This window comes from Vibrio sp. ZF57, assembly GCF_001691235.1.
In the GTDB taxonomy this organism is placed as follows: Bacteria; Pseudomonadota; Gammaproteobacteria; order Enterobacterales; family Vibrionaceae; genus Vibrio; species Vibrio crassostreae_C.
Genome location: NZ_MAKD01000075.1, coordinates 1 through 57,671, shown reverse-complemented (window position 1 = coordinate 57,671; position 57,671 = coordinate 1). Strand labels below are relative to the sequence as shown.

The following is a 57,671-nucleotide window of genomic DNA, read 5'->3' as shown; positions in this document are numbered from 1 at the left end:
AGCCTTCAACTCGAACTCGCCTTTCATTTGAGACCGCCGTCCAGCGCCTTGGTGGCACGGTCATTGGCTTTGATAATGGCGGTAACACCTCACTGGCGAAGAAAGGCGAAACACTTGCCGATTCAGTGCAGGTTATTTCATCCTACGTCGATGCCTTTGTAATGCGTCACCCACAAGAAGGCGCAGCACGTTTAGCGTCTGAATTTTCTAACGGTGTGCCGGTAGTAAACGGCGGCGACGGTGCTAACCAGCACCCGACGCAAACCTTGCTGGACCTGTTCTCGATTTACGAAACACAAGGCACGCTCGATAACCTCAATGTGGCGTTCGTCGGCGACCTAAAATATGGCCGTACCGTGCACTCATTGACCCAAGCACTATCGAAATTCAATAACGTGCGTTTCTTCTTTATCGCGCCAGAAGTCTTAGAGATGCCAGATTACATCTGTGAAGAATTGGAAGAGATGGGCATCCAATACAGCACTCACAGCAGCATTGAAGAAGTCGTGCCGGAACTGGATGTTCTGTACATGACTCGCGTGCAGAAAGAGCGCTTTGATGCGTCGGAATACGCACACATGAAATCGGCTTACATCCTCACCGCCGATACATTGAAAGACGCTCGTCAAAACATGAAGGTACTTCACCCGCTGCCACGCGTCGACGAAATCACCACCGACGTTGATAAAACGCCACACGCTTACTACTTCGAACAAGCTGAAAACGGTGTATACGCTCGCGAAGCCCTATTGGCCCTAGTTCTTAACGACACTTTATAAGCAGGAGAAACAGTCATGGTTAAACAAACTCAGCTACAAGTAGAAGCGATCCGTAACGGCAGCGTGATTGACCACATCCCTGCTCACCTTGGTATCAAAATCCTTAAACTGTTTAAGCTACACAAGACAGAACAGCGCATCACTATGGGCTTAAACCTGCCATCATCAGCACTTGGCCATAAAGATCTAATCAAGATTGAGAACATCTTCCTGACCAAGGAACAAGCCAACCAATTGGCTCTTTATGCTCCGCAGGCAACGGTCAATCAGATTGAAGAGTATAAAGTGGTTAATAAGCTAACCCTTGTGCTGCCAGAGCAAATCCACAGTGTCTACTCTTGCCCGAATAGCAACTGTATTTCGCACGGTGAACCTGTCGAAAGCAGCTTTAAAGTGCAGCTAAAACAGGAAAACGTGCAGCTAAAATGTCACTACTGTGAAAAAGTATTCTCTCGCGAGATCATGAGTGAAATTCGCTAACCCTTAGCGCCATTATCACGGTCTCCAAAGCACCCTAATACCGATGGATATTTATGCCAAACTTGGAATAAATATCCATTCAACAAAAGAATAAAACTCCAAAATAAAAGCAATTAACTAGAATTTTATTTGGTGATCCCCTTCAAAAAGATAACTATCCTTTAGTGGTAGACTCAATGGGTAGACGATCATACATCACGCATACCTTCCCTCTTTATTTCGGGATTCATCGGTAAGCCCTATTTAACAATCGTACTCTACGGCTTTGGGAGTACACTCGGCGCTATGGACAAGCGATAACCACATGTTGACCTTAAGGAGTTGTTCATGAACCCAATCACTGAGCACGGTTGCTTGTATTCAGCTGAAGATAAAACACTGACTGCAGCGTGCAAACGCTTACTACAACAACAAAGCTTCTCGACCCAAAATCAACTGCGAGAGAAACTCGTCGATATTGGCTATACCGGTATCAGCCAATCGACCGTATCTCGTATTTTGTCACAGCTTGGTGTTGTCAAAATTCAGAATGCTTGCGGTAAAAAGGTTTACTGCATCACGGTTGAAAGTGCACCGGTTCGTGTCGATGCATCCATCTCATCGCAAATCGAATTCATCACTCATAACCAAGCGATGGTCATCGTAAAAACTCATCCAGGTTGTGCTCAATTAGTCGCAAGATTAGTCGATATCGACCCACATACTGAGATTATCGGCACCGTTGGCGGTAATGATACCGTGCTTATTATTCCAAAAGATACGATGAATATTGATGCTTGCGAACAAGTAGTAAAAGCACGCTTGGGTGTAGCTTAAATGTCTCTTTTACAAAGGCAAGTCACTCAAGTTGAATTGCAGCTCCCCACTCGATTACCCAATAAAATCGCTATCCCGCCTTAGGGGATATTTGTTTGCCGATGAAACTAATAGCAAACTATTACGGTCTGATTGAGTTAAGATACCTTCAACTCCATTTTGATGACTAAATAGTATGCGACGACTTGCCACATTACTTTTTGTTTTTGTTTCCCTATTCACCCAGCCTGCGTGGGCGCTATTTGGGAACGACAACGCCGAGCCAAGCTTCGGAGGCAATAACAATGGTTTTGTCCCTGTAGACCAAGCTTTCCCTTTCAATTACTACCAGCAAGACGACAAAGTCCTTCTCGACTGGCAAGTAAAAGAGGGCTACTACCTCTATCAACATAGCCTCTCGTTCACCGGGCAAAATCTCGCTATCGGTAATGTTGAATTAGAAGATGGTAAGCCGCACCAAGATGAATTCTTCGGTGAGGTGAGCATTTATACTCAGCCGTTATTCGTGCAAGTTCCTCTGCAGAGTTACCAAGATGGCTCACAGCTGATCGTTAAGTATCAAGGCTGTGCGGACGCAGGGTTCTGCTACCCACCAGAGACTCGTATCATCGACATTGAACCTTTCACAGCAACAGGTTCTGCTAATTCGCAAGGTAGTGACTCACAAGCTTCATCTTCTGCTGGCAACGAAACCGATGTTTCTACGCAACCAACATCTCCGAAAGCAGACGTTGTAAGTAACACGACTCAACAGCCAAATGCCCCTGTTTCAAAAGAAGCAGGCTTAGCCGATAAGCTCGGTGACAGTTGGTGGACCCCTCTATTATTCTTAGCACTCGGTGTTGGTTTAGCCTTTACACCGTGTGTGCTGCCTATGTATCCGATTCTAACGGGTATCGTTTTAGGTGGTGGCAAACTCAGCCAAGGTCGCGCGCTGATGCTGTCCTTTATTTACGTGCAAGGCATGGCGTTAACCTACACCTTATTAGGTTTAGTGGTTGCTTCAGCAGGCATGCAATTCCAAGCCGCTATGCAGCACCCTTACGTGCTGATCGCGCTGAGTGTTCTGTTCGTGGCGTTAGCAATGTCGATGTTTGGCGTTTATAACCTGCAACTGCCAAGCAGCATCCAAACTTGGCTCAACAACCAAAGCAACAAGCAGCAAGGTGGCAATACCTTGGGCGTATTCGCAATGGGCGCTATCTCTGGCTTGGTGTGTTCACCTTGTACCACGGCGCCATTGTCAGGCGCACTGCTGTATGTGGCTCAGAGTGGTGACCTATTTACCGGTGCAATTGCTCTGTACGCGTTGGCTATGGGTATGGGTATCCCACTGATTTTAGTGGCAGTGTTTGGTAATAAGCTATTGCCTAAAGCGGGCAGCTGGATGAACAAGGTGAAGATCGTATTCGGCTTTATCTTGCTTGCCGCGCCTATCTTCCTGCTAGAGCGCATCATTCCTGAGTTGTGGGCAACCGTGCTTTGGTCTGGCCTTGGCTTCATCGCCTTTGGTTGGCTTTACCACAGTAAGAATGCACTGCCATTTGGTGGCTGGAAGCAAAGCGCTGTGGGCATCATTGCGATGCTTGGCCTGTTCGCATCAGCTCAACCTGCGCTCAATTACTGGTTTGCAGAAAAGAGCGTGACGGTAGAACAACACATCCAATTTGCACGCATCAACACGGTTGAAGAACTAGAAATCCAGCTCATCGAAGCGAAGAAACTCGGTAAGCCTGTGATGCTCGACTTCTACGCCGATTGGTGTGTGGCATGTAAAGAATTCGAGAAGTACACCTTCCATCAAGCTGATGTGGAAAACAAGCTTTCTGACTTCGTACTGCTACAAGCCGATGTAACGAGAAACATGCCTCAAGACATTGAACTGCTTAAACAATTACAGGTACTTGGCTTACCTACGATTGAGTTCTGGGATGGTGAGGGTAACCATGTTCCAAATGCTCGTGTAACCGGTTTTATGCCTGCCGATGTATTCTTAAAACACATGCAAAACCACCAGCTATAACGGCAATATTCACTAAAATATAAGCCGAATCGAAAGCCGCACCGCCCCTCCGTAACGAGATGGCAGTGCGGCTTTTTTGCTATTCAGAGTAACGCTTTCTTATTCCGGGGATAAAAGTCGATATGGTTCAGACTTTTAATGCATAGATATTGTCCACATACTCAATCAGGATGATAATAAATATTAACTAAATTGTTAAAAGTATGAACGTCATGGACTCGACCTATACCATCATCATTGCTGATGACCACCCTCTCTTTCGCAACGCCCTGTTTCAGTCAGTTCATATGGCGATCAGTGGTGCGAACCTGCTTGAGGCCGATTCTCTCGATGCCTTACTGACTCTGCTAAAGAAAGAAGGCGAGCCGGATCTATTACTGCTCGATCTGAAAATGCCGGGCGCCAATGGCATGTCAGGCTTAATTCAACTGCGCGCTGAATACCCAGATCTACCGATTGTGGTGGTTTCTGCCAGTGAAGATGCCAGCGTGGTCACTCAGGTGAAGAGCCACGGTGCGTTTGGCTTTATTCCTAAGTCGAGTGATATGCGTGAGTTGGTGAGTGCACTGAATCAAGTGCTGAATGGCGACCCGTTCTTCCCTGAAGGGCTTATCACCAATAATGCAGCGTGTAGCGACCTTGCAGAAAAGATTTCCACACTGACGCCTCAGCAATACAAGGTATTAGGGATGCTTTCTGACGGCTTGCTTAACAAGCAAATCGCGTATGAATTGAATGTTTCGGAAGCGACCATCAAAGCACATATGACGGCCATCTTCCGTAAACTGGATGTGAAAAATCGTACTCAAGCGGTTATCTTGCTACAAGAAGTCCACAATTAAGCTTCACTGATATCCTCTTCTAAAGTCGTCTTAGGTAAACATAAACCCAACCTGACGACTTTATGATCATCTATCTCTGCAACCACCCAAGTGATGTCATGCCACTCAAAGCTATCACCCAATACAGAGTGTGCGCCAAGCTCTTGAGCAACCAATTGTTTTAGCGTCATTTCTCGCTCTTCTTCCGAGCCAAGTTCAATACCATAACAATCACTCACTGCCGCAACTGATAGCTCAACATCCAAGAAGAAGTCACCAAAGAATCGTGCCGCCTCTTCTGCTAGAGGCGCCTCACTGAACAACGAACTTAAGCTGTCCAAATCTTTGTCTTGACCAAGCACACATAAGATATCGTTCGCCTCTAACACGGTGCTGCCTGATGGGTGAAGCAAGGCATCCTTTCTAAACAGTGCAGTAATTCGCGTTCCTTCCGGCATAGACAAACGCTTTAGTGGTTCGCCGACACACCACTTCTCTTCTTTCAGCTTGTAGACAAACATCTCCCACTCACTAGCAGGGTAAATTTCAATGCCAGTACGAGAAATCGGTGTCGGCGTTGGAGGTAGCGTCACTTGAGCCAATCTCGCGACTTTCATCAAGCTGCCGCCTTGAACAATCAGCGACACCATAACCACGAAGAACGCGATGTTGAAGTAAAGCTGAGCATTAGGCAGGCCAGCCATCATCGGGAACACCGCCAGAATGATCGGTACCGCGCCGCGTAGACCGACCCAAGAAACAAACCAACGTTCCTTGGTGGTAAAGCTTCTGAACGGCAGCAAACCCAACCAAACCGACAGCGGACGAGCAAACAAAATCATACCGCAGGCCAGTGCCAGCGCAGGCAGAGCAATGTCCATCAACGTTGATGGCGTCACCAATAAACCCAATACCAAGAACATCACGATCTGGCTTAGCCACGTCATGCCATCAAGAACATTAAGAATCGAGTGTCGCGAGCGCGTCGGACGATTACCAATGAACAAGCCCACTAGGTAAATCGATAAGATGCCGCTGCCGCCAGCATGTTAGAGAACGCAAACAGAGCCACGCCCCCACTGAGTACCAGAATGGAATAAAGGCCATCAGCCAATTGTACTCGATTGATTAAGCTCCATAGAACCCAGCCGCCGCCAATACCAACAAGAGTACCGATACCAAACTGCATCGCAAAACTTTGCAGTAGGAAGTTCATTCCCATCTCAGCGTCAGGGTTACCTAACAGCGCAATTAAGGTCACCGTCAGGAAGACCGCCATTGGGTCGTTAGTGCCCGATTCGATCTCTAGGGTTGAGCCAACACGCTCATTGAGACTCTGTCCTTTCAGCAAAGAGAATACCGCTGCCGCATCGGTTGAACCAACAATCGCCCCGACCAAGATGCCCTGCATTAATGACAAGTCAAACAGCCAAGCCGCCATTAATCCGGTTAAGGTTGCTGTACATGCGACACCTATCGTCGCCAGCGAGAGCGAAGGCCAGAAAGCGACCTTGAAGCTCGCCACCTTGGTTCGCATACCGCCATCCAACAGAATCACGGCAAGCGCAAGGTTACTCACCAAGTAGGTCAGTGAGTAATCATCGAAATGAATATTACCGGGTCCATCTTCACCCGCTAACATACCAACGAATAAAAAGATCAAAAGAATCGGAACGCCCAATCGTGAGGACACTTGTGAGAAAAGCACACTGATGGCGATGAGCACCGCACCAGTTAAAAATAAGTGGTTGATAGTTATTGCGTCCAATTCGTTCCCCCAAAGAATAAAACTCAAGATATAAGCATGTTGATCTTCTGCCGCTAGCTTGTTGATCTTCTGCCGTTTAGCAAGGCACGGTCGGTGAAAGTGCCGTTGTTACTATAACAAACTTATGTTTCGCTTCGTGTCATAAGCAGGGCTAAATACCGTTTCTCGGTCATTTAGTTGTTAAATTTTATGACTCGCAGTCTAATTCATCCCTTTTTGTTAGACCTTTGGCTAATTTAACAACATTGTAACATCACATTTTTCTATGGTTATGTCTCCTAGCTCCCATATTTCAGTACATTAGCGCTAATACCATCCCGACTAAAGTTGCACAGATCCCTTGACTTATCCTTGCTACATTCTAAATCGTAACATTACGTTAACACGCTATTTTACAAAACGGTTTCACAAAAACAGTTTCTACGAAAACGGAATAAAGGAGAAGGCAATGGCGTTCGAATCTACGGAACATGCTCAAGCCTACTGGAAGGAAAACTTGGGAATTATGGGAACACTGCTCGCGGTCTGGTTTGCGGTGTCTTACGGCGCTGGCATCTTATTTGTGGATGCCCTCAATACCGTTCAGTTTGGCGGGTTCAAGCTAGGATTTTGGTTCGCTCAGCAAGGTTCGATATACACCTTCGTGGCGCTGATATTTATTTACGTTGTCCGCATGAATGCGCTCGACAAAAAATACAACGTACAGGAAGACTAGAGGCTAGAACATGGATATTCAAACTTGGACGTTTATTCTCGTCGGTATTACTTTCGCGGTATATATCGGCATCGCAATCTGGGCTCGTGCAGGGTCTACTAGTGAGTTCTACGTTGCTGGCGGTGGTGTACACCCAGTAGCAAACGGCATGGCGACCGCCGCTGACTGGATGTCGGCAGCATCATTCATCTCAATGGCAGGTATCATCTCATTCGTTGGTTACGACGGTGCGGTTTACCTAATGGGTTGGACAGGTGGTTATGTACTACTTGCGCTATGTTTAGCACCTTACCTACGTAAGTTCGGTCAGTTTACGGTTCCTGATTTCATCGGTGAGCGTTACTACTCGAAAACGGCACGTATGGTAGCGGTATTCTGTGCAATCTTCGTATCGTTTACGTACGTTGCAGGCCAGATGCGTGGTGTGGGCGTTGTATTCTCTCGTTTCCTAGAAGTTGATATTAACCTAGGCATCATCATTGGTATGGGTATTGTGTTCTTCTACGCAGTACTAGGTGGCATGAAAGGCATCACTTATACGCAGGTAGCTCAATTCTGTGTCCTCATTTTCGCCTTCCTTGTTCCAGCAATCTTTACCTCAATCATGATGACAGGTAACCCACTTCCACAAGTTGGTATGGGCTCTACGCTATCAGGCACAGATGTTTACCTTCTTGATAAACTGGATGGACTGACCGAAGAACTCGGATTTACCGCCTATACCGAAGGTAACAAGAGCATGGTAGATGTATTCTTCATCTGTGCGGCTCTAATGGTCGGTACTGCGGGTCTTCCACACGTAATCATTCGTTTCTTCACGGTACCAAAAGTACGTGATGCTCGTATCTCAGCGGGTTGGGCACTACTGTTCATCTCATTGCTATACACAACAGCACCAGGCGTTGCAGCATTCGCTCGTGTAAACATGATCGAAACAATCAACGGCCCTGACATGCAAGGTGTCGCTGCAGCGGACGCACCAAGCTGGTATAAAAACTGGGAAAGCACTGGCCTAGTAGGTTGGGAAGATAAGAACGGCGATGGCAAAATGTTCTACTCGGGCGATGAGCGCAACGAGATGAAGATTAACCGTGACATCATCGTACTGGCTTCTCCAGAGCTAGCGAAACTACCAAACTGGGTTGTAGCACTGCTTGCAGCCGGTGGCCTAGCAGCCGCACTATCAACAGCCGCGGGTCTACTATTGGTCATCTCAACGTCGATTTCACATGACTTGTTGAAGAAAGGCTTCAGACCAAACATGACCGACAAGCAGGAGCTGTTAGCCGCTCGTCTGGCAGCCATGGTCGCGATTGTCGGTGCCGGTTACTTAGGTATTAACCCACCAGGCTTTGTAGCACAGGTAGTAGCGTTTGCCTTCGGCTTAGCCGCAGCATCCTTCTTCCCAGCGATTATCCTAGGTATCTTCTACAAGAAGATGAACAAGGAAGGCGCAATTGCAGGTATGTTGTCAGGTATTGCCTTCACAGCAAGCTACATCATCTACTTCAAGTTCATTAACCCAGCAGCAAGCACACCTGAAAACTGGTGGTTTGGTATCAGCCCAGAAGGCATCGGTACGCTAGGTATGTGTCTAAACTTCGTAGTATCGATTGCTGTAAACAAAGTAACTGCTGAAGTACCACAAGATGTACAAGATATGGTTGAGAACATCCGTTACCCGAAAGGTGCAGGTGAAGCTCACGACCACTAAGCACGACCATTAAACAAAGATGTTTAGCAAAAAATGAATCAGTACTTACATTGTAGGGATTAGGTACTGACTCCAGAAAGCCGATACTTCGTGTATCGGCTTTTTCTTTTTCTGCTCACTTTATAAAAAGATAAACAAAGGGTTGTTTTTAAAATTTTATTTGATAATAATTATCATTAACATCCAATAAAGAGATGCAGATGATGATGAAAGAGCAGCAGGTTCTCTATTCGAGATTTTACAAAGCACAGGATCGCTTTGCTTCATTAGAACAAGTTCAAGGCCATGAGCCGTTTGTAATTCGAGAGTATATCGAGTGTGCACTGACGCTTTCGGCTTACTATGAAAAGCATGCCGCTCAAGAAAACATCTTGTTGTGCGAGCTGTATCTACGCCAAGTTTTCTTTCATTTGATTGAAGCGATTGAGTCTCCTCAGCGCAGTTTCGCCTTTCGTCATATCTGCCTAGACTCTATTCACTCACCACTATTTTATTTGAAGCGCCACTACTGCCAACAACCTCAAGGCCAAGCGCGTTTTTTGAATCTCAGCCAAACACTACAACAAGTCCAAGCCCCACTTGGCTAACAAGGATAGAACATGACCCTACAATTTCGGATTGAAAAAGACAGCATGGGCGAAGTGAAAGTCCCTGCCGATGCGCTATACCAAGCACAAACTCAGCGTGCAGCGGATAACTTCGCGTTTAGCTCTCACAAGATGCCGACCAGTTTTATTCAAGCACTGGCGTTAATTAAACAGGCAGCGGCAGATACCAATGCTCAGTTAGGTCTACTGGAAGGTGATATTGCCAACGCGATAGCCGAAGCCAGCCAAGAGATCATTGAGGGTAAACACCTCGATCAATTCCCTATCGATGTCTACCAAACCGGTTCAGGTACCAGTTCCAACATGAATGCCAATGAAGTGATTGCTACGCTTGCCTCAAGAAGCTTGCAAGGCGACGTGAACCCCAATGATCACGTCAACATGGGCCAAAGCAGTAACGATGTGGTGCCAACCGCAATTCAAGTGAGCGTTGCTTTGATGGCTGAAAATAAGCTATTACCTGCATTAACTCACCTTTCTGAAGCACTCACCATCAAACAACAGGAACTTGCGGAGGTCGTGAAGACCGGCCGCACTCATCTAATGGATGCGATGCCAATGACCTTTGCTCAAGAGCTAGGTGGTTGGAAATTTCAGATAGAACACGCTAAGCAAGCAATAGAGAACACCCTGCCCGCTATCAAGGCTTTAGCACAAGGTGGTACTGCGGTTGGAACAGGGATCAATGCTGACCCACGCTTTGCCGATAAGTTTGCGAGTAACCTGTCTCAATCGACAAAGATCAGTTTTAGCTCGAGTGAAAACTTCTTTTTTAGCCTCAGCAGTCAAGACGCGATCGTTGCGCTGTCAGGTCAGCTCAAAACGGCAGCAGTTGCGATCATGAAGATCTCAAACGATCTTCGCTGGATGAACTCTGGGCCGTTGGCTGGCTTAGGGGAAATTGAATTACAGGCTCTACAACCAGGCTCATCGATCATGCCTGGCAAGGTAAATCCTGTGATTCCAGAAGCTGCAGCTATGGCGGCGGCGCAAGTCATTGGCAACGACACCACCATTACCGTAGCCGGACAATCAGGTAACTTCCAACTTAATGTGATGCTGCCAGTGATTGCTCATAACGTGTTGGAAAGTATTGAGTTATTGGCAAACAGCTCAGTCGCTTTAGCGGACAAAGCCATCGCGACCTTCACGGTACGCCAAGACAATCTCGATTTGGCACTGTCAAAGAACCCAATCCTAGTGACCGCACTTAACCCTGTGATTGGCTACTTGAAGGCGGCTGATATTGCCAAGAAAGCTTACAAAGAAGGCTTACCAATTCTGGATGTCGCAGAAAGAGAAACCGATCTTAGCCGAGAAGAGCTCAGTAAACTGCTTGATCCAACCACACTGACACAAGGTGGCATTGCTGGTTAGTTATTGAATTAACAAGCGAATCGGCGTTCGCAAAAAAAACAGAGACAAAAAAGGCCTCATCTGAGGCCTTTTCACTATCCGCTCACGAACGTACTAATCCGAGCCTGTTAACCCAAACTAGCTCACTCGATTCAAGACCGCTCTTAACTTAAGTGGCTTCACTGGCTTGGCAATAAAGCGAAAGCTGTTGGCCTTTATCGCTGCCAACATGTCATCGGTTCTATCGGCACTAATGATGACCCCTTCAAAAGAGTCTCCGAGGCGCAAGCGACACTGCTGCAGGACTTCGAGACCCGTTCTGCCATTATCTAAACGGTAATCAGAGAAAATCACATCAGGTAGCCAACCCTCATCTAGGCACTGCAAGCTTTCGACCAAATCAACCGCCGTCTTAACCTCACAGCCCCAACGTCCGATCAGGTTTTCCATACCGACTAAGATTTCTCGTTCATTATCGACACACAATATCTTGAGATGTTCGATGTCGCTGGTCGCCATTGGCGTCGAAGCTTGCACAACTGGAGCCACTTTTTCCGCTCTAGCTAAGGTGATGGAAAAGACACTGCCTTGCCCCGGCCATGAGCGCATCGAAATTTGATGGCCAAGCACATGAGCAATACCTTTCGAGATAGCCAGCCCTAACCCCAATCCTTGATCGGCTCGTACTTGGCTGCCACGAGTAAACTCTTCAAAGATTTCTTGTTGCTTGTCTTCATCGATACCGGTTCCATTATCCCACACATCAATTCGAACCTGTCCATTCACTCTTCTCGCACCCAGTACCACTTTCCCTTCCGGGTTATAGCGGAACGCATTGGTCAAAAAGTTCTGAATCACACGCCTCAACAGCTTAGGGTCTGAATGAATGAACAATGACGACGGAATCATCTTAAACTCAATTTTCTGTTGTCTCGCTAGAGCGCTAAATTCCGCGTTCAAATTGGTTAATACGTCATGCACGGCAATCGCGTGAATGTTGGTTTCTAACTTTCCGGACTCCAATCGAGAGATATCCAGCAAGTCACCAATCAAATCTTCTGCGGCGCCAAGTGCACTCTCGATGTGAGATGACAATTGCTTCACCTCTTGCTCTTTTGCCACCTCAGACAGTGACGAAGCAAATAGACGTGCGGCATTGAGCGGCTGCATCAAATCGTGGCTTACCGCGGCTAGAAAACGACTCTTAGATTGTGATTCTTGATCCGAAATCTGCGTGGCTTTTACCAAGCGATGGTTCAGTTTTTCGAGTTCTTGAGTTCGCTCATGCACTCTCGATTCCAAACTTTCGTTGGCATCTTTTAGCGCTTGCTCTGCTTGTCGGAATACCGTGATGTCGGTAAAGCTCATCACAAAGCCACCACTTGGCATCGGGTTACCTTGCACTTCAATCACTCGACCATCAGGACGAATGCGAGAAGAGGTATGTCGAGTGCCTTGCTCCAAATGATAAACACGGCGACGCACATGATCTTCAGGGTCACCCGGACCACACAAACCTTGCTGAGCATTATGGCGAATCACATCGGAGATCGGCCTGCCCACTTGTATCAAACCAGCAGGGAACTCAAACAATTCTAGATAGCGCTGATTCCACGCCACCAGCCTCATTTGTTTGTCGATTACTGCGATGCCTTGGCCAATATGTTCAATCGCGCCTTGCAGTAAACCACGGCTGAAGTCGTACAGTTCCGAAGCTTCATCCACGATGGTCGCGACTTCTTCAAGCTGCATGTTTCTTCCCTGTAAAGCGGAAGTAAGTACTAACTTAGCAGACGAAGCACCGAATACTCCGGCGAGCACGCGCTCTGCGTGTCGAATAAGACTTGCAGGCGCTTGTTGATTAGGAAGCAGCGGCTGACCGTGTTGTTGCCAATAGCTGTGTAAGGCAGTTTTGGCACGCTTACGGCCTACAAAACGCGACGCCAGCATCTCTAATTCAGCGACCGTCACTCGGTTCTGGTAAAGGCTGATATTCTCGTTTTCAGGCAGCGGCGTGCCAACAAATGCTGCTGATTGTAAGCGCTCACTTAGGCTTGGGCGAGTCGTCATCGAAACCACGGCATAGCACAAGGTATTAAGTACAATACTCAGCACAATGCCCCAGTTTGAACTGCTGATATTCCAGCTACTGAGCAGTTCTGGCGGCGTGATAATCCACAGTAAAAGGTTACTTTCACTGTCGCCAGCCAACATGCTGGTTTGGCTCATCAAGGTAATCAGCCAAATCAACGAGCCCACCATTAAGCCGACATACACGCCCTTGCGGTTACCCGGGCGCCAGTACAAACCACCAATAAGTGCTGGCGCGAATTGAGCAATCGCAGCAAAGGAAAGAAAGCCAATCGCTGACAGTGAATGGATGGTATCGAGCGCCTGATAAAACAGCCAAGCACCCAGTAACAGCAGTAAAATTAGCCCGCGGCGAATCACCAATAGCAGGCCAGAAAAGTGTCGATGGGTTCTTTGAGTTAGGCGCATACGGCGCAGTAACAATGGCATCACTAAATCATTCGACACCATGATCGCCAAGGCGATGGTCGACACTATCACCATGCCACTTGCCGCAGACGTACCACCAAGGAAAGCCAGCAAGGCAATGTGATTAGCGCCTTCTGACATTGGCACACTGATCACATAGGTATCCGCTGGCATACCAGTAAGTAGTCCTTGTCCTGCCCAAGCAATTGGCAGCACGAACAGTCCCATCAAAATCAGGTAAAGCGGAAACAACCAACGAGCGGTATGCAGGTCTTGAGGACGTTCGTTCTCTACCACCATGGTATGGAACTGGCGTGGCAGACAGACAATCGCCAACATGGTCAAAACGGTATGAATAATTAAGGTCGGAATATTGGGTGATTCGTAGGTGGAAGCCGCCACATCAAGCAAGTCGATCTTGTCGCTGCTCATCGCCAGATACATGATGAATAGGCCAACGATCAGGAATGCCGCGAGCTTAACGATGGATTCAAACGCCACCGCCATCATCATGCCACGGTGATGCTCTGTGTTATCAATGTGTCTTGTACCAAACAGCATGGTGAAAATAGCCAAAGCACCGACCACAAACCAAGACACATGATAGTCCTGATAACCGAAGTCAGCCGCTAGGTTGGGTGCAACAATATCCAACCCCATGGTAATACCACGCAGTTGCAGAGCAATATAAGGAAGGATACCAACCACGGCGATAACCGTCACCGCCACCGCTAAGCCCTGAGATTTTCCGTAACGAGCCGCGATAAAGTCGGCAATGGAGGTGATATGTTCCCGCTTCGCAATCAGGATCAGCCGCGCCAAGATCCGCCAGCCTAGTGTAAAGACTAGAATCGGGGCGAGGTAAATGGGTAAAAAAGACCAAGGGTTGTTACTCGCCTGCCCGACCGTTCCATAGAAGGTCCAAGAGGTACAATACACGGCAATCGAAAGGCTATAGATCCACGGGCGCCAACGCGATAGCCAACGAACCTGCCTGTCTCCATACCAAGCGATCAGAAATAACACGCCCAAGTAGGCTAAAGAGACTGGAATTACTATCCATCCTTGCATTGAAAACCCTTTTTTCATCCATAAAAAAACCTCTCCATAAGGGAGAGGTTTCATTTAACTAAGGATGGGTGATTAACTCAATCGCATCGCTTAAATTCTGTGCTTTAGACTCTAATTATCAGCATTTGCTGTGAGATTCTGACTGTTCCGAATCTGATTGATTAATCTCAACCACTGAACTTCTTTCATCCAACTTAATGAACAGAGCAAGTGCACCCATAGCAGCCATACCCCAGAAGATATTTGCCCCCCAAAGCTCATAACCCCAACCACTTAAGGTGGTCATCAGTGCAATAAAGGCACCTAATGGAATCGCGTTATACAGAGCTTGTAGCGCAACCATCTTGTTTTGTTCTTCAGATTGGATGTATTGAATCGCGGCGATGTGTGCCATGGCAAAGGTCACGCCATGCAGTAGCTGCACCATAACCAGTGCGAAAATCGCTGTCGTTGATGCGGTAATACCCCAACGCGCCATCACCCCAATAGCCGCGACGACAAACAAAGTACGCAGTGACCAGCCTGAGAATAATCGCTTACTCAGAGCAAATACGGCCACTTCAGCAACAACACCTAAACTCCACAAATAACCGATGATAGCTTCTGAGTGACCCGCTTCTTTCCAATAAATCGCACTAAAACTGTAGTAAGCCGCATGACTACCTTGCAGCAGCGCCATCAAGGCTAAAAACTTTACCACTGACGACTCACGCAGCAGTTCACCTAGTTTTGGTCGCGCCGCTTGTTGCTCAGATTGCGTTACTGGCATCACATTGGGGTTTCTCATCGCAAGAATCAATGACAGCAACACACCGGCAAGCGCAGTATACAAAATCATGTCAGTGCCGAATTGTGCCACCAAATAGCCAACAACCGTTGAACCTGCGATAAAGGCAATTGATCCCCAAAGACGAGTTCGGCCGTAGTCGAGCATTTTCAAACGACTGTAATGGTTAGCCATCGCATCAGAAAGAGGAATGATCGGCCCACAACAGAGGTTAAACAGTACCGTTGCCAACAACATCAGTATAAAGCTGCCACCGGTGAAGAAGTGGAAACCGACAAACAGCAGCGCAGCGAAACTCAAACAGCGTAGCGCTGGCATCAAGTGTTCCACTTTATGGATACGCGGCGTAATCACTAAGTTGGCCACACAACGAGTCGCAAAGCCGATACCAATCAATACGCCAATATCACCAGCAGACACGCCTTGGTCTTCAAACCACAACGCCCAAAATGGCAAATACACGCCATACGCAAAAAAGAAACCAAGAAAATACTGAGAGATCCAGCCATAGGGTGAAGGGCTAAACATAAATGACCTATAAAGTGTGCGGAAAAAGGCAGCACCAATTATGCCTATCTCGCATACGATGAAAAAGGGAATTATTACTGGGATAGTATTCCCATATTCAATTAGTTTGAATATCGCATTTCAATGAAATATCTCACTCTCATCGATACCCATTCTCGCATTTAGACTAAAGTCGTCTGGAGCTTCGCTGGTAATTTGCCAGACTAAGTAAAGACTCCCAATTGTTTCGATGCTTATGCCTGATAAATTTAATATGCAGCACCCACCTTTCGATAGCCTGTCCGATACGGAGCAGTTAACACTGCGTTCGTCATTGGATGTGGTTTACTACCGAGCGCACGAGGTGATTTTGGAAGCTGACCGACCAAGTCGTCACCTGCATATTCTGATTAAAGGCGCAGTCGAAGAGCGGGCAAGCAGTGATGGTGAGATTTACGCACACTATGCCAATGACGATATTTTTGATGTCCGCAGCCAGTTTGAACCCCACACCAAACACCAATATATCGCACTCGAAGATACATTAAGTTATCTGCTGCCCACCGATATTTTTCTTGAGCTTTACCACGCCAATGGCCAATTCGCTGCCTACTTTGATAGCAACCTATCAACACGAAAAGCTTTGATAGAAGCCGCCCAGCAGCAACAGAATCTTGCCGAGTTTATATTAACCAAAGTGGATGACTCTATCTATCACCCACCACTGATACTTGAACCAAACCAACCGATCAACCAAGTCACTCAAACCCTTAAAGAACAAGGGTTAGACTCGGCCCTAGTCCATTTGGAACATAATGATCCAAAAGCTTTTGGATCATCATGTTCCTTGTCGTATGGAATCGTCACTCGAACCAATTTATTGCATGCTGTGATGCTCGATAATTTCACACTGGATGCGCCTGTCGGTGAGATCGCAACGTTTCCGGTGATGCACGTGAACCAAGGCGATTTCTTATTTAACGCCATGATTACCATGACCAGAAATCGAGTAAAAAGGTTGATGGTTTGTGATGGTAAAAATGCGGTCGGCATGGTGGATATGACACAGATTCTCAGTGCATTCTCCACACACTCCCACGTTCTTACTTTGCGTATTGCGCGCGCCACCAGCGTTGAAGAATTGGCAATGGCATCCAACAAACAACGTCAACTGGTCGAGAGCTTGCTCAGTAATGGGATTCGCACACGCTTTATCATGGAGCTGATTTCTGCGGTCAACGAACAGATCATAGAGAAGGCTTTTGAGTTGGTGATCCCACCTGCACTGCATAATCATTGCTGCCTAATCGTGTTGGGTTCTGAGGGGCGTGGAGAGCAAATTCTCAAAACCGATCAAGACAACGCTCTGATTATTCAAGATGGTTTGGAATGGCATCAATGCCAAAGTGCCATGAACGACCTCACCCATACCCTTCAACAATTGGGTTACCCACTGTGCCCGGGCAACGTAATGGTCAACAATCCGAAATGGGTGCATTCAGAACAAAAGTGGAAACAAACCCTCACCCATTGGGTAAAAAAAGCCACGCCAGACACCGTGATGGATATCGCGATCATGGCAGATGCACACGCAGTAGCGGGGAATAGAGAGTTATTAAAACCTGTAAAGCAGCACCTCAGTGATTTAATGCTCGGACAAGAATTGATTCTGACGGAGTTCTGCCGCCCGGCGCTGAACTTCTCAGTTCCCCTGACCCTGTTTGGTAATGTGAAGCAATCTAAGTCCGGACTCGATATCAAACAAGGCGGTATTTTCCCTATCGTGCATGGTGTGAGAGCGCTTTGCCTAGAACATGGTGTCACGGTCAACAACACCTTCGAACGCATTGAGCAGCTGGTCAGCAAGAAAGTATTAGAGCAAAGTACTGCCGATAATCTCAGTGAAGCACTCAAGCAATTCTTTAAGTGGCGCTTAGCCCAAAGGCTTTCTCAGCAGCACAGCAGCAACAAGATTAACGTCAAACTGATGGAACGAGCAGACAGGGATCTGCTTCGTCATAGCCTGCACGTGGTGAAGAAATTCAAGCAATGGCTCGGCTACCACTATCAGATACGGGATTAGGCATTGAACGATGAATAGGTTGGTTCGCTATTACTGGCATCACAAGCTCAAAGGCTCCCTCTATCAGCCTCTGTTTACCGCGCCTATTGATCATGAATATGTATCGCTCGATTGTGAAACCACCAGCCTAGATCCCAATCAGGCAGAATTAGTTACCATTGCCGCGACCAAGATCATCGGTAACCGAATCATTACCAGCCAACCTTTTGAAGTCCGGTTGCGCGCCCCCCAATCGCTCGATTGCAATTCAATAAAAATCCACCGTATCCGTCATCAAGATCTAAAGCACGGCATCGAAGAAAAACAGGCTTTAATCGAGCTACTGAACTTCATTGGAAATCGTCCTTTAGTCGGCTATCACATCCGCTATGATAAAAAAATTCTCGACCGCGCCTGTTTAAAACAGCTTGGATTTCCACTGCCTAACCGATTAGTCGAAGTGAGCCAACTCTATCAAGACAAACTCGAAAGACAGCTGCCCAATGCCTATTTTGATCTCAGTATGGACGCCATCTGTCGCCAACTCGATTTACCTATCCCGGTCAATAAACATGATGCATTACAAGACGCTATCTCCGCTGCGCTGATCTTTGTGCGCCTGAAACATGGTGACCTTCCCCGTTTCAACTCTTCTTATTCTTAATTCAACCACTGGCGCTTCACATAGAGAGCAACATCTCAAAATTGAACTTAACTCGCTATTTTGTAAGTGAAAAGCAGCGTCTCATCCTAAAGTCTAATTGTGGAAATCGCCGTCCTAGCCGAGAGTGATAACACAAAGACGGTTCTGTAATAGACCTAGAAACTGAACACAAAGGAAGTTGCCAGTTCATTAGGAATGTAGGCACAAGGAGAGATGCAATGAGTGAAGCCCACGTTTATCCGGTAAAAGAAAATATTAAATCAACCACACACGCGGATAATGACACTTACCTAGCCATGTACCAGCAATCTGTTTCTGACCCTGAAGGCTTTTGGGGTGAACACGGAAAAATCGTTGATTGGATCAAACCTTTCACACAAGTAAAAAACACCTCTTTCGACCCTGGCCACATTGATATTCGCTGGTTTGAAGATGGCACGCTTAACGTTTCGGCTAACTGTATCGACCGCCACCTTGCTGAGCGCGGTGATGAAGTCGCTATCATCTGGGAAGGCGATGACCCGGCAGATGATAAAACTCTAACTTTTAATGAACTGCATAAAGAAGTGTGCCTGTTTTCGAATGCTCTAAAAGAGCAAGGCGTGCGCAAAGGTGATGTGGTTTGTTTATACATGCCAATGGTGCCAGAAGCGGCAGTAGCCATGCTGGCGTGTACCCGTATCGGTGCGGTTCACACAGTCGTATTTGGTGGTTTCTCACCAGAAGCACTGTCTGGTCGTATTATCGATTCAAATTCTAAAGTCGTTATCACTGCCGATGAAGGCGTGCGTGGCGGCCGTGCTGTTCCACTGAAAAAGAATGTCGATGAAGCACTGACGAACCCTGAAGTGAAAAACATCGAGAAGGTTGTTGTATTCAAACGCACTGGCGGTGATGTGGCATGGCACGAACATCGCGATGTGTGGTGGCACGATGCTATTGCTAATGTATCTGCAGATTGCCCACCAGAAGAGATGAACGCAGAAGATCCACTATTCATCCTTTATACGTCAGGCTCAACAGGTAAACCTAAAGGCGTTATGCACACCACAGGTGGCTACCTTGTTTATGCTGCGATGACCTTCAAATACGTATTCGATTACCAAGAAGGCGAGACTTTCTGGTGTACAGCCGATGTGGGTTGGATTACCGGTCACACATATCTTGTTTACGGACCGCTTGCTAATGGCGCAAAAACGATTCTGTTTGAAGGCGTGCCAAATTACCCGAACACCAGCCGCATGAGCGAAGTGGTCGATAAGCACCAAGTTAATATTCTTTATACGGCGCCAACGGCTATTCGTGCATTGATGGCGAAAGGCAATGAAGCCGTTGAAGGTACTTCTCGTGACAGCCTAAGAATCATGGGCTCAGTGGGTGAACCTATCAACCCAGAGGCGTGGGAGTGGTACTACAAAACAATCGGTAATGAGCAATCTCCAATTGTTGATACATGGTGGCAAACAGAAACGGGCGGTATCTTGATTGCACCGCTACCAGGCGCAACAGACCTGAAACCGGGCTCTGCAACTCGTCCATTCTTCGGTGTGCAACCGGCACTGGTTGATAACATGGGTAACATCATTGAGGGTGCAACAGACGGCAACCTAGTGATTCTTGACTCTTGGCCAGGCCAAATGCGTACCGTTCATGGCGATCATGACCGCTTCGAACAGACTTACTTCTCGACCTTTAAAGGCATGTACTTCACCAGTGACGGCGCTCGTCGTGATGAAGACGGTTACTACTGGATTACGGGGCGTGTCGATGATGTACTTAACGTATCAGGTCACCGTATGGGTACTGCTGAGATTGAATCGGCTCTAGTCGCGTTCGATAAGATTGCAGAAGCCGCGATTGTGGGCATCCCTCATGATATTAAAGGCCAAGCGATTTACGCTTACATCACGCTGAATGATGGTGAGTTCCCAACCGCAGAGCTTCATAAAGAAGTAAAAGACTGGGTACGTAAAGAGATTGGCCCAATTGCAACGCCAGATGTACTGCACTGGACCGACTCTCTACCAAAAACTCGTTCGGGTAAAATCATGCGTCGTATCCTGCGTAAAATCGCGACTGGCGATACAGGTAACCTAGGTGATACCTCGACACTGGCCGACCCAAGTGTGGTTGATAAGCTGATTGCCGAGAAAGCAGAACTGGCATAAGCAACCAGTCACAGCAGCTAATCACTGTTTAAAACAGCACTTTCTAAACCGTCACCTATGTGGCGGTTTTTTTATGGCTGATCTTGATCTCAAATATCCCGCCCCAAATTAAGGCTAAGACGCTTTTTTGTTAAGTTGGTAACAATTCCAAGCTGTATCAATAGGAGATTAGACCAGTAAATTGCTGCGATTTGCGCTGAATTAGCTATAATCTGGTTCTAATTTTTAAATTTGGGTTTTTCTCACTGGAAATTAACCGCAAATTTTCAATAAAATGGCAACATTCACGTTCGTAAACACGATAAAGGAAGATAGCCCCACGATGTCTACAAAGTTTCGCATTCTAGTTTTAAATGGCCCAAACCTTAACCTGTTAGGCCTTAGAGAGCCCGCACACTACGGTTCTCAAACACTTGACCAGATTATTAGCTCACTGACCGAGCAAGCGAAAGCACACGATGTTGAGCTATCTCACTTACAGTCAAATCGTGAGTACGAACTGATTGAAGCTATCCATAGTGCTTATCAAAATGTTGATTTTATTATTATCAACCCAGCAGCCTTTACACATACCAGTGTGGCACTGCGTGATGCACTACTTGGCGTTGCCATACCATTTATTGAGGTTCATCTATCGAATGTTCACGCGCGTGAACCATTCCGTCACCACTCTTACCTATCTGATAAAGCAGAAGGTGTGATTTGTGGCTTAGGTGCCCAAGGTTATCAATTTGCTTTGACCGCTGCGCTCAGCAAGCTCAACTCAAAGTAAACATAAACAACGAACTATTACTAACCTACTCAGTCATAGAGTAAGTTCAATTAACAGATAAAGAGAAAGAAACAATGGATATTCGCAAAATCAAAAAGCTAATCGAATTGGTTGAAGAGTCTGGTATTTCTGAGCTAGAAATCTCTGAAGGTGAAGAGTCAGTACGAATCAGTCGTAACAGCACTGCACCTGTAGCACCTGTTCAATATGCAGCTGCTCCAGCACCTGTAGCGGCAGCAGCTCCTGCGGCGGCACCTGTAGCAGCAGAAGCAGCAGCTCCTGCAGTTCCAGCTGGTCACCAAGTTCTTTCTCCAATGGTTGGTACTTTCTACGGCGCTCCAAGCCCAGACGCAAAACCATTCGTTAAAGTTGGTCAATCTGTAACTGCTGGCGAAACGCTATGTATCGTTGAAGCAATGAAAATGATGAACCAAATCGAAGCTGATAAATCTGGTGTTGTAACAGCTATCCTAGTTGAAGACGGTCAACCAGTAGAATTCGACCAAGCTCTAGTAATTATCGAATAATAGAGAGCACTCATTATGTTAGATAAATTAGTAATCGCGAACCGTGGTGAGATTGCACTACGTATTCTGCGTGCATGTAAAGAGCTTGGCATTAAAACGGTAGCGGTTCACTCAACTGCTGACCGTGATCTTAAGCACGTACTGCTTGCAGACGAAACCATTTGTATCGGTCCAGCTCGTGGTATCGATAGCTACCTAAACATCCCTCGTATCATCAGCGCAGCTGAAGTTACAGGTGCAGTAGCTGTTCACCCTGGCTACGGCTTCCTATCTGAAAATGCAGACTTTGCAGAACAGGTAGAGCGCAGTGGCTTTATCTTCGTTGGCCCTAAAGCTGAAACCATTCGCATGATGGGTGACAAAGTGTCAGCTATCACGTCAATGAAGAAAGCTGGCGTACCTTGTGTACCAGGTTCTGACGGCCCTCTTGACGACGACGAAGCAAAAAACAAAGCGCACGCTAAACGCATTGGCTTCCCAGTTATCATCAAGGCATCTGGCGGCGGCGGCGGTCGTGGTATGCGTGTTGTTCGTTCTGAAGCAGAATTAACTGAAGCTATCGCGATGACTCGTGCTGAAGCAAAAGCATGTTTCAACAACGACATGGTTTACATGGAGAAATTCCTAGAAAACCCACGTCACATTGAAGTACAGGTGCTTGCAGATGGCCAAGGTAATGCTATCCACCTAGGTGAGCGTGACTGTTCAATGCAACGTCGTCACCAGAAAGTTGTGGAAGAAGCGCCAGCTCCAGGTATCACTGAAGAGATGCGTAAGTACATTGGCGAACGTTGTACTCGTGCATGTATTGAGATCGGTTACCGCGGTGCAGGTACATTTGAATTCCTATACGAGAACGGTGAATTCTACTTCATCGAAATGAACACTCGTATCCAGGTTGAACACACGATTACTGAAATGGTAACGGGTATCGACCTAGTGAAAGAACAGCTACGTATTGCAGCTGGTCAGCCTCTATCATTCACTCAGGATGACATTAAGCTGCGTGGCCACTCAATCGAATGTCGTATCAATGCTGAAGATCCAGTTCGTTTCCTACCTTCACCAGGTAAGATTGAACGTTTCCACGCACCAGGCGGCATGGGCGTACGTTGGGAATCTCACATCTACACGGGTTACACAGTGCCACCACACTACGATTCAATGATTGGTAAGCTGATCACTTACGGTGAGAACCGTGATGTTGCTATCGCTCGTATGAAGAACGCATTGGGTGAAATGATTGTTGAAGGTATTAACGTTAATACTGAGCTTCAACTGTCTATTATGAACGACGAAAACTTCCAACACGGTGGTGCAAACATCCACTACCTTGAGAAGAAACTTGGTTTGTCATAATCCGTTCGTTTAAGAACAGTCAAAATGCTCACTTCGGTGAGCATTTTTGTTTTTGAACCGCCGAAAAAATCAATCTTTAATCCCCATTATATTCCGTGGGGTTTTGGTGAATTTGCTCATATTTTCTGCTAGACTCGCCATCCAATTTTTCTCATATAGAAGATGCAGCCATGCCTTGGATTCAAATCAAGCTTAATGCTACCAATGAAAATGCCGAACAAATCGGCGACATGTTAATGGAAGAGACTGGTGCTCTTTCTGTAACTTTCCTGGATGCACAAGATACCCCTGTATTTGAGCCTCTGCCAGGCGAAACTCGCCTTTGGGGTGATACTGACATTCTCGCGCTTTACGACGCTGAGACTGATACTGGTGTCGTTCTAGCGCAGATTAAAGCAAGCAACATGTTCCCTGCAGACTTTGCTCATAAAGTAGAGCAAATTGAAGACAAGGATTGGGAGCGTGAATGGATGGACAACTTCCACCCAATGAAGTTTGGTGAGCGTTTATGGATCTGCCCTAGCTGGCGCGATATCCCTGAACCTGACGCTGTTAACGTAATGCTAGACCCTGGCCTTGCATTTGGTACAGGTACTCACCCGACAACGGCATTGTGTCTTGAGTGGCTTGAAGGCTTAGACCTTGCAGGCAAAACCGTGATCGACTTCGGTTGTGGCTCAGGCATCCTAGCGATCGCTGCGATCAAACTAGGCGCAGCAAAAGTTATCGGGATCGACATTGATCCTCAAGCTCTGCTTGCATCAAAAGACAACGCACAACGCAATGGCGTTGCTGAGCAACTAGAGGTGTTCTTGCCACAAGATCAACCGGAAGGTTTGCTAGCAGACGTTGTTGTTGCCAACATTCTTGCGGGTCCATTACGCGACCTTTCTGGCATCATCAAGGGCCTAGTTAAGCCAAATGGTGTACTTGCGATGTCGGGTGTTTTAGATACACAAGCAGAAGATGTTGCCACTTATTATCGTGATGAGCTTCACATTGATCCGATCATCGAACAACAAGAATGGTGTCGAATCTCAGGTCGCAAGCAAGGCTAGACAAGACTTTGGGCGCTAATTGACTGAAATTTAAACAAATTACAAAAACAAATTGTAAATGCTCAAATATTAGTCTTTTCACGCAGCGAAAAAATGCGTAAAATGCGCGCCCTTGCTGGTACAGAACTGTGATGACATTTTTGAAAATCGGAAATTATCAACTTAAGAACAATCTAATCGTCGCTCCTATGGCTGGCGTAACGGATAGACCATTCCGTGAGTTGTGTCTTCGCTACGGTGCGGGGATGGCAGTCAGTGAAATGATGTCCTCCAATCCGAAAGTTTGGAAAACGTCAAAGTCTCAGCAGCGAATGGTACATGAAGGCGAATCGGGCATTCGTTCAGTACAAATCGCTGGTGCAGATCCACAGCTTATGGCCGAGGCTGCTCAATTTAATGTCGATAACGGTGCGCAAATCATCGATATCAACATGGGTTGTCCAGCCAAAAAAGTGAATAAGAAGCTTGCGGGCTCAGCCTTACTGCAGCATCCAGAACTCATTGAAGACATTCTGAAAGCGGTGGTAAATGCTGTCGACGTTCCAGTAACGTTGAAAACGCGCACAGGCTGGGATACAGACAATAGAAACTGTGTCCAAATCGCGAAAATAGCCGAAGACTGCGGCATACAAGCTCTTGCGCTCCATGGAAGAACTCGCGCTTGTATGTACAAAGGTGAGGCAGAATACAAACACATTAAAGCAGCGAAACAAGCAGTATCTATTCCGGTTATCGCTAACGGTGATATCGATAGTCCGGAAAAAGCGAAGTTTGTGCTGGAGTACACCGGCGCTGATGCTTTAATGATAGGTCGACCTGCCCAAGGACGTCCTTGGATTTTTAACGAAATCCTACACTATTTGGAAAACGGCACCACGATGGACCCACTCCCGATTTCGGAAGTGAAAGACATCATGCTTGGTCATGTGCACGCTCTACATGAATTTTATGGAGAGTTTTTAGGCCCTCGCATCGCTCGTAAGCATGTGGGTTGGTATCTAAAAGAACATGAACAAGCGAGTGAGTTTCGCCGTACCTTCAACGCATTCGAAGCAGGTGATCTGCAGCTTGAAGCGCTAGAAGGTTTTTTTGATAACGTTGCACCATAATTACGAGAAGAGCTAGACCGAATATGTTCGAACAAAATCTGACTTCAGAAGCATTGACAGTAACTACAGTTACATCACAAGACCAAATCACGCAGAAGCCACTACGTGACTCAGTTAAAGCATCATTGAAAAATTACCTTGCTCAATTAAACGGTCAAGAAGTCAGCGAGTTATACGAATTAGTATTAGCTGAAGTTGAACAGCCACTACTAGACACTATCATGCAGTACACTCGCGGTAACCAAACTCGCGCAGCAACCATGATGGGTATTAACCGCGGTACTCTTCGCAAGAAACTTAAAAAATACGGCATGAACTAATCGTTCTTTCGTAATTTATTGAATTGAAAGCCAAGCTCATTGTTGAGTTTGGCTTTTTTTTGGCTTGTCGATCCGTGATAGTCGCTGATTACTCTCCAGTGCGACAGCAGCGACCTTTGTCGACGTTTGCTGAGTCCAAGGCTGCTAGAATCGAACAATGGCTTGCATCATCGTCTACGTGACCACAACACGCATCATTAATCTTTTTAAGTGCGGTGCGAATCTTAGTTAACTCGGTAATCTTCTCATCAATCATCTCTAGCTTTGCTGAGGTAATCGACTTCACTTCAGCGCAACTGTGCTGTGTGGCCTCGAGGCGAATCTCAAGCAATTCTTTAATCTCGTCCAAACTCAGCCCCAACGCTTTAGATTTGAGAATAAACGTCACCTGTTTCTGGTTATTTTCATCATATAGGCGATAACCCGAGTCACTGCGACTGGCTGGCGCGATCAGGTTATTCTTCTCATAAAATCGCAAGGTATCGGCTGTCACACCGCATCGCTTCGCTAATTCACCGATCTGAAACATGTTTTTTCCTACTGTTTCGTCCATTCCACAATTAACCTTATCGTTACTTTTCAGGCTGAAATGGCACTTTTCATAATTAATTTTGAGATGCCAAACGATTGCGCGAGCTTTTTTGTAATAAATTAGTTAGAATCTGCGCCATCAAATTTGGAGTTGGTTATCTTATAGCTTAATCATAAGACTAACCCAAAAGGTCTTTACCAAAACTGGCCAATATTTTATCTCTTACTGGTATCTAAGATAATCCACGCTAAGAAGATAGAAACAAGTTCTTTTTTGGCAAATATCTTTATTTTAACCCCATGAATTTGAGGAAGATGGAAGCATGAATAACGCTCGTCCAATTCGCCGCGCTCTAATCAGCGTATCAGACAAAACTGGTATCGTTGAATTTGCACAAGCTCTTGCTAACCGTGGTGTAGATATCCTATCTACCGGTGGCACTGCTCGCCTGCTTGCTGAAAAAGGCATCTCTGTTACAGAAGTATCTGACTACACTGGTTTCCCAGAAATGATGGATGGCCGTGTTAAGACTCTGCACCCAAAAGTTCATGGTGGTGTTCTAGGCCGTCGTGGCCAAGATGATGACGTGATGGAAACTCATGGTATCAACCCTATCGATATGGTTGTTGTAAACCTATACCCATTCGCAGAAACCGTTGCTAAAGAAGGTTGTACCCTTGCTGATGCTGTTGAGAACATCGACATCGGCGGCCCTACAATGGTTCGCTCTGCAGCGAAAAACCACAAAGACGTAACGATCGTTGTTAACGCACACGACTACGAGCGCGTTGTCGCTGAAATGGACGCGAACGATAAATCTCTAACACTAGAGACTCGCTTCGACCTCGCTATCGCAGCATTCGAGCACACCGCTTCTTACGACGGCATGATCGCAAACTACTTCGGCACTATGGTTCCATCTTACGGTGAGAACAAAGAAGGTGACGAACCTTCTCCTGAAAACAAGAGCAAATTCCCTCGCACGTTCAACCAACAGTTCGAGAAAAAGCAAGACATGCGCTACGGTGAGAACAGCCACCAGGCAGCCGCATTCTACGTTGAAGCAAACCCTGAAGAAGCATCAGTTTCTACAGCTCGCCAGATTCAAGGTAAAGCCCTTTCTTACAACAACATCGCTGACACCGACGCAGCACTTGAGTGTGTGAAAGAGTTCGACCAGCCAGCATGTGTGATCGTTAAGCACGCTAACCCATGTGGTGTTGCACTAGGTGAAGACATCCTAGAAGCTTACGACCGTGCATTCAAAACAGACCCAACGTCTGCATTTGGCGGCATCATCGCTTTCAACCGTGAGCTAGACGCTGCAACAGCAACGGCTATCACTGAGCGTCAATTCGTTGAAGTTATCATTGCACCATCAGTTTCTGCTGAAGCAGTAGCAATCGTAGCGGCTAAGAAAAACCTTCGCCTACTTGAGTGTGGTGAGTGGACAACGAAGACAACTGGCTTTGACGTTAAACGCGTTAACGGTGGTTTGCTAGTTCAAGACCGCGACCAAGGCATGGTATCTGAAGATGACCTGAAAGTGGTTTCTAAGCGCCAGCCAACAGCTGAAGAATTGAAAGATGCTCTATTCTGCTGGAAAGTAGCGAAATACGTTAAATCTAACGCTATCGTTTACTCGAAAGGCGACATGACAATTGGTGTTGGCGCTGGCCAAATGAGCCGCGTTTACTCTGCGAAAATCGCAGGCATCAAAGCTGCAGACGAAGGTCTACAGGTTGAAGGCTGTGTGATGGCATCAGATGCATTCTTCCCATTCCGTGACGGTATCGACGCGGCTGCAGAGGCTGGCATCAAGTGTGTTATCCAACCGGGCGGCTCTATGCGTGATGACGAAGTTATCGCAGCAGCAGACGAACACGGCATGGCGATGATATTCACAGGCATGCGTCACTTCCGCCACTAATTTCCTCTTCGTATTTGGCACTGTGGCGTCGTTAGCTGCTTTCGCCCACCCCGGTCACATAGCGGACTATGCTCCCGGGGATGGGCTCAATTGCTGCCTAGCCACATCACCAACTACTTTGAGCAAAACTTATTTAATTTAGCTAATTTGAAATACTCTTAGTTTTAGAAATTTTTCATTTTAGAGCAAAGCCATATTGATAAGGTCAAGGAGAGCTCGCGGAGTTTATAACTATAAATGAGCAAGCTCGACGCAGAGATTAACAATATGGCGCAGCTATCAAAGGATAAATAAAATGAATGTACTTATTATTGGTGCTGGCGGTAGAGAACATGCTTTGGGTTGGAAAGCAGCACAAAACCCAAACGTTGAAACAGTATTCATCGCTCCAGGTAACGCAGGTACTGCACTTGAGCCAAAACTAGAGAACGTAAACATCGGCGTTGAAGACATCGCTGGTTTAGTCGCGTTTGCTCAAGATAAAAAAATCGAACTGACTATCGTGGGCCCTGAAGCACCATTGGTTATCGGTGTGGTTGATGCATTCCGCGAAGTAGGTTTGCCAATCTTCGGCCCTACTCAAGCTGCAGCACAGCTTGAAGGCTCTAAAGCATTCACTAAAGACTTCCTAGCTCGTCATGATATCCCAACAGGTTACTACTCAAACTTCACTGAGATTGAGCCAGCTATCGCTTACGTTCGCGAGCAAGGCGCTCCTATCGTAGTGAAAGCTGACGGTCTTGCGGCAGGTAAAGGCGTTATCGTTGCGATGACCCTTGAAGAAGCAGAAGACGCAATCAAAGACATGCTAGCGGGCAACGCCTTTGGCGAAGCAGGCAGCCGCGTTGTTATCGAAGAGTTCCTCGAAGGCGAAGAAGCAAGCTTCATCGTAATGGTTGACGGCTCTAGCGTGCTTCCTATGGCCACCAGCCAAGATCACAAACGTGTTGGCGACAAAGACACTGGGCCAAACACGGGCGGCATGGGTGCTTACTCTCCTGCGCCGGTTGTAACTCCAGAAATCCACAACCGTATCCTTGAGGAAGTTATCTACCCAACGGTACGTGGTATGGACGCAGAAGGCGCACCTTACACAGGTTTCCTTTACGCTGGCCTAATGATCGATGCTGACGGCACACCTAAAGTTATCGAATACAACTGCCGCTTTGGCGACCCTGAAACGCAACCTATCATGATGCGTATGGAGTCAGACCTTGTTGAACTTTGCCTAATGGCTATCGACGAGAAGCTCGACGAAGCAGAATCGAAGTGGGATCCACGCGCTTCTATCGGTGTTGTTCTTGCGGCTGGCGGTTACCCTGCTGACTACGCAAAAGGTGACGTTATTTCACTACCAACAAGCGAAGTTGAAGGCCAAAAGGTTTTCCACGCGGGTACGACAAATAATGAAGCTGGCGACGTTGTGACAAACGGCGGTCGTGTACTTTGTGCAACAGCACTGGGCAATACGGTTTCTGAGGCTCAAGAGCGCGCTTACGCGTTGACGAAGCAAGTTAGCTGGAATGGTATGTTCCACCGCAATGATATTGGTTACCGTGCGATTGCGCGCGAACAAGAGCAGTAAACAATCTTGTTGCTCGCTTACTTTCCAATAACAGTAAGCAAATGACAGCAAGTGAATAACAGAAAAAGGCGCCTCAATAGGCGCCTTTTATTATCTCATTTACACAAGAATCTGTATTTGTACAGACAAATAGGCACTTGGCCTACAGTAGGCCAAATACTCTCAATCCTTTGATTACTCGCTATTCTTTCAACAATGATGGCCTAACGACACAATCATGGCTGTCTTCAGCCAGCATCAGTAACTCTTCCACGCTCATCTTACCCAGTGAATCACTGCCAAGAAACGCCGCATAGCTTTCCACAGACGCCAATCGGTCAATCACGAAGCCTGGCAAGGTCTGGTTAAATTCAATGCGATCAAACTCACCACCAGCGCACGTTTTAAAAGAGCTGCCATTCCAGTAACCCTGAATCAGCCTAAGCCCTTCATCATGCTGCTTCGTTGTGGTCTCTAGAACCGACGTCGCTTCTTTCTGATAGTTTTCAAGCTGCTTGGCTTGGATAGGTAAGATTTTGCTATCAATACGATACTGTTGATACACAGCTTCGCCTGACTTATTGAAACGCACATGGACTCGATAGGGAACCAGCTCATTAGAAGAGTTACGCTGCTCGCCTTCACGAATGAATTCACGAAGCACGCCTTCTGACCAAGCATAATCAGTTTGGTACCAGCCGTAATCGCCGACAGTGACGTAGTCAGCTGAAGTATGAGGTTGTGTTAGCTTGTTTGTAACCCAGTAGAAACTCGTCGCGTCGCCCATGACTTGGCCGCCAGTGTGAGTTTCAAATTGCTCTAGGTTTTTGCGAGGGCTTGTTGAAGAACAGCCAATAAGAAATGTAGATAATAGTGAAACGAGAAGAAATGCTTTTTTCATAAAAACCTGTACCGAGGTGGAATACGACTACCTCGGTACAGTTTAGATTATTTCACTGAATCTTTCAGCGCTTTACCTGCAACAAATGCTGGAACATTTGCAGCAGCGATTTGGATCTCATCACCAGTTTTTGGGTTACGACCAGTGCGAGCTGCACGGTGGTTTACTTTAAAAGTACCAAAACCAATTAGCTGAACTTGATCGCCATCTTTAAGAGCATCTGTAACACCGCCAAGAGTCGCTTCTAGAGCAGCTTTAGCTTGTGCTTTAGAAAGGTCCGCTTTTTCAGCAATAAAGTCGATTAATTGAGTCTTGTTCATTTTAGGTTTCCCTTCTTTGTATTTTTGAATTCAATTCACTCTAAAACATAAATGCCCCATCTGGCAAAGGTTTGTCGTCGATCTTTAGCTCTAATGCCGTAGTTTTAGCCATAATATGAGTAATAACTCACAATTTGTTACTGATTTTATTAAGCAAGCCCTTGTTTAAAAGGGGCTGAGAGCAAAATTAATGATGACCTAGCCACTACTTTTTCACTATAATCCACGCTGAATCGCTGCTAAAGCGTACAATTTAATTTAAGGGCAAACATGCTGCTGCTATCTATTTACGTCTCCATTGCTATTGGAGTTTCTTTCATTTGTTCTGTTTTGGAAGCTGTACTTTTGAGTATTAGTCCGAGCTACATTGCTCAACTAAAACAAAATGGGCACCCTGCAGCAGAGTCTTTAGACAAACTGAAAACAGATATTGACCGCCCGCTTGCGTCAATTTTAACGCTCAACACCATCGCCCATACTATCGGTGCTGCGACAGCAGGTGCACAAGCGGCTGTCGTTTTTGGTAGCCAATGGTTAGGTGTCTTCTCTGCCGTGCTAACGCTAGGTATCTTGGTATTATCTGAGATTGTTCCAAAAACCATTGGTGCAACCTACTGGCGTCAACTTGCTCCTGCTTCGGCAAGCGTGCTTCGTTGGATGGTGTTCTTCCTAACACCGTTTGTATGGTTCTCAGAACAGATCACCAAACGTCTTGCTCGTGGCCACCAAGCACCAAAAATGCGTGATGAGTTATCTGCAATGGCGATTTTGGCAAAAGAGAGCGGTGAATTTGCAGAAGGCGAGTCAAAAATCCTGAGCAACCTACTGGGTATTCAAGATGTACCCGTGACTCAGGTAATGACGCCGCGCCCAGTGGTATTCCGTGTTGATGCGGAAATGAGTGTGAATACGTTCCTAGAACAACATAAAGACACGCCATTCTCACGTCCGCTGGTTTACAGCGAGCAGAGTGACAACATCATCGGTTTTGTTCACCGCTTAGAGCTGTTTAGATTGCAGCAAGCCGGTTGTGGTGAGAAAGCTTTGGGTGAAGTAATGCGCCCTATCCACGTGTTGCTGAACAACATGGGCTTGGCTAAGGCCTTTGACCAGATGATGGCAAACCGCCTGCAACTGTCTTTAGTTGTGGACGAATACGGCACTATTCAGGGCATCATCACCCTAGAAGACATCTTTGAGCACCTAGTGGGCGAAGAGATTGTCGACGAAGCGGATAAGACGACTGACATGCAAGAACTGGCGTTCCAACGCTGGGAGAAGTGGAAAGAGACACACGGTGTTATCGAAAACCGCGATGACGAGGACGAGGAAGAAACTCCAGCAGACAACGACTCTTCAGATGCAAAATCAACGAATGACGACGACGCATCAAAAGATAAGGCATCAAAAGACAAAGTGTAGAACGAAGACAAAAAAGACGCTTAATCTCAATTTGATACCGTCAGATACAACAAAGGCTCCCTAGGGAGTCTTTGTTTTTATTCGTACCTTGGTGCAATTGCGAATTATAGCGCAACACCAATGTTACTGACTGGGTCTTCACGCAGTTCGTGGCGTAGGTCTTTGATCAGCTCTAAGTCACGCTCAGTCGTTTCACGTAGAGGTCGGAAAATGGCCCACTGAACGTCCCACTCTTCACACACCGCTTCGTTTTCTTTCTGGTTTTCGTTCGTCACTTCTTCAGCGCCTTGAGCAAACTCAAGCTCAGCAACCGTCTTCACCGATTGTTGACTCACTTTAATTACCGCTTCCAACATATGTTCACGGTCAAGCAGACCATGAATTAGCGTTGCTAGGCCTTGGCATGCGTCCATTGCTGGGTAAACACCATAAAAATCAAAATCATCACCGCTAGGGAATAGCTCTTCAACCTTCTCAAGTTGACGCTCAAAGTTCACCTTTGCTGTTTTAACCGTCAGGATTTCCCAAATGCTATCCAAAACATCACGATAGATTCGAGCTTCCGCAAATTCTGTATTCTCACAAAACATGGCATAGTTAGGGTACATACGCTCACATAGACACGCCATAAAGGTAATTTGTTGCCAAGGTTCTAACTTTTCAAGACGAACCTGCAGTGGATTCTGAAGCATAGTCACTCAATAATTGCAGAAAAAGACAGCGAAAGTGTACTTGATAAACCCTGGGGGGAAAAGGTAAGCCGATGAACAATTTTACGAATAAGCTCTATATTCTTACTGAGCATGACGATACCTATACGCAACTGATTCTAAACCAGGATTTACCCGACCTAGAAATCACTCAAAACCCCAAATCAGCACAGATTGTCTTGGCGTCACCACCTCTAATCGCAGAGCGCCTCGGCGAGTTTAAAGAGCTAGACTGGGTACAGAGTACCTATGCCGGAATCAATAAACTCACTCAGCCAGATCTGCGTCAGGACTATACGCTAACCAACGTCAAAGGCATCTTTGGTCCGGCTATCGCAGAATACGTATTGGGTTACACAATCAGTCACTGTAGACACTTCCCTCATTACCACCAGCATCAACAACAACGAAACTGGCAGCCACAGCTTTATACTAGCCTAACTGACAAAACTATGGTGATTTTAGGAACAGGTTCAATCGGCAGTCATTTGGCAAAAACCGCGGCGGCTTTTGGTATTCATACCATAGGTGTCAACCGTACCGGCATCCCATCCAAACAAGAAACCTTTAAAGAGACTTTCCACATCAATGAGATAGAGGCTGCCCTTAAGCAGGCCGATATTGTGGTCAACACCTTGCCATCAACCGCTGAAACCTATCAGCTGTTGAACCAAACCACGTTAGGTTACTGCTCTAATATGTTGCTGTTTAATGTCGGTCGAGGGGAAAGCATCGACAATAAAGCCTTGTTGCTCGCCATAAAAAACAGATGGGTAGAACACGCATTTTTAGATGTGTTTGAAAGTGAACCCCTCTCTCAGGAACATCCTTTCTGGAAACTACCGCAAGTCACCATCACTCCACACATCGCTGCACTCAGTGAGCCAAGACAAGTAGTCGAGATCTTCGCAGAGAATTACAAACAGTGGCGAGATGGCTTTACACTTAATCATGTCATCGATTTTGAAAAAGGTTACTGATGTCCTCTTCGTTACTTAAAGAGATTCGACAATGCCGAGCTTGTGAGCCTCACCTATCACACGGTGCTAACCCGGTGATTCAAGCGCATCCAAACGCGCGCTTGCTGATCATAGGTCAAGCGCCGGGTATCAAGGTGCATGAGTCGTCGATCCCTTGGAATGACGCGAGTGGCGAACGATTAAGAGGATGGTTAGGGATAGATAGCGATACTTTTTACGACGAGCAAAAAGTCGCGATTGTGCCTATGGGGTTTTGTTATCCGGGGAAAGGGAAAAGTGGTGATCTTCCACCACGCAAAGAGTGCGCGGAGCTTTGGCATAACAAAGTGCTGCAATCTCTACCCAATATTCAAATGACACTGCTGATTGGCCAGTACGCACAAAACCATTACCTAACAAACAAGACCACCAGCACATTGACCGAAACCGTGCGAGATTGGCAAAGGTGGGCGCCTGAGTTTTTGCCATTACCCCACCCTTCGCCACGCAATAATATCTGGCTCAAGAAGAACCCTTGGTTTGAAAGTGAAGTCATTCCTTATATCAGGAAACACATCTCTGAGCATTTGGCCTACCATGATCCAAATACCTAATTAACTGCACACAACAAGATTAAACCGCCATCAAATGCCAATTTCAGGCAATAAAAAAGCGCTGTTGGTTTCCCAACAGCGCTTTCAATAATCTTACTCAGAATTACTTGTGGTAAGGCTTAGACAATTCGTGAACAGCGTCAACGAATACACCAGCGTTCTCTGGCGGTACATCTAAGTGGATACCGTGGCCTAGGTTAAATACATGACCTGTACCACCGTCGCCGAAGCCTTCAAGGATGCTGCCCACTTCTTCGCGAATACGTTCAGGCTGAGCGTAAAGCATTGAAGGATCCATGTTACCTTGCAGAGCAACTTTGTCGCCGATGCGAGCTTTTGCATCTGCGATGTTGATTGTCCAGTCTAGACCAACCGCATCACAACCTGTTGCTGCGATAGACTCAAGCCACATGCCACCGTTCTTAGTGAACAGAGTAACCGGTACTCGACGACCTTCGTTTTCACGGATTAGGCCATCAACGATTTTGTGCATGTATTGCAGTGAGAATAGGTTGTAGTCACGAGGAGTCAGTACACCACCCCATGTATCAAATACCATTACCGATTGAGCACCCGCTTTAATTTGCGCGTTCAAGTATTCGATAACACTGTCAGCCAGCTTGTCTAGAAGCAGGTGCAGCGTTTGTGGTTCTGCGTACATCATCTTCTTAATCTTAGTGAATGCTTTAGAGCTTCCACCTTCAACCATGTATGTCGCTAGAGTCCATGGGCTACCAGAGAAACCAATCAGTGGCACTTCGCCTTTCAGGTCTTTACGGATCTGACGAACGGCATTCATTACGTATTGAAGCTCGCCTTCTGGATCAGGTAGGCCAATCTTCTCTACGTCAGCTTTACACGTGATAGGACGCTCAAACTTAGGACCTTCACCTGTTTCAAAGTACAAACCTAAGCCCATTGCATCAGGGATAGTTAGGATGTCTGAAAACAAGATTGCCGCATCAAGCGGGAAACGACGTAAAGGTTGAAGTGTTACTTCTGATGCCAGTTCCGCGTTTTTGCACAAAGACATGAAATCGCCCGCTTCAGCGCGCGTTGCTTTGTATTCAGGAAGATAGCGGCCAGCTTGGCGCATCATCCATACCGGTGTGTAATCAACAGGCTGTTTTAAAAGTGCGCGTAAATAGCGATCGTTTTTTAATTCGGTCATTCCGTTAAATTCCAATTCAATCTTGTCTAGTTTTGATGGCAAGTATTCTAACACTGATTGAAGGGTAAAAGCTTTGTGCTTTGCAACCTAGATCAAGTTATTAACTTTTAAATCAATGCTTAATTTGCACCCAATTACGGGAGCATGTTAAAAATTTGTTCGCTAGCGAAAATTACAATTATAACATCTGAGTAGTCACTACTCAGCATCTCATAACGACATCTTACTTACCCCCTCCACTTGTGGAGGGTTTTTTTTAGCTTTTGATCACCCATAGGCCAAATACTATCACAGGCAAATTAGTGCTCTAGTATCTGCTCAGTCACACCATCTTTCATCACGTCATCAACGGTTTTCTCAATCAACTGTCTCGCAATGGTTCCAACAGGAGCAACATCAGGCAGGCTTGTTACGTCAAACCATTGAGCATCCGATAGCTCGCTGTAGTCAGGCTTGAGCGTACCACCAGCATAATCTGCGAGAAAGCCCATCATCATACTCGATGGAAACGCCCATGGCTGGCTGCCAAAATAACGAATATTATCGACATCGATACCCGTTTCTTCTTTGACTTCTCTTGCCACACACTGCTCTAAGGTCTCTCCGACCTCTAGGAAGCCCGCTATCACGGTATACATACCTGTCTTATGTCTTGGGTGCTGCGCAAGCAATATCTTGTTGTCGTTTCGTACAGCGACAATGATGCACGGGAAGATACGAGGATAATGAAGTGTGCGGCAATCTCCACACTGCATCGCCACCTGGTTATGGTTGAGATGATTTCGACCACCACACTGAGGGCAAAAACGCATACTTTGAGTCATATGCCCATATTGGATGGCTTTGCTTGCAGTCAAGAAACTCACTTCAGGCCAGTGCAGTAACTCTCTTAGGCTGACCATGCTCAGCTCATTCTCCACATCACAATCGTTGAGCCAATACACCTTGCGACCTTGATACTGACCAATACAGATTGCATGCTCCACACTCAGCCCAAGCTCTTCAGCAGAGCCAAACGGAAACTGATCATTATTAACCCAAATATCACTACCAGAAACGACGCACCAATAAGCTTGCTCTGTCATTTTGTTATCACTTTTTTTTAACATCCCTATGCCTCATTGCTTGCAGTTCGTTCATTTTACTGGCAATCTAATTTCATACTAGAGTTGTAGCAGAGAATATTTCAAGCTATTACTTTTAGTAGCTACCAATAAAACGGACCCTGCTTAGGCAATTACTTGATCACAAGGTTGTGATCAGATCATGAGGACATGGTCATGCTAAATAAATTCAAACAAATACAAGAACAATGGGGTGGCTCTAATGAGGTCATCGATCATTGGCTCGAAACTCGACAGTCTCTAATCGTTGAGTATTGTAAGCTAGGTGCCTTGCAGCCAGCTAGCAACGGGCAATCAAACGTTGTTGAACTCCCTTCCCCTAAAGAAATAAGCTCATTCTGTGATCATGTTGTCGATTATATCTCAGAGGGTCATTTTAAGATCTACGATATGGTCATGAAAAAATGGCAAGCAACAGGCTTTAAAACCAATGACGAGATTGATACAACTTACGCGAAGATCGTACTTACAACCGAGCCGCTTCTAGAATTCAATGATAAGTACGTTAAAGTAAATGCAGACGATGAGTTGCCTAACTTCGAAGGAGATATGTCCAAAGTAGGTGAACTACTCGAACTACGTTTTGAAGTAGAAGATAATCTTATCCAGCTTATTGCAGACAGTTTAGCTATTCCACCAGGCGCTTAGTTAGCCGAATCCTTAATAAGCTTGCCTCTGTGCAAGCTTTTTGTTTTGTCTGTAAGGTTATCCAAACTACCCAGAACCTTTCAGACAGAGCTTACTCGCTCGCCCTGACCTTTAGCCATAAGCATATGGTTACAGCCCTAATCAGCCTAGTCATCTCTACCCTTTATCTTACTGGCCTCAAAGAGCACTCTTCAGGACATAAATCCAACCTCACCAGCTAGATAAGCACACCTATCACTTTATAAGTCATAGCTAAATACCAATACGCCAGATACAAAAAAGGCACCCGAAGGTGCCTTTTTCTTATCTCTTAGAGACTACTCGTAGAGCTTACTCTTCTGAAGAGAAACCAGCGTTTAGAAGTGCTGCTAGATTGTCAGTAGCTTGTTCAGCTGAAGGACCTTCTTGCTCTTCTTCACGTTGTTTTTGACGCTCTTGGTGGTATGCGAAACCAGTACCAGCTGGGATCAGACGACCAACAATTACGTTCTCTTTCAGACCGCGAAGGTCATCACGCTTACCAGAAACCGCAGCTTCTGTTAGTACGCGAGTCGTTTCTTGGAACGATGCAGCTGAGATGAATGACTCAGTTGCAAGAGATGCTTTAGTAATACCTAGTAGATCACGTTCGAAACGTACTAGTTCTTTACCTTCAGCTTCTAGCTTACGGTTAGCAATCTTAACATTGTGGTACTCAACTTGTTCGCCAGGTAGGAACGGAGAGTCACCAGAATGAGTGATTGTACACTTACGTAGCATTTGACGAACGATAGTCTCGATGTGCTTATCGTTAATCTTTACGCCTTGTAAGCGGTAAACTTCTTGAACTTCGTTCGCGATGTACTGAGTTACTGCGTGGATACCACGTAGACGCAGGATATCGTGTGGAGTTTCAGGACCGTCGGCGATTACATCACCACGTTCAATCTTCTCACCTTCGAACACGTTCAATTGACGATGCTTAGGAATCATCTCTTCGTAAGCGTCACCGCCTTCACGAGTGATTACTAGACGACGCTTACCTTTCGTTTCTTTACCGAAAGACACAGTACCTGTGTGCTCAGCAAGGATCGCAGGCTCTTTAGGCTTACGAGCTTCGAATAGGTCAGCTACGCGTGGTAGACCACCGGTGATATCTTTGTTTCCGCTCGATTTTTGAGGGATACGAGATAGTGTGTCACCGATGCCAACTTCAGCGCCATCTTCGATGTTTACAATCGCTTTGCCAGGTAGGAAGTAGTGAGCTGGCATATCAGTACCAGGGATCATTACGTCGTTACCTTGCTCATCAACAAGTTTGATAGCTGGACGCATATCTTTACCTGCTGCTGGGCGAGCTGCTGCGTCTGTAACTTCACTTGAAGAAAGACCCGTTAGATCGTCAGTTTGACGAGAAACTGTAATACCATCGATCATATCTACGAATTGGATACGACCTGCCACTTCAGTGATGATTGGCATGGTATGCGCTTCCCAGTTAGCTACAACTTCACCAGCAGTAACTGCTGCGTTGTCGCCTTTGGTTAGCATCGAACCGTAAGGAAGTTTGTGCTTCTCTTTAGTACGGCCGAATTCATCAATAATCGTCATCTCAGATGCACGAGAAGTGATAACCAGTTTCTTATCTTTGTTAACTACGAACTTAGCATTGTGAAGTTTCACAGTACCAGTTGTCTTAGCTTGGATGCTGTTCTCTGCTGCTGCAGTAGATGCCGCACCACCGATGTGGAACGTACGCATCGTTAGCTGTGTACCCGGTTCACCGATAGATTGTGCAGCGATAACACCAACTGCTTCACCTTGGTTCACTAGGTGACCACGTGCTAGGTCACGACCGTAACACTGTGCACAACAACCGAAGTCTGCATCACAGGTAACAACAGAGCGCACTTTCATGCTATCTACTGAGTTGTCTTCCATGATTTGACACCACTTCTCATCAATCAGAGTATTACGTGGAATCAGTACATCTTCAGTACCAGGCTTAAGAACGTCTTCAGCTACTACACGACCTAGAGCAAGCTCAGAAAGTGCAACTTTAACGTCACCACCTTCGATGTGAGGCATCATGTCGATACCTTCATGCGTGCCACAGTCATGTTCGTGTACTACAACGTCTTGAGCAACGTCTACTAGACGACGAGTTAGGTAACCCGAGTTTGCTGTTTTCAGTGCTGTATCCGCAAGACCCTTACGAGCACCGTGCGTTGAGATAAAGTACTGAAGGACGTTTAGACCTTCTTTAAAGTTCGCTGTGATCGGCGTTTCGATGATTGAACCATCTGGACGCGCCATCAGACCACGCATACCTGCTAGCTGACGAATCTGAGCTGCAGAACCACGTGCGCCCGAGTCGGCCATCATGTAGATGCTGTTGAACGATTCTTGCTGTTCTTCTTCGCCGTCACGGTTGATAACTGTTTCAGAAGATAGGTTATCCATCATTGCTTTCGCAACGCGGTCATTCGTAGATGCCCAGATATCGATAACTTTGTTGTAACGCTCACCCGCAGTAACAAGACCAGATTGGAATTGCTCTTGGATTTCGCGAACTTCTTCTTCAGCAGATTCAATTTCATCGTATTTCGCTTGAGGTACAACCATATCGTCGATACCTACAGAAACACCAGAAAGTGCAGCGTATGCAAAACCTGCGTACATGATTTGGTCAGCAAATACTACTGTATCTTTTAGACCAAGCTTACGGTAACACTCGTTAAGAAGAGTAGAGATCTGCTTCTTACCTAACTTTTGGTTAACGATGCTGTACGGTAGGCCAGCTGGAACGATTTGCCATAGCATTGCACGGCCGACAGTTGTATCAACCATCTTCGTTTCAGTAGTGCTGTTACCATCTTCGTCTACTACAGTTTCGGTGATACGTACTTTAACGCGAGCGTGTAGCTCAGCAGTCTTAGTACGGTATGCCTTTTCAGCCTCAGCAGGGCCAGCAAGGTACATACCTTCGCCTTTCACGTTGATCTTGTCACGTGTCATGTAGTAAAGACCCAATACAACGTCCTGAGAAGGTACGATGATCGGATCACCTGACGCTGGCGACAGAATGTTATTCGTCGACATCATCAGTGTACGTGCTTCAAGCTGTGCTTCTAGAGTTAGAGGCACGTGTACCGCCATTTGGTCACCATCGAAGTCGGCGTTGTATGCCGCACACACTAGTGGGTGAAGCTGAATCGCTTTACCTTCGATTAGTACTGGTTCAAACGCTTGGATACCTAGACGGTGAAGTGTAGGTGCACGGTTAAGCAGTACTGGGTGTTCGCGGATTACTTCGTCCAGGATATCCCAAACGATAGCTTCTTCGCGCTCTACCATCTTCTTAGCAGCTTTGATTGTCGTAGCCATGCCACGAGTTTCTAGCTTGCTGTAGATGAACGGCTTAAATAGCTCAAGTGCCATCTTCTTAGGAAGACCACACTGATGTAGACGAAGGTATGGACCTACTGTGATTACAGAACGGCCAGAGTAGTCTACACGTTTACCTAGAAGGTTCTGACGGAAACGACCTTGTTTACCCTTGATCATATCAGCAAGAGATTTCAGAGGACGCTTGTTAGAACCAGTGATAGCACGACCACGACGACCGTTATCTAGAAGTGCATCAACAGACTCTTGCAGCATACGCTTTTCGTTACGTACGATGATGTCCGGAGCAGCTAGCTCTAGAAGGCGCTTCAAACGGTTGTTACGGTTGATCACACGACGGTAAAGGTCGTTCAGATCTGAAGTCGCAAAACGACCGCCATCTAGTGGTACTAGAGGACGTAGATCTGGCGGCAGAACCGGAAGTACAGTCAGAATCATCCATTGCGGATCGTTACCCGATGCAATGAACGCTTCAACTAGCTTCAGGCGCTTAGTAACTTTTTTACGCTTAGTTTCTGAGTTAGTCGTTTCTAACTCTTCGCGCATTTCTTCCACTTCTTGATGAAGGTCCATTGTTGCAAGCAGATCTTTGATCGCTTCAGCACCCATCTTAGCAGTAAATTCGTCACCCCACTCTTCTAGACGATCCAGATACTCTTCTTCAGTAAGCATCTGAGATTTTTCTAGATCAGTCATACCTGGTTCAGTTACTACGTACATCTCGAAGTAAAGAACACGTTCGATATCACGTAGAGGGATATCCATTAGTAGACCGATACGAGACGGCAGTGATTTTAGGAACCAGATGTGAGCAACTGGTGAAGCTAGCTCGATGTGGCCCATGCGGTCACGACGAACTTTAGTTTGTGTAACTTCAACGCCACACTTCTCACAGATAACACCACGGTGCTTCAGGCGCTTGTATTTGCCACAAAGACATTCGTAGTCTTTAACTGGACCAAAAATACGTGCACAGAACAGACCATCACGTTCAGGTTTAAACGTACGATAGTTAATTGTTTCCGGCTTTTTAACTTCACCAAAAGACCATGAACGGATCATGTCTGGTGAAGATAGACCGATTTTGATTGCATCAAATTCTTCGGTCTTATGCTGTGCTTTTAGAAAGTTTAATAAGTCTTTCACATTCAGCTCCTGTAAGGAGTTAAAGGAGCTCACTGCTGTAGCAAGCTCCCTTTTACCAAATAATCCTATCTTCTTTTAAAAAGAAGGAGGGATTACTCTTCGTCTTCTAGCTCGATGTTGATACCTAGCGAGCGAATCTCTTTCAACAGTACGTTGAACGACTCAGGCATACCAGGTTCCATGCTATGGTTACCGTCTACGATGTTCTTATACATCTTAGTACGGCCGTTAACGTCATCTGACTTAACTGTTAGCATTTCTTGTAGAGTATATGCAGCACCGTATGCTTCTAGTGCCCATACTTCCATCTCACCGAAACGCTGACCACCGAACTGAGCTTTACCACCAAGTGGTTGCTGAGTTACTAGGCTGTAAGAACCAGTTGAACGAGCATGCATCTTGTCATCAACCAAGTGGTTCAGTTTCAGCATGTACATGTAACCAACAGTTACAGGACGCTCAAACGAATCACCAGTACGACCATCAAACAGTTTAAGCTGACCAGATTCTGGCAGATCACCCAGTTTAAGTAGTTCTTTGATTAGAGACTCAGAAGCACCGTCGAACACAGGAGTAGCAATCGGTAGACCGCCACGTAGGTTCTTGATCAGTGTACGAACTTGATCATCAGACAGTTCAGCAATATCAACTTTCTGACGAGTATCACCAAGATCGTAAACCTTCTGTAGGAACTCACGGAACTTATGCAGTTCTTGTTGTTCCTTAACCATTTGGTTGATCTTGTCACCGATACCTTTCGCAGCCAAACCTAAGTGAACTTCTAGGATCTGACCGATGTTCATACGCGATGGTACACCCAGCGGGTTAAGTACGATGTCTACAGGCTGACCTTTCTCATCGTATGGCATGTCTTCAACAGGGTTAATCTTAGAGATTACACCTTTGTTACCGTGACGACCGGCCATCTTATCACCAGGCTGGATACGACGTTTAACCGCTAGGTAAACTTTAACAATCTTAAGAACGCCAGGCGCTAGATCATCACCTTGAGTGATTTTACGACGCTTAGTTTCAAACTTCTTATCGAAGTCTGCTTTTAGCTCATCCCACTGCTCAGCAAGTTGCTCAAGCTGTGTTTGTAGCGCATCGTCTTCTAGAACTTGCTCTAGCCATTGCTTACGACCGATAGTATCAAGCTTAGCTTCAGAGTAACCACCAGACAGAAGTACAGCTTTAACACGGTTAAGAAGGCCACCCTCAAGAATTTGGAACTCTTCAGTTAGGTCTTTCTTAGCTTCTTTAAGCTGCATCTGTTCGATTTCAAGTGCACGCTTGTCTTTCTCTACGCCATCGCGAGTGAAGACTTGTACATCGATGATAGTACCCGAAACAGAGTTTGGTACACGTAGAGAAGTATCTTTAACATCAGATGCTTTCTCACCGAAGATAGCACGTAGTAGCTTCTCTTCAGGAGTCAGTTGAGTTTCACCTTTAGGGGTTACTTTACCAACTAGGATGTCGCCACCCTTAACTTCAGCACCAATGTAAACGATACCTGACTCGTCTAGTTTAGACAGAGCAGACTCACCTACGTTTGGAATATCAGCTGTGATCTCTTCAGAACCCAGCTTAGTATCACGAGCCACACAAGATAGTTCTTGGATGTGGATTGTCGTGAAACGGTCTTCTTGAACTACGCGCTCAGATACTAAGATCGAGTCTTCGAAGTTGTAACCGTTCCAAGGCATGAATGCGATACGCATGTTTTGGCCAAGAGCTAGTTCACCAAGGTCTGTTGAAGGACCATCAGCAAGAACATCGCCACGTGCAACTGGTTCACCAGGAAGTACAGTTGGACGTTGGTTAATACATGTGTTTTGGTTCGAACGCGTGTACTTAGTTAGGTTGTAGATATCGATACCAGCTTCGCCAGGTACCAATTCATCTTCGTTAACCTTAACTACGATACGAGAAGCGTCTACAGACTGAACTTGACCACCACGTTTAGCAACCGCTGTAACACCAGAGTCAACTGCGATGTTACGTTCGATACCAGTACCTACTAGAGGCTTATCAGCCTTAAGTGTTGGTACAGCTTGACGTTGCATGTTGGCACCCATCAATGCACGGTTCGCATCATCGTGTTCTAGGAACGGGATAAGCGAAGCAGCGATAGATACTACTTGGTTTGTCGCAACGTCCATGTAGTCAACGTGATCGCGTGGGTGAAGACCAGATTCACCTTTTTGACGAGCTGTGATTAGCTCATCTGCAAACGTACCTTCTTCAGTAAGAATGGTGTTTGCTTGCGCGATTACGAATTGACCTTCCTGGATTGCAGACAGGTAATCAACTTCTTCTGTTACTACACCATCTACTACACGACGGTACGGAGTTTCTAGGAAACCGTAATCGTTACAACGTGCAAACGCAGATAGTGAGTTAATTAGACCGATGTTTGGACCTTCAGGCGTTTCGATCGGACATAGACGACCGTAGTGAGTTACGTGAACGTCACGTACTTCGAAGCCTGCGCGCTCACGAGTAAGACCACCAGGACCTAAAGCAGAGATACGACGTTTGTGCGTAACTTCTGACAATGGGTTGTTTTGGTCCATGAACTGTGAAAGCTGTGAAGAGCCAAAGAATTCTTTAACTGCAGCAGAGATCGGCTTAGCGTTTATAAGATCTTGAGGCATGATTGCATCAAGGTCACCAAGGCTTAGGCGCTCTTTAACGGCACGTTCTACACGAACTAGACCAACACGGAATTGGTTTTCTGCCATTTCACCTACAGAACGGATACGACGGTTGCCAAGGTGGTCGATATCGTCCACTTCACCAATACCGTTACGGATACCAATCAGTTTCTTCATCACTTCGATGATGTCTGATTCATCCAGAGTACCGCGCTCTTCTTCTTCTTCACGCTCGATAGAGCTGTTGAACTTCATACGGCCTACAGTTGATAGGTCGTAACGTTCTTCAGAGAAGAATAGGCTTTCGAATAGAGACTCTGCAGCTTCTTTCGTTGGTGGCTCGCCAGGACGCATCATGCGGTAGATTTCTACCAATGCAGAGATGCGATCTACTGTGCTATCTGCACGTAGAGTGTCTGACATGAATGGACCGTGATCTAGGTCATTCGTGAACAGAGTTTGTAGAGACTTGTGACCTGCTTGAGACAGGTTAGCAAGTGCTTCTAGGCTAATCTCTTGGTTCGCGCCAACGATGATCTCGCCAGTTGCTTCATTGATGTAATCTTTAGATGCAACTTTACCAACGATGTACTCTACTGGTACTTCGATGTGCTCAACGCCATCTTTTTCAAGTTGACGGATATGACGAGCAGTAACACGACGACCAGTCTCAACGTAAGTTTTTCCGTTTGCTTCGATGTCGAATGACGCAGTTTCACCACGTAGACGATCAGGAACCAACTCCATAAGAAGAGTTTGGTCTTTAACTTCGAAGTTCACCTTGTCGAAGAACAGATCTAGGATCTCTTCAGTCGATTTACCAAGTGCACGAAGAATAATCGATGCTGGTAGCTTACGACGACGGTCGATACGTACGAATAAGTTATCCTTAGGATCGAACTCAAAGTCTAACCATGAGCCACGGTAAGGAATTACACGTGCGTTATAAAGAACTTTACCTGATGAGTGGGTCTTACCCTTATCACTGTCGAAGAACACGCCTGGGCTTCGGTGCAGCTGGGATACGATAACCCTCTCGGTACCATTAATTACGAAAGTACCATTGTCTGTCATAAGCGGAATTTCGCCCATGTAGACTTCTTGTTCTTTAATGTCTTTTACAGTACCTGCTGGTGCATCTCGATCAAAGATAACTAGACGTAGTTTTACGCGTAGTGGCTTTGAGTAAGTAACACCGCGGATTTGACATTCTTTAACGTCAAAAACTGGCTCACCAAGACGGTAGCTAACGTATTGCAGCTCAGAATTGCCGTTGTAGCTCTGAATTGGAAATACAGAACGGAAAGCAGCTTCAAGACCGTATTGACCTTCTGGATCCTGTTCGATGAATTTGTCGAAAGAATCAAGCTGGATCGATAACAGGTATGGAATGTCCAAAACTTGTGGACGAGTACCAAAATCCTTACGGATGCGCTTTTTCTCGGTATAAGAGTAAACCATGGGGTTCCTCAGCTCGCTGATAAGTGACCCAAACCACCCAAAACACTCTTCAGAGGGGGTGGTGACAAACAGCTGTTTAGTGGTAGTGAACAATCATTTCGAAAAAATGACTGTTTTTTTGCTCGGATTATGACGGTTAAACAGCGGAAATTTCGTCATAGCCCTACAGCGCAAAAAGGCCGGTGGTTAATAAACCACCAGCCATTAGCCTTGCGGCTATGAAATTAAGTAATAATTACTTGATTTCAACAGAAGCGCCAGCTTCTTCTAGCTGTGCTTTAAGAGCTTCAGCTTCAGCTTTGTCAACGCCTTCTTTAAGCGCTGCAGGAGCTGAGTCTACAAGACCTTTAGCTTCTTTAAGACCTAGGCCAGTTGCGCCACGTACAGCTTTGATAACTTGTACTTTGTTAGCGCCAGCAGCAGTTAGGATAACGTCGAATTCAGTTTGCTCAGCAGCAGCGTCGCCGCCAGCTGCGCCACCAGCTACAACTGCAGCTGCAGCTGAAACGCCGAATTTCTCTTCCATAGCTTCGATAAGCTCAACAACTTGCATTACAGACATTTCTGCAACTGCGTCTAGGATTTGCTCGTTAGTAATAGACATAACAATTCTCTTTTAAGTCAACAATAAGTTTAATTTGCAACCAGTGAAAAGCAAGGCTTAAGCCGCTGCTTCTTCTTTTTGGTCACGTAGTGCAGCGATAGTACGAACCAGCTTGCCAGCAGAAGCTTCTTTCATGCACATCATTAGGCGTGCGATAGCTTCGTCGTAAGTTGGTAGTGTCGCTAGTACTTCAGCATCAGTAACTGCGCCTTCAAATGCAGCAGCTTTGATCTCGAAATCTTTGTTCTCTTTAGCGAAGTCTTTGAAAAGACGCGCTGCAGCACCTGGGTGCTCGTTAGAGAACGCGATCAGAGTTGGACCAGTGAAAGTGTCTACTAGACACTCGTAGTCTGTACCCTGAACCGCACGGCGTGCTAGTGTGTTACGAACGACTTTCATGTAAACACCCGCTTCGCGAGCTTGTTTACGTAGAGAAGTCATTGCGCCAACTTCAACGCCACGAGAATCAGCTACAACTGCAGAAAGTGCACCACTGGCAGCTTCGTTGACTTCAGCAACAATTGCTTTTTTGTCTTGAAGATTTAAAGCCATTTGGATTAACCTCTGGTTGTGATTACAGCACCCAATACAAAATGTATTGAGCGTTTACGATGTTATTTAAAAATGAATAAATCCACTTCAAACCACAACATCGCCTACGTAGGTTTTATTAAGCTATCAATAATCTAATGAAAATCGACAGCGCCTACGGTCTTGGGATAGATGATTTCAAATTGCTTTAAAACCACCCAACCACAAATATTAGGCGCAGAAGTATACACTAAATCTGCGCCTAAGCAAATTAGTTTGCTTGAGTATCAAGACTAGCTTGATCAACAGCAACACCAGCACCCATCGTAGTAGAGATGCTTACTTTCTTCAGGTAAGAACCCTTAGCTGAAGAAGGCTTAGCTTTCTTAAGAGCAACTAGAAGTGCTTCTAGGTTCTCTTGAAGTTGGCTAGCTTCGAAAGATGCTTTACCGATAGTAGTGTGGATGATGCCGTTCTTGTCGTTACGGTAACGAACCTGACCAGCTTTAGCGTTCTTAACCGCTTCAGCAACGTTAGGAGTTACAGTACCAACTTTAGGGTTTGGCATAAGGCCGCGTGGACCTAGGATTGTACCTAGTTGACCAACAACACGCATTGCATCTGGAGAAGCAACAACTACGTCGAAGTTCATTTCGCCTTTTTTCACTTGCTCAGCAAGATCTTCCATACCAACGATATCTGCGCCAGCAGCTTTAGCAGCTTCTGCGTTTGCACCTTGAGTGAAAACAGCAACGCGGATGTCACGGCCAGTACCGTGAGGTAGCACTGTTGCGCCACGAACGTTTTGGTCAGATTTACGAGCATCGATGCCTAGGTTAACAGCAACATCTACAGACTCAACGAATTTAGCAGTCGCTAGTTCTTTAAGAAGAGCAACAGCTTCGCTGATTTCGTATTCTTTAGTTGAGTCAACTTTGTCGCGGATTACGCGCATACGCTTAGTAAGTTTAGCCATGATCTTATCCCTCTACCACTAGGCCCATTGAACGAGCAGTACCAGCAATAGAACGTTTCATTGCTTCGATGTCAGCACCAGTCATATCAGCAGCTTTAGTTTCTGCGATTTCCTGAACTTGAGCGTCAGTAACAGTACCAACTTTCTCAGTGTTTGGACGACCTGAACCAGACTTAACGCCAGCAGCTTTCTTAAGAAGAACAGCAGCAGGTGGAGTCTTAGTTACGAACGTGAAAGAACGGTCGTTGTAAACAGTAATAACTACTGGAGTAGGTAGACCTTTCTCAACAGATTCTGTTTTTGCGTTGAACGCTTTACAGAATTCCATGATGTTCACGCCGTGTTGACCTAGAGCAGGACCAACCGGTGGACTTGGGTTTGCCATACCAGCTGCAACTTGCAGTTTGATATAAGCTTCAACTTTCTTAGCCATGATATTTCCTAATATTTTGGGTACATGCGCTAGCCGCAAGGCGAGCTCCCCATAAATTCAATTAACTCTTTTTCACTTCCACAGAAGCAAAAAGGCGCGAAATTATAATCATAATTCGCGCCTTTAACAACCCTAAAAAGGTGATTTTTTATACTCTTTTATTTTGAACAACTTATGAAGTATTTATCCACAGCTTGTTCAAAACTTAGAGTTTTAGTCCAGTTTTTCAACCTGACCAAATTCAAGCTCAACCGGTGTTGCACGACCAAAGATCGATACAGATACCTTAATGCGGCTTTTCTCGTAATCTACTTCTTCAACAGTACCGTTGAAGTCAGCAAATGGACCATCGTTCACACGAACCACTTCACCCGCTTCGAACATTGTCTTAGGACGTGGAGACTCGCTCGCTTTCTCTAGACGGTTCAAGATAGCATCAGCTTCTTTATCAGTGATTGGTGCAGGACGATCAGAGGTACCACCAATGAAGCCCATAACACGCGGAATGCTGCGTACTAAGTGCCATGATTCATCATTCATGATCATTTGAACTAATACGTAGCCAGGGAAGAATTTACGTTCACTTTTACGGCGTTGGCCTGCACGCATTTCCACTACTTCTTCAGTAGGTACTAGCACATCGCCAAATAGTTCTTCCATGTTGTGCATTTTAATATGCTCGCGTAGCGACTGTGCAACACGACCTTCAAAGCCAGAAAAGGCTTGAACTACATACCAACGTTTTTTTGGAGCTTCACTCATGAATCAGAACCCTCTACACCCCAGTTGCTAGAGAAACTAGACGGACCATAATGCCGTCAATTCCCCAAAGCACTAGAGACATAACAATACATACAGCTAAAACGATCAATGTAGTTTGCATAGTTTCTTGGCGAGTAGGCCAAACAACTTTACGAATCTCCATGCGAGATTCTTTTGCAAAATCGATCGCAGCTTTACCTTTAGTTGTTGTTGCTGCAACGCCTAGTGCGGCAGCAATCAGCACAACTACACCTGCAGCGCGAATTACAACAGACAATTCACCATACAGGTAATTACCCACAACAGCAGCAGCCAACAGAACAAAAGCGACAATCCACTTCATTGTATCTGCTGCACCTGAGCTATCAGGAGTTTCAGCGTTTGCTTTCATAAAACCAACCTGTGATAAGTCTTAAATATAGACGACAATAACCCCGCTGTTGCAGGGCACATTCCTTTGCGTTGCAAAACAACACATCTAACAGTCATTTTAGTCAAAAAGACCGTTTAATTCTTTGCTAAGAGCAAAAATCGATGTCAAAACATCCAACTCTTTTTTTAGCGCAGAAAAAGGGCATCAAATGATGCCCTTTTTACTAGTGGTTCGTCAAATCTTATGCAAAGATTTTAGCTACAACACCAGCACCAACTGTACGGCCACCTTCGCGGATTGCGAAACGTAGACCTTCGTCCATTGCGATTGGAGCGATTAGCTCAACAGTCATTTGAACGTTGTCACCTGGCATTACCATTTCTACGCCTTCTGGTAGAGTGATGTCGCCTGTTACGTCAGTTGTACGGAAGTAGAACTGTGGACGGTAACCTTTGAAGAAAGGAGTGTGACGGCCGCCTTCGTCTTTAGAAAGTACGTATACTTCAGACTCAAACTTAGTGTGTGGGTTGATAGAACCTTTCGCAGAAAGTACTTGACCACGTTCAACGTCATCACGCTTAGTACCACGTAGAAGTGCACCAACGTTCTCACCTGCACGACCTTCGTCAAGCAGTTTACGGAACATTTCAACACCAGTACAAGTAGTAAGAGTAGTCTCTTTGATACCAACGATTTCTACTTCGTCACCTACACGTAGGATACCGCGCTCGATACGACCAGTTACAACAGTACCACGACCTTGAATTGAGAATACATCTTCAATTGGTAGTAGGAACGGTTGGTCAACTGCACGCTCTGGCTCAGGAATGTAAGAATCTAGTGCTTCTGCAAGCTCAACGATCTTGTCTTCCCACTGCTTCTCGCCGTTTAGTGCGCCAAGTGCAGAACCTTGGATAACTGGTAGGTCATCACCTGGGAAGTCGTATTCAGAAAGAAGTTCACGAACTTCCATCTCAACTAGCTCAAGTAGCTCTTCGTCATCTACCATGTCACATTTGTTCATGAATACGATGATGTAAGGGATACCAACTTGACGACCAAGTAGGATGTGCTCACGAGTTTGAGGCATAGGGCCGTCAGTCGCAGCAACAACTAGGATACCGCCGTCCATTTGTGCAGCACCAGTGATCATGTTTTTAACATAATCCGCGTGTCCTGGACAGTCTACGTGTGCGTAGTGACGTGCTGGAGTATCGTACTCAACGTGAGAAGTTGCGATTGTGATACCGCGCTCACGCTCTTCTGGAGCGTTATCGATAGATGCGAAATCTTTAGCAACACCGCCGTACACTTTTGCAAGTGTAGTACAGATAGCAGCAGTTAGAGTTGTTTTACCGTGGTCAACGTGGCCGATAGTACCAACGTTTACGTGCGGTTTCGTACGTTCAAATTTTTCTTTAGACATGGGGTGTCCCTCTAGGTACGGATTAGGTGGCTTAAAATAAGACCACGCAACCAAAAAAATGGTTTTCTTTATTAAAGGAGAAGAAGCTTTAGACTGGTGCTAATACCCAGAGTCGAACTGGGGACCTCACCCTTACCAAGGGTGCGCTCTACCGACTGAGCTATATCAGCACACAAAATGAGTTGGAGCGTGCAGCGGGAATCGAACCCGCATCATCAGCTTGGAAGGCTGAGGTAATAGCCATTATACGATGCACGCAACACGTAACTCTGTTTGAGCTATTTAACCTTTAGAATATGGTGGAGAGGGACGGATTCGAACCATCGAAGGCAGTGCCAACAGATTTACAGTCTGCTCCCTTTGGCCACTCGGGAACCTCTCCAAATTTTGAGCTTTCTCTCGCTTGCCTTATAGGAAGGGAGAAAGTGGTGCCGACTACCGGAATCGAACTGGTGACCTACTGATTACAAGTCAGTTGCTCTACCTACTGAGCTAAGTCGGCACAAGTGGGGCGCATTTTATTGAATGATTTTCCACCTTGCAATAGTAAATTGAAAAAAAGTGCAAAATTCTCTGACCAAACTCCTACATACGGCTATTTAGCTCAAGGTTTACGTCTTTAACCCGCATCTAGTACAGGAAGATATTTTATTTATCTATCGCTTGATGTATTTTCCATGCACTTGTTTTGTTATCCACTATAGAGTTTTGTATGAGCCCATTTATGTCATTTGACCGCGAACGTTGGTCTGAGCTAAGGAATTTAGTTCCGATGACACTTTCTGAGAGCGACTTAAAAGAGCTTCAAGGCATCAATGAAAAGCTCACAATGGAAGAGGCAGTAGAGATCTATCTACCGCTATCTCGTCTATTGAACCTCTATGTGGCAGCCAGACAGAATAGAAACTCGGTACTCCACCAATTTCTAGATAAGAAAGAGAAAGCGCCACCTTTTATCATCGGTATTGCGGGTAGCGTAGCTGTTGGCAAAAGTACCACTGCGCGTCTGCTTAAAGCCCTACTCTCTCGCTGGGAAAACCACCCAAAAGTTGAACTAGTGACAACCGATGGCTTTTTATATCCAAACGAGGTGTTAGAAGAGAAAGGGTTGATGAGCAAAAAGGGCTTTCCTGAATCTTACGATATCAAGCGTTTAGTGAACTTTGTTTCGGATGTAAAAGCTTGCAAGAGAAATGTCACAGCCCCTGTTTACTCGCATCTTACGTACAATATTACTGATGACGTTAAGTGCGTCGACCTACCAGATGTGCTTATTATTGAAGGGCTTAATGTTTTACAAACCGGAATGAATTATCCACACGAGCCACATCGCGTGTTTATTTCAGACTTCCTTGATTTCTCACTCTATGTTGACGCTGATAGCCAACAAATCAAAGAATGGTACGTCAATCGCTTTATGAAATTCCGCGATGGCGCGTTTACTAAGCCTGGCTCTTACTTTAGTCATTACACTAAATTATCGAACCAAGCCGCATTGGACAAAGCAGAAGGTATCTGGAGTTCAATTAATGGCTTGAACCTTGAACAAAATATCCTTCCGACAAGAGAAAGGGCTCACCTGATTCTACGTAAAGGCGCAGATCATATGGTTGAAGAAGTGTTACTAAGAAAATAGTAACGCCTTAGTCGCCTTTTCTTAGCGATATCTCGCCACCAATATAGCTCTCGACACCATTCTCAGTTTTGAGCAATACAGCACCTTGTTCATCGATGCCTTGAACAACACCTTCAATTTCTCTAGGTCCAATGATCAATCTAACATTGCGACCTAAGAAATTATCCAAGCGGTTCCAACGCTCTAAAAAATTGGACATTCCTTTCAACTCGTAGTCGACAAGTGACTTATCCCAAGCATTGATCAGAGCCTGCGCTAACTGGTTACGGTCTGGCACCTTCCCATCACACACTTCTTTAAGGGAAGTCCATGGCTGGCCAATACCTGATGTTGTTGGATCCATGGATAGGTTTAGCCCTAAACCAATCACAATATGCGCAGCGCCACCAGACTGTCCTGACAGCTCGACCAAGATACCTGCAAGCTTCTTGTCATTGTGGTAAAGGTCGTTCGGCCATTTAAGCTTTACACCTTCTACGCCCATCTCTTCCAAAGCTTCAACAACAGCTACACCAACCACAAGGCTTAAGCCCATTGCGGCAGCCATCCCCGCGTCGAGTCTCCAATACATTGAAAGATAGAGGTTTGCACCAAATGGTGATACCCACTCTCGTCCACGGCGTCCACGACCCGCAGCTTGATATTCAGCAATACAGACAGAACCCGATTCGAGGGTGTTAGTGCGCTCTAATAGGTGTTGGTTTGTAGAACCTATGATGGGAATGAGTTCAAGAGAAGCATCGCGACTAACTGCAGACAATTTGTCTTGGTCAAGCATATCCAAACGACTGGCTAGTTTGTAACCCTTGCCTTGTACTCGGTAGATATCTAAACCCCACTCTTGAATACCTTTAATGTGCTTACTGATAGCCGCTCGTGATACGCCAATCATTTCACCTAGGTCTTCACCTGAATGAAACTCACCGTCAGCAAGACATCTCAATAGTGCAAGCTTGGTACTGTGCTCTCTCATGCCAATGACTCCAAAGCCTTATCCAAGTTTGTCTCGCAGTCTCGTCCCATAAAGCGCACTTCATGTTCCAATCGAATATCGAATTTATTCAAAACGGACTGGCGCACTCGCTCTGCAAGCTTAAGGATATCCACAGCAGAAGCCTCATCATAATTGATAATAACCAATGCTTGGTTGGGGTGAACCTGAGCGCCACCTTCTGTCACACCCTTGAACTGGCATTGATCAATCAGCCAGCCAGCAGCAACTTTGATCATGTCATTACTCTCATAACCAACCATATTTGGATATAGAGCTAACAAGCGATCAAAATGATCTTTGGTGATCACAGGGTTTTTGAAGAAGCTACCCGCATTCCCTTGGACTCTAGGGTCTGGCAGCTTACTTGAACGGATAGCACACACTTCATCAAATATAGTGCGAGGGGAGAGCGTATCGGCTGCTAGGCTTTTTAACGGGCCATAGTGATTGCATGGCTCCCACTCTTTCGGCAACGTTAAACCAATCGCAACAACAATCGCTTTATCGTAGAGAGCGTGTTTGAAAATAGAATCTCGGTAACCAAAGAGACACTCTTCTTTGCTTAATCGCTTAACTGTATAAGTATCCAGACACAGGATATCGACATACTCGCATACGTCTTGTAGCTCAACACCATACGCACCAATATTCTGAATCGGAGCAGAGCCGGAACAGCCGGGTATCATTGCTAGGTTTTCTAGACCACCCAGCCCTTTATCCACACTCCACTCAACCAAGCTTGGCCAATCCTCGCCACCACTCACATGCAGTAGGTGATGACTGTCCGTCTCGGCCAGCTCAATCCCGGCTAATTTATTCACGATGACCAGGCCAGCGAAGTGCTCAGTAAAAAGCATATTACTGCCCTTACCCAGTATTAACTTAGGCAAAGCTGACCATTTAGGGTCTTTGTAAAGCGAAATAAGTTCTTCGGTAGTGGTGACTTCAACCAACGCATCACACGTCTGATCGATGGAAAAAGTATGAACATTTTTTAAACTAGCATTGAGATGGAATTGCATGGCGATATTCAATTAACTTACACTGCGGTCATTCTACAGCAGATAAACCAATGGCGCAGTGACTGAATGAACAATGTCATCATTACTCAATTAGACCCAGTAAAGGTTCCCCTAGTTAAACGTTTCTATAAAGAACATTACCCAACGGGAAAAGCGAATAAGAGTGAACTGATCTATTCGTTATTGCTGAATAACGAACTGTGCGGTGTCGTGCGTTTTCGTACAATAGAAAATAATCGCTTACTTACCGGTATGGCGATATCAAAACAACATCGTGGTCAGCAATTAGGCTCCCAGCTTATGGATTATTGTGCGCAACATACGCTTACGGAAGATGATTACTGCTTTGCGTACGCTCATCTCACCAATTTTTACGCGCGACACAAATTCGTACAAGTAGACCCTAAAGATCTACCAAATGGTTTAAGAGTTTTATACGAGCGCTATTCGAATAGCGGAAAAGATCTCATTCCTATGCATTATCAGCAAAATTGTTAGAGAATGCCTCGATTATCTAGTATTTGGTGCTATCCCTTTGGTAAAATTAAAAGTTCGCAATTTTGCATATTTTTAAGGTAAAACAGTCAATATGATTGCCAGTAGGAATCCATTCATACAGTTGCCAACCATAGCGCAGAATCCTGACAAGTTTGAAGTACTACTATCAGCGCAAGAGTTTCGAACTCGCCTACTTGATGAAATATCTCGCGCAACGACTCGTATTAGTTTAGTCGCTTTGTATCTTGAAGATGATGAGGCTGGCCGTGAGATCCTAACTGCCTTATATGAAGCAAAGCAAAAGAATCCAGAATTAGACGTGAGCGTTTGTGTCGATTGGCACCGGGCGCAGCGTGGATTGATTGGCGCAGAGTCTTCTGAAGGCAATGCAGCCATGTATAAAGAGTTCGCAGAGAAATATCAACATTCTGTGCCTGTCTATGGCATTCCCGTTCGCGGCAAAGAAGTCTTTGGCGTATTGCACTTAAAAGGCTTTATCGTCGATGATAGCGTGATATACAGCGGTGCAAGCCTTAACAATATCTATCTGAATTACCATGACCGCTATCGCTTTGATCGTTACCATGTTTTAAACAATGCAGCTCTTGCTGACTCAATGTTTGCCTACGTACACGAACAGATGGTTGCGGACAGCGCTGTTTATGACCTGGCTGATAAGAACAAGCCTGCGACCAAAGAACTGAAACCAGCGATTCGTCAGTTTCGAGCATCATTGGCAAGGTCTCAGTATCAATTCGAAGGGCAAGAGGTTTCAGCAGAGCAAGTGGCTGTAACACCATTGGTTGGTATCGGTAAAAGACGTAACCGTCTGAATCAGGGAATCAACCAACTCGTCGCTCAAGCTAAAGATGAAATCTTCATCTGCACACCTTACTTCAACTTCCCACCTAGCCTAGCTAAAGAAGTGAAGAAAGCACTTAAGCGTGGCGTAAAGGTCAGCATTGTTGTTGGTGATAAGACAGCGAATGATTTCTTTATCTCACCAGAAGAAGAGTTTAAAACGATTGGTGGTTTGCCATACCTTTACGAACTGAACTTACGCCGTTTCGCTAAAGCGAATGAAGCTCATATTGCTAGCCGTAATCTATCAATTCGACTTTGGCAACACGATTCCAATAGCTTCCACCTAAAGGGCATTTGGGTAGATAAGCGCTACATGCTACTAACAGGTAATAATCTAAATCCACGCGCATGGAAGTTGGATCTAGAGAACGGTATCTTTATCCAAGATAACTACCATCACCTAACAGACAAGTTTCAGGCTGAAGTGGATAACATCCTTCAACACACTCAGCTTATCTGTACTTATAAGCAGTTAGACAAGGTAGAGAGCTACCCGATGGAAGTTCAGAAGTTGATTCGTAAGATCACTCGTGTGAAAGCCGATAGGGTGCTTAAGCAAATACTGTAGTCGATGTATTAGAGACACTATTTATCAACGCCTAGCAAACGCTAGGCGTTTTTGTATCTACGAGATAGCTATTTAGGTTTGTTTGATGGTCTTTCGAATCAACATCTCTATTTATGCACAGTGAGTGTGATAGCTTGAAGTGTTAAGCATCCTACCTTTTCCTTAGTCAGTCTCAGGGTTCCAGATACGTGTATCAGGTATGGTTTAGATAGCAGCTAAACGAGTACCAATACGAACATAATCGACAATTACCCTTTACGTATTCAAGCAATAAAGTCTCACTCCTTAGGGCGAAGTACGTACGCGATAGAGAATTTCACATAGTAAAACAATCAGATTAGTGCTCTGCTCTATTTAGCTTAACTACCAGAGTTAGAAGTAATACCAATCCGGAAAACTAACTGATCAGGTCAATCCAATCTCTTGTACACATTTTTGTGACGCGATCTTTG

Annotated in this window: 46 protein-coding genes, 4 tRNA genes and 1 pseudogene (1 of these 51 running past the window's edge); 27 read left to right on the top strand and 24 right to left on the bottom strand. The window is 45.8% G+C overall.

The features are described from left to right. The 5 genes from pyrB to A6D97_RS09615 form a co-directional block, all read left to right on the top strand. On the top strand, positions 1–779 hold the 3' portion of the coding sequence (gene pyrB / locus A6D97_RS09635) for an aspartate carbamoyltransferase (RefSeq protein ID WP_017062721.1). 151 nt of this gene lie to the left of the window's left edge; the window shows 779 of its 930 coding nt (coding positions 152–930); its start codon lies beyond the left edge, outside the window; it ends in the stop codon at positions 777–779. 15 nt (positions 780–794) lie between these two features. After that, positions 795–1,259 carry an aspartate carbamoyltransferase regulatory subunit gene (pyrI, locus tag A6D97_RS09630; RefSeq protein ID WP_017062720.1) on the top strand — a complete coding sequence of 155 codons (465 nt, stop codon included), beginning with the start codon at positions 795–797 and terminating at the stop codon, positions 1,257–1,259. 327 nt (positions 1,260–1,586) lie between these two features. Beyond that, positions 1,587–2,075 carry an arginine repressor gene (locus tag A6D97_RS09625; protein WP_017063664.1) on the top strand — a complete coding sequence of 163 codons (489 nt, stop codon included), beginning with the start codon at positions 1,587–1,589 and terminating at the stop codon, positions 2,073–2,075. Positions 2,076–2,250: 175 nt separating this feature from the next. Then, positions 2,251–4,098, top strand: coding sequence for a protein-disulfide reductase DsbD (locus A6D97_RS09620; RefSeq protein ID WP_065584283.1), 1,848 nt, complete (start codon positions 2,251–2,253; stop codon positions 4,096–4,098). Between the two features lie 212 nt (positions 4,099–4,310). After that, positions 4,311–4,940: a response regulator transcription factor gene (locus tag A6D97_RS09615; RefSeq protein ID WP_017062717.1), complete on the top strand. Its 630-nt coding sequence runs from the start codon at positions 4,311–4,313 to the stop codon at positions 4,938–4,940. Here A6D97_RS09615 and A6D97_RS09610 read toward each other — a convergent pair. Beyond that, positions 4,937–6,687, bottom strand: a pseudogene (locus tag A6D97_RS09610) (potassium/proton antiporter). The gene A6D97_RS09615 and the pseudogene A6D97_RS09610 sit on opposite strands and share 4 nt — an antisense overlap. A 448-nt stretch (positions 6,688–7,135) precedes the next feature. Between A6D97_RS09610 and A6D97_RS09605 the strand changes: the two are divergent. The 4 genes from A6D97_RS09605 (at position 7,136) to A6D97_RS09590 (ending at position 11,101) form a co-directional block, all read left to right on the top strand. Further along, positions 7,136–7,402, top strand: a complete 267-nt coding sequence (locus tag A6D97_RS09605; RefSeq protein WP_010435433.1) for a DUF4212 domain-containing protein — start codon at positions 7,136–7,138, stop codon at positions 7,400–7,402. Between the two features lie 10 nt (positions 7,403–7,412). Beyond that, entirely contained in the window at positions 7,413–9,116 is a 1,704-nt protein-coding gene (locus A6D97_RS09600; RefSeq protein WP_017062715.1) for a sodium:solute symporter family protein, read from the top strand. A gap of 200 nt (positions 9,117–9,316) precedes the next feature. Then, positions 9,317–9,703, top strand: coding sequence for a hypothetical protein (locus tag A6D97_RS09595; protein ID WP_017062714.1), 387 nt, complete (start codon positions 9,317–9,319; stop codon positions 9,701–9,703). A 12-nt stretch (positions 9,704–9,715) separates the two neighbouring features. After that, positions 9,716–11,101, top strand: coding sequence for a class II fumarate hydratase (locus A6D97_RS09590; protein WP_017062713.1), 1,386 nt, complete (start codon positions 9,716–9,718; stop codon positions 11,099–11,101). A 117-nt stretch (positions 11,102–11,218) separates the two neighbouring features. On the opposite strand, the gene A6D97_RS09585 is transcribed toward A6D97_RS09590, so the two are convergent. Both A6D97_RS09585 and A6D97_RS09580 read right to left on the bottom strand, forming a co-directional pair. Next, positions 11,219–14,650, bottom strand: coding sequence for a PAS domain-containing hybrid sensor histidine kinase/response regulator (locus tag A6D97_RS09585; RefSeq protein WP_065584344.1), 3,432 nt, complete (start codon positions 14,648–14,650; stop codon positions 11,219–11,221). Positions 14,651–14,768: 118 nt separating this feature from the next. Beyond that, positions 14,769–15,965, bottom strand: a complete 1,197-nt coding sequence (locus tag A6D97_RS09580) for a 3-phenylpropionate MFS transporter (protein ID WP_017062710.1) — start codon at positions 15,963–15,965, stop codon at positions 14,769–14,771. Between the two features lie 229 nt (positions 15,966–16,194). Here A6D97_RS09580 and A6D97_RS09575 point away from each other — a divergent pair, with 229 nt between their 5' ends. The 9 genes from A6D97_RS09575 to fis all read left to right on the top strand — a co-directional run bounded on the left by A6D97_RS09575 (position 16,195) and on the right by fis (position 25,983). Continuing rightward, positions 16,195–18,027, top strand: coding sequence for a DUF294 nucleotidyltransferase-like domain-containing protein (locus tag A6D97_RS09575; RefSeq protein ID WP_065584282.1), 1,833 nt, complete (start codon positions 16,195–16,197; stop codon positions 18,025–18,027). A 10-nt stretch (positions 18,028–18,037) separates the two neighbouring features. Beyond that, positions 18,038–18,670, top strand: coding sequence for a 3'-5' exonuclease (locus tag A6D97_RS09570; protein WP_017062708.1), 633 nt, complete (start codon positions 18,038–18,040; stop codon positions 18,668–18,670). Positions 18,671–18,888: 218 nt separating this feature from the next. Beyond that, the gene (acs, locus tag A6D97_RS09565; protein ID WP_009844693.1) at positions 18,889–20,838 is read left to right on the top strand and encodes an acetate--CoA ligase; all 1,950 of its coding nucleotides are present in this window, start codon (positions 18,889–18,891) and stop codon (positions 20,836–20,838) included. Positions 20,839–21,160: 322 nt separating this feature from the next. After that, a complete protein-coding gene (aroQ, locus tag A6D97_RS09560; protein ID WP_010435475.1) occupies positions 21,161–21,610 on the top strand; it encodes a type II 3-dehydroquinate dehydratase in 450 nt (149 codons plus the stop codon). Positions 21,611–21,684: 74 nt separating this feature from the next. Continuing rightward, positions 21,685–22,137: an acetyl-CoA carboxylase biotin carboxyl carrier protein gene (accB, locus tag A6D97_RS09555; RefSeq protein ID WP_017062707.1), complete on the top strand. Its 453-nt coding sequence runs from the start codon at positions 21,685–21,687 to the stop codon at positions 22,135–22,137. Between the two features lie 15 nt (positions 22,138–22,152). After that, entirely contained in the window at positions 22,153–23,496 is a 1,344-nt protein-coding gene (gene accC, locus A6D97_RS09550; protein ID WP_017062706.1) for an acetyl-CoA carboxylase biotin carboxylase subunit, read from the top strand. 170 nt (positions 23,497–23,666) lie between these two features. Beyond that, positions 23,667–24,554, top strand: coding sequence for a 50S ribosomal protein L11 methyltransferase (gene prmA / locus A6D97_RS09545; protein ID WP_017055901.1), 888 nt, complete (start codon positions 23,667–23,669; stop codon positions 24,552–24,554). A 140-nt stretch (positions 24,555–24,694) separates the two neighbouring features. Continuing rightward, on the top strand, positions 24,695–25,663 hold the full coding sequence (gene dusB, locus A6D97_RS09540; protein WP_032546269.1) for a tRNA dihydrouridine synthase DusB: 969 nt from the start codon (positions 24,695–24,697) through the stop codon (positions 25,661–25,663). Between the two features lie 23 nt (positions 25,664–25,686). Then, the gene (gene fis / locus A6D97_RS09535) at positions 25,687–25,983 is read left to right on the top strand and encodes a DNA-binding transcriptional regulator Fis (protein WP_004729744.1); all 297 of its coding nucleotides are present in this window, start codon (positions 25,687–25,689) and stop codon (positions 25,981–25,983) included. An 88-nt stretch (positions 25,984–26,071) separates the two neighbouring features. Here fis and zntR read toward each other — a convergent pair whose 3' ends face one another. Then, positions 26,072–26,512: a Zn(2+)-responsive transcriptional regulator gene (gene zntR, locus A6D97_RS09530; RefSeq protein WP_017062704.1), complete on the bottom strand. Its 441-nt coding sequence runs from the start codon at positions 26,510–26,512 to the stop codon at positions 26,072–26,074. A 325-nt stretch (positions 26,513–26,837) separates the two neighbouring features. Between zntR and purH the strand changes: the two genes are divergently transcribed. Continuing rightward, on the top strand, positions 26,838–28,445 hold the full coding sequence (purH, locus tag A6D97_RS09525; RefSeq protein WP_065584281.1) for a bifunctional phosphoribosylaminoimidazolecarboxamide formyltransferase/IMP cyclohydrolase: 1,608 nt from the start codon (positions 26,838–26,840) through the stop codon (positions 28,443–28,445). Positions 28,446–28,740: 295 nt separating this feature from the next. Next, positions 28,741–30,030: a phosphoribosylamine--glycine ligase gene (gene purD / locus A6D97_RS09520; RefSeq protein ID WP_017062702.1), complete on the top strand. Its 1,290-nt coding sequence runs from the start codon at positions 28,741–28,743 to the stop codon at positions 30,028–30,030. Positions 30,031–30,211: 181 nt separating this feature from the next. On the opposite strand, the gene A6D97_RS09515 is transcribed toward purD, so the two are convergent. Both A6D97_RS09515 and hupA read right to left on the bottom strand, forming a co-directional pair. Further along, positions 30,212–30,910, bottom strand: coding sequence for a DUF1481 domain-containing protein (locus A6D97_RS09515; RefSeq protein ID WP_017063655.1), 699 nt, complete (start codon positions 30,908–30,910; stop codon positions 30,212–30,214). A 47-nt stretch (positions 30,911–30,957) separates the two neighbouring features. Next, the gene (gene hupA / locus A6D97_RS09510) at positions 30,958–31,230 is read right to left on the bottom strand and encodes a nucleoid-associated protein HU-alpha (protein ID WP_004729753.1); all 273 of its coding nucleotides are present in this window, start codon (positions 31,228–31,230) and stop codon (positions 30,958–30,960) included. Positions 31,231–31,500: 270 nt separating this feature from the next. On the opposite strand from hupA, the gene A6D97_RS09505 reads away from it, so the two are divergent. Further along, positions 31,501–32,652, top strand: coding sequence for a hemolysin family protein (locus A6D97_RS09505; protein WP_017062700.1), 1,152 nt, complete (start codon positions 31,501–31,503; stop codon positions 32,650–32,652). A gap of 104 nt (positions 32,653–32,756) precedes the next feature. Here A6D97_RS09505 and A6D97_RS09500 read toward each other — a convergent pair whose 3' ends face one another. Further along, positions 32,757–33,344, bottom strand: coding sequence for a DUF416 family protein (locus A6D97_RS09500; protein WP_017062699.1), 588 nt, complete (start codon positions 33,342–33,344; stop codon positions 32,757–32,759). Between the two features lie 71 nt (positions 33,345–33,415). Between A6D97_RS09500 and A6D97_RS09495 the strand changes: the two genes are divergently transcribed. Both A6D97_RS09495 and A6D97_RS09490 read left to right on the top strand, forming a co-directional pair. Continuing rightward, positions 33,416–34,342, top strand: coding sequence for a D-2-hydroxyacid dehydrogenase (locus tag A6D97_RS09495; RefSeq protein ID WP_065584280.1), 927 nt, complete (start codon positions 33,416–33,418; stop codon positions 34,340–34,342). Continuing rightward, positions 34,342–34,935, top strand: coding sequence for a uracil-DNA glycosylase family protein (locus A6D97_RS09490; RefSeq protein ID WP_017065640.1), 594 nt, complete (start codon positions 34,342–34,344; stop codon positions 34,933–34,935). Before A6D97_RS09495 ends, A6D97_RS09490 begins: the two co-directional genes overlap by 1 nt. Before the next feature lie 103 nt (positions 34,936–35,038). Here A6D97_RS09490 and hemE read toward each other — a convergent pair whose 3' ends face one another. Both hemE and nudC read right to left on the bottom strand, forming a co-directional pair. Next, the gene (gene hemE / locus A6D97_RS09485) at positions 35,039–36,106 is read right to left on the bottom strand and encodes a uroporphyrinogen decarboxylase (RefSeq protein ID WP_017060530.1); all 1,068 of its coding nucleotides are present in this window, start codon (positions 36,104–36,106) and stop codon (positions 35,039–35,041) included. A gap of 299 nt (positions 36,107–36,405) precedes the next feature. Beyond that, positions 36,406–37,215 (bottom strand): NAD(+) diphosphatase, encoded by an 810-nt coding sequence (gene nudC / locus A6D97_RS09480; protein WP_065584279.1) that lies wholly within the window; start codon positions 37,213–37,215, stop codon positions 36,406–36,408. Positions 37,216–37,380: 165 nt separating this feature from the next. On the opposite strand from nudC, the gene A6D97_RS09475 reads away from it, so the two are divergent. Further along, positions 37,381–37,878 carry an Rsd/AlgQ family anti-sigma factor gene (locus tag A6D97_RS09475; protein WP_032546263.1) on the top strand — a complete coding sequence of 166 codons (498 nt, stop codon included), beginning with the start codon at positions 37,381–37,383 and terminating at the stop codon, positions 37,876–37,878. Positions 37,879–38,208: 330 nt separating this feature from the next. Here the strand turns inward: A6D97_RS09475 and rpoC are convergent, their stop codons facing one another. From rpoC to A6D97_RS09410, 13 genes are all read right to left on the bottom strand, one after another. After that, complete coding sequence (gene rpoC / locus A6D97_RS09470; protein ID WP_017060527.1) at positions 38,209–42,411, bottom strand: DNA-directed RNA polymerase subunit beta'; 4,203 nt, start codon at positions 42,409–42,411, stop codon at positions 38,209–38,211. 92 nt (positions 42,412–42,503) lie between these two features. After that, positions 42,504–46,532, bottom strand: a complete 4,029-nt coding sequence (gene rpoB / locus A6D97_RS09465; protein ID WP_017065638.1) for a DNA-directed RNA polymerase subunit beta — start codon at positions 46,530–46,532, stop codon at positions 42,504–42,506. A 235-nt stretch (positions 46,533–46,767) separates the two neighbouring features. Then, complete coding sequence (gene rplL / locus A6D97_RS09460) at positions 46,768–47,136, bottom strand: 50S ribosomal protein L7/L12 (protein ID WP_017060525.1); 369 nt, start codon at positions 47,134–47,136, stop codon at positions 46,768–46,770. Positions 47,137–47,193: 57 nt separating this feature from the next. Continuing rightward, positions 47,194–47,688, bottom strand: a complete 495-nt coding sequence (gene rplJ / locus A6D97_RS09455) for a 50S ribosomal protein L10 (protein WP_017060524.1) — start codon at positions 47,686–47,688, stop codon at positions 47,194–47,196. Positions 47,689–47,938: 250 nt separating this feature from the next. Further along, on the bottom strand, positions 47,939–48,643 hold the full coding sequence (rplA, locus tag A6D97_RS09450; protein WP_017060523.1) for a 50S ribosomal protein L1: 705 nt from the start codon (positions 48,641–48,643) through the stop codon (positions 47,939–47,941). Between the two features lie 4 nt (positions 48,644–48,647). After that, entirely contained in the window at positions 48,648–49,076 is a 429-nt protein-coding gene (gene rplK / locus A6D97_RS09445; protein WP_010435555.1) for a 50S ribosomal protein L11, read from the bottom strand. A 213-nt stretch (positions 49,077–49,289) separates the two neighbouring features. After that, positions 49,290–49,838, bottom strand: coding sequence for a transcription termination/antitermination protein NusG (gene nusG / locus A6D97_RS09440; RefSeq protein ID WP_010435556.1), 549 nt, complete (start codon positions 49,836–49,838; stop codon positions 49,290–49,292). A gap of 13 nt (positions 49,839–49,851) precedes the next feature. After that, positions 49,852–50,229: a preprotein translocase subunit SecE gene (secE, locus tag A6D97_RS09435; RefSeq protein WP_010435558.1), complete on the bottom strand. Its 378-nt coding sequence runs from the start codon at positions 50,227–50,229 to the stop codon at positions 49,852–49,854. A 223-nt stretch (positions 50,230–50,452) separates the two neighbouring features. Next, positions 50,453–51,637: an elongation factor Tu gene (gene tuf, locus A6D97_RS09430; protein WP_010435158.1), complete on the bottom strand. Its 1,185-nt coding sequence runs from the start codon at positions 51,635–51,637 to the stop codon at positions 50,453–50,455. 94 nt (positions 51,638–51,731) lie between these two features. Continuing rightward, positions 51,732–51,807: transfer RNA gene (locus A6D97_RS09425), tRNA-Thr, on the bottom strand. 13 nt (positions 51,808–51,820) lie between these two features. Then, positions 51,821–51,895 (bottom strand) — tRNA-Gly (locus A6D97_RS09420). A 39-nt stretch (positions 51,896–51,934) separates the two neighbouring features. After that, positions 51,935–52,019, bottom strand: a tRNA-Tyr gene (locus A6D97_RS09415). A gap of 44 nt (positions 52,020–52,063) precedes the next feature. Further along, a tRNA-Thr gene (locus A6D97_RS09410) sits at positions 52,064–52,139 on the bottom strand. A gap of 210 nt (positions 52,140–52,349) precedes the next feature. Between A6D97_RS09410 and coaA the strand changes: the two genes are divergently transcribed. Beyond that, positions 52,350–53,273 (top strand): type I pantothenate kinase, encoded by a 924-nt coding sequence (gene coaA / locus A6D97_RS09405; protein WP_017066910.1) that lies wholly within the window; start codon positions 52,350–52,352, stop codon positions 53,271–53,273. A 7-nt stretch (positions 53,274–53,280) separates the two neighbouring features. Here coaA and birA read toward each other — a convergent pair whose 3' ends face one another. Then, positions 53,281–54,246 carry a bifunctional biotin--[acetyl-CoA-carboxylase] ligase/biotin operon repressor BirA gene (gene birA / locus A6D97_RS09400; RefSeq protein WP_017059800.1) on the bottom strand — a complete coding sequence of 322 codons (966 nt, stop codon included), beginning with the start codon at positions 54,244–54,246 and terminating at the stop codon, positions 53,281–53,283. Further along, positions 54,243–55,289: a UDP-N-acetylmuramate dehydrogenase gene (murB, locus tag A6D97_RS09395; RefSeq protein WP_017059799.1), complete on the bottom strand. Its 1,047-nt coding sequence runs from the start codon at positions 55,287–55,289 to the stop codon at positions 54,243–54,245. The genes birA and murB overlap by 4 nt, the downstream gene beginning before the upstream one ends. A gap of 66 nt (positions 55,290–55,355) precedes the next feature. On the opposite strand from murB, the gene A6D97_RS09390 reads away from it, so the two are divergent. Continuing rightward, the gene (locus tag A6D97_RS09390; RefSeq protein ID WP_017059798.1) at positions 55,356–55,787 is read left to right on the top strand and encodes a GNAT family N-acetyltransferase; all 432 of its coding nucleotides are present in this window, start codon (positions 55,356–55,358) and stop codon (positions 55,785–55,787) included. 91 nt (positions 55,788–55,878) lie between these two features. After that, on the top strand, positions 55,879–57,219 hold the full coding sequence (gene pssA, locus A6D97_RS09385) for a CDP-diacylglycerol--serine O-phosphatidyltransferase (protein ID WP_029235079.1): 1,341 nt from the start codon (positions 55,879–55,881) through the stop codon (positions 57,217–57,219). Positions 57,220–57,671 lie beyond the last annotated feature (452 nt).

Bases quoted from the DNA above. Each gene is read 5' to 3' on its own strand.
- A6D97_RS09390 (WP_017059798.1), top strand. From the start codon at position 55,356: ATGAACAATGTCATCATTACTCAATTAGACCCAGTAAAGGTTCCCCTA.
- A6D97_RS09475 (WP_032546263.1), top strand. From the start codon at position 37,381: ATGGTCATGCTAAATAAATTCAAACAAATACAAGAACAATGGGGTGGC.
- fis (WP_004729744.1), top strand. From the start codon at position 25,687: ATGTTCGAACAAAATCTGACTTCAGAAGCATTGACAGTAACTACAGTT.
- zntR (WP_017062704.1), bottom strand. From the start codon at position 26,512: ATGTTTCAGATCGGTGAATTAGCGAAGCGATGCGGTGTGACAGCCGAT.
- A6D97_RS09580 (WP_017062710.1), bottom strand. From the start codon at position 15,965: ATGTTTAGCCCTTCACCCTATGGCTGGATCTCTCAGTATTTTCTTGGT.
- murB (WP_017059799.1), bottom strand. From the start codon at position 55,289: ATGCAATTCCATCTCAATGCTAGTTTAAAAAATGTTCATACTTTTTCC.
- pssA (WP_029235079.1), top strand. From the start codon at position 55,879: ATGATTGCCAGTAGGAATCCATTCATACAGTTGCCAACCATAGCGCAG.
- aroQ (WP_010435475.1), top strand. From the start codon at position 21,161: ATGTCTACAAAGTTTCGCATTCTAGTTTTAAATGGCCCAAACCTTAAC.
- accC (WP_017062706.1), top strand. From the start codon at position 22,153: ATGTTAGATAAATTAGTAATCGCGAACCGTGGTGAGATTGCACTACGT.
- A6D97_RS09570 (WP_017062708.1), top strand. From the start codon at position 18,038: ATGAATAGGTTGGTTCGCTATTACTGGCATCACAAGCTCAAAGGCTCC.
- coaA (WP_017066910.1), top strand. From the start codon at position 52,350: ATGAGCCCATTTATGTCATTTGACCGCGAACGTTGGTCTGAGCTAAGG.
- hupA (WP_004729753.1), bottom strand. From the start codon at position 31,230: ATGAACAAGACTCAATTAATCGACTTTATTGCTGAAAAAGCGGACCTT.
- rplA (WP_017060523.1), bottom strand. From the start codon at position 48,643: ATGGCTAAACTTACTAAGCGTATGCGCGTAATCCGCGACAAAGTTGAC.
- A6D97_RS09515 (WP_017063655.1), bottom strand. From the start codon at position 30,910: ATGAAAAAAGCATTTCTTCTCGTTTCACTATTATCTACATTTCTTATT.
- A6D97_RS09490 (WP_017065640.1), top strand. From the start codon at position 34,342: ATGTCCTCTTCGTTACTTAAAGAGATTCGACAATGCCGAGCTTGTGAG.
- rplL (WP_017060525.1), bottom strand. From the start codon at position 47,136: ATGTCTATTACTAACGAGCAAATCCTAGACGCAGTTGCAGAAATGTCT.
- A6D97_RS09595 (WP_017062714.1), top strand. From the start codon at position 9,317: ATGATGATGAAAGAGCAGCAGGTTCTCTATTCGAGATTTTACAAAGCA.
- secE (WP_010435558.1), bottom strand. From the start codon at position 50,229: ATGAAAGCAAACGCTGAAACTCCTGATAGCTCAGGTGCAGCAGATACA.
- A6D97_RS09625 (WP_017063664.1), top strand. From the start codon at position 1,587: ATGAACCCAATCACTGAGCACGGTTGCTTGTATTCAGCTGAAGATAAA.
- accB (WP_017062707.1), top strand. From the start codon at position 21,685: ATGGATATTCGCAAAATCAAAAAGCTAATCGAATTGGTTGAAGAGTCT.
- A6D97_RS09600 (WP_017062715.1), top strand. From the start codon at position 7,413: ATGGATATTCAAACTTGGACGTTTATTCTCGTCGGTATTACTTTCGCG.
- prmA (WP_017055901.1), top strand. From the start codon at position 23,667: ATGCCTTGGATTCAAATCAAGCTTAATGCTACCAATGAAAATGCCGAA.
- A6D97_RS09500 (WP_017062699.1), bottom strand. From the start codon at position 33,344: ATGCTTCAGAATCCACTGCAGGTTCGTCTTGAAAAGTTAGAACCTTGG.
- purH (WP_065584281.1), top strand. From the start codon at position 26,838: ATGAATAACGCTCGTCCAATTCGCCGCGCTCTAATCAGCGTATCAGAC.
- birA (WP_017059800.1), bottom strand. From the start codon at position 54,246: ATGAGAGAGCACAGTACCAAGCTTGCACTATTGAGATGTCTTGCTGAC.
- rplJ (WP_017060524.1), bottom strand. From the start codon at position 47,688: ATGGCTTTAAATCTTCAAGACAAAAAAGCAATTGTTGCTGAAGTCAAC.
- hemE (WP_017060530.1), bottom strand. From the start codon at position 36,106: ATGACCGAATTAAAAAACGATCGCTATTTACGCGCACTTTTAAAACAG.
- rplK (WP_010435555.1), bottom strand. From the start codon at position 49,076: ATGGCTAAGAAAGTTGAAGCTTATATCAAACTGCAAGTTGCAGCTGGT.
- nudC (WP_065584279.1), bottom strand. From the start codon at position 37,215: ATGTTAAAAAAAAGTGATAACAAAATGACAGAGCAAGCTTATTGGTGC.
- A6D97_RS09590 (WP_017062713.1), top strand. From the start codon at position 9,716: ATGACCCTACAATTTCGGATTGAAAAAGACAGCATGGGCGAAGTGAAA.
- nusG (WP_010435556.1), bottom strand. From the start codon at position 49,838: ATGAGTGAAGCTCCAAAAAAACGTTGGTATGTAGTTCAAGCCTTTTCT.
- A6D97_RS09585 (WP_065584344.1), bottom strand. From the start codon at position 14,650: ATGCAAGGATGGATAGTAATTCCAGTCTCTTTAGCCTACTTGGGCGTG.
- A6D97_RS09575 (WP_065584282.1), top strand. From the start codon at position 16,195: ATGCTTATGCCTGATAAATTTAATATGCAGCACCCACCTTTCGATAGC.
- acs (WP_009844693.1), top strand. From the start codon at position 18,889: ATGAGTGAAGCCCACGTTTATCCGGTAAAAGAAAATATTAAATCAACC.
- A6D97_RS09495 (WP_065584280.1), top strand. From the start codon at position 33,416: ATGAACAATTTTACGAATAAGCTCTATATTCTTACTGAGCATGACGAT.
- A6D97_RS09620 (WP_065584283.1), top strand. From the start codon at position 2,251: ATGCGACGACTTGCCACATTACTTTTTGTTTTTGTTTCCCTATTCACC.
- A6D97_RS09615 (WP_017062717.1), top strand. From the start codon at position 4,311: ATGGACTCGACCTATACCATCATCATTGCTGATGACCACCCTCTCTTT.
- pyrI (WP_017062720.1), top strand. From the start codon at position 795: ATGGTTAAACAAACTCAGCTACAAGTAGAAGCGATCCGTAACGGCAGC.
- tuf (WP_010435158.1), bottom strand. From the start codon at position 51,637: ATGTCTAAAGAAAAATTTGAACGTACGAAACCGCACGTAAACGTTGGT.
- A6D97_RS09505 (WP_017062700.1), top strand. From the start codon at position 31,501: ATGCTGCTGCTATCTATTTACGTCTCCATTGCTATTGGAGTTTCTTTC.
- A6D97_RS09605 (WP_010435433.1), top strand. From the start codon at position 7,136: ATGGCGTTCGAATCTACGGAACATGCTCAAGCCTACTGGAAGGAAAAC.
- rpoB (WP_017065638.1), bottom strand. From the start codon at position 46,532: ATGGTTTACTCTTATACCGAGAAAAAGCGCATCCGTAAGGATTTTGGT.
- purD (WP_017062702.1), top strand. From the start codon at position 28,741: ATGAATGTACTTATTATTGGTGCTGGCGGTAGAGAACATGCTTTGGGT.